The sequence below is a fragment of the Bisbaumannia pacifica genome (genome assembly GCF_007989625.1).
In the GTDB taxonomy this organism is placed as follows: domain Bacteria; phylum Pseudomonadota; class Gammaproteobacteria; order Pseudomonadales; family Halomonadaceae; genus Bisbaumannia; species Bisbaumannia pacifica.
The window spans coordinates 54,944-111,019 of the sequence record NZ_BJUK01000007.1 but is presented as its reverse complement, the minus strand read 5'-3'; the positions used below and the strand labels follow the sequence as shown (position 1 = coordinate 111,019).

Below are 56,076 nucleotides of genomic sequence, written 5' to 3'. Positions count from 1 at the left end.
TGGCCGGGATGGTGGAGAAGCCGTCCCGCGACCGGGCCCCCTCCAACCTGGCGGTGATCGGTCGCTATGTGCTGCCCGGGGAGATCTTTCCGCTGCTGGCCGAGACGCCACCGGGGGCCGGGGGCGAGATCCAGCTCACCGACGCCATCGAGGCCCTGCGCGCGCGCGCCGGCGTGGCCGCCTATCGCATGCAGGGCGTCACCTATGATTGTGGCCACCAGTTGGGCTACCTGGAGGCGATCCTCGCCTTCGCCCGGCGCCATCCCAAGTATGGGGAGGGCTTCCGGGCCCTGCTGGACCGCTATGCCGGCGAGGCCTGAGCATGCGTATCCGCCTGATCGGCAGTGAACTGGCCGCGGTGACCGCCGCCGCGGCCCTGGCCAGCGTCGGCCACCGCGTGCACTGGCAGCCCCATCCGCAGACCCCCTGGCCGAGCCTGGCCCGGGCCGACTGGCTCAGGCGCGAGCCGCAGCTGCTCGGTCAGTTGGAGCAGGCCCTGGCCGAGGGTAGCCTGGTCGTGGACGCGGCAAATGCCCCCGAGTCGGTGGAAGTACTGTGGCTGGCCCTGGCGCCGGATCAGCGCCGCGAGGCCCGGGAGGCGGCGGCCCAGGCCGCCGACCAGCGCGAGCCCCTGGTGGTGATCAATAACGCCACCTTTCCGGTGGGCGAGACCGAGCGTCTGAGCGAGTGCCTGGGCGCCGAGCAGTGGGCGGTCTGCCTGCCCGATATGCTTCAGGAAGGGCGCGCCTGGGAGAGCTTCACCCGTCCCAGCCGCTGGCTGCTGGGCAGCGAATCGCCGCGGGCCACCGCACGGGTCAAGGAGCTGCTGCGCGCCTTCAACCGCCGGCGCGATGTCTTCCAGTGCATGCCGCTGCGGGCCGCCGAGCTCACCAAGCTAGCCATCAACGGCATGCTGGCCACCCGCATCAGCTACATGAACGAGGTGGCCGGCCTCGCCGATACCCTGGGTGTCGACGTGGAGCTGGTGCGCCAGGGCATGGGCGCCGATTCGCGTATCGGCTACGAATACCTCTATCCCGGTTGTGGCTTCGGTGGCCCCAACTTCTCCCGGGACCTGATGGGGCTGGCCGACGTCCAGTCCGCCCAGGGGCGTGCCTCGGCCCTGCTCGAGCAGGTGCTGGAGATCAACGAGCAGAAGAAGGAGACCCTGTTCCGCAAGCTATGGAGCCATTTCCGGGGCGAACTCGCCGGGCGCCGGGTGGCGATCTGGGGGGCGGCCTTCAAGCCGGGCACGGCGCGCATCGATCAGGCCCCGGTGCTGCCCCTGCTAAGGGCGCTCTGGGCCCAGGGGGTCGAGGTCCGCCTGCACGATCCGGCGGCGCTGCCGGCGCTGGCCGCCGCGGTGGGCGAGCAGCCGCTGCTGACGCTGTGCGCGGACGACCCCTACGCCGCCTGCGAGGGCGCCGATGCGTTGCTGCTGGTCACCGAGTGGAAGTGCTACTGGAACCCGGACTGGGCGCGGCTCGCCGCCGGCCTCCGGGAGCGACTGATCCTGGACGGGCGCAATATCTATGATCCCGACTATGTGGCGGGGCAGGGGTTGACCTATCGTGGCATCGGTCGCCGCGCCGATCCCTGAGGCCTAATCGGTACACCACCAACGACAAGGCCCCGCCGTGTGGCGGGGCCTTGTCGTGTCGGCCCGGGGTATCGCCCGGGCCGCTTCGCCAAGCGGGGTTAGGCGAAGTTCTGGGCCACGAAGTCCCAGTTAACGATGTTCCACACGCTCTCCAGGTACTTCGGGCGGGCGTTGCGGTAGTCGATGTAGTAGGCGTGTTCCCACACATCGATGGTCAGCAGCGGGGTCTGGCCGTGGGCGATGGGGGTGTCGGCATCGTCGGTGTTGACGATGTCCACGCCGCCGTCGTCGGTCTTGATCAGCCAGGTCCAGCCGGAGCCGAAGTTGCCCACGGCCTTGGCGTTGAAGGCCGCCTTGAACTCGTCGAAGGAACCGAACTTGGCCTTGATAGCGTCGGCCAGGGCGCCGCTGGGCTCGCCGCCACCGTTCGGGGAGAGGCAGTGCCAGTAGAAGGTGTGGTTCCACACCTGGGCCGCCTGGTTGAACAGGCCGCCGGAAGAGGACTTGATGATCTCTTCCAGGGACTTGTTGGCATTCTCGGTGCCGTCGGTCAGCTCATTGAGCTTGGTCACATAGGCCTGGTGGTGCTTGCCATAGTGATACTCCAGGGTCTCGGCGGAGATATGCGGTTCCAGCGCGTTCTTCTCGTACGGCAGGGCGGGAAGTTCGAATGCCATGGTTTGCTCCTTTTTATCACCGATGAATACAGCACCTGGTGTTGTGGGGGCGGAACCGAAGCGAATCAAGGCGCTATCGGTCTCGCCGCAAAAAACCTTACAATACCAAGCATCTGCGTAAGTGGTGTCGGCACATCATAGCACCCCACCGGGGTGTCGCCAATTCCGACGACGACACTCGGGATTGGCCCGCCGGCCCCGCGCCCACCCGTCCGAAGAGGAGTCCCATCCATGGCCCAGCCCCCGGAGGAACGGCGTCCTCCCCCCCTGGTGGCCGACCGTGATGCCAGCCTCGATCCCCCACCGCCTCGTCATGCCGCCCCGGTCTCGGCAACGCCCAGACCCTGGGGCCTGCGCCTGGCGGTGCTGGGCTTGGCGTTGGGCCTGGCGGGCGTGAGCTTCCTGGCCTGGGAAGAGCGTCAGCTGCTGCATGCCGAAATCGCCCGCCTCGAGGGGCAGTTCTCCAATGTCCATGCGCGCTTCGACGGCCTGGCGCCCGGCGAGGCCCTGACCCGCCTCGACGAGGCGCAGCGCGCCCAGGCCTCACGGCTGGAGACCCTGGCGGCGAGCCTCGACGATCAGCGGCAGCGTCTCGAAGCGCTGCACCAGGGCCAGGAGGGCCCCAGGCCCCAGGTCCTGGCCGAGGCCCTGAGTCGCCTGGAGGCGCAGCAGGCCACCCTGCAGGAGTGGTTAAGCGCCAGCCGCGACTCCTTGGCGGCCCTGGAGACCCTGGGGGAAGAGGCCCGCGCCGAGCTGAGCCAGCGCCTGGATGGCCTGGAGGCGCGCAGCACCACGGCCCAGGAGGCGCTTGATGAGCGCCTGACGGCAAGGGTTGCCGAGGAGGACGCGCGAGGCGTGGCGCTGGAGGAACGCCTGGCGACCCTGGAAGGGCGGCTGGGCGAGGAGGCGGCGAGCCGACGCCTGGCCGTCGAGGGGCTTCGCGAGACCCTTGAGCCTTTGGCCAGCCGCCTCGATAATGCCCAGGAGGCCCGCGGGGAGTTACGCGATCGCCTGGCGTCGCTGCACGCCGAGGTGCAAGCGCTGCGCCGCTCCCAGCTAGCCATCGAGGCGCGCCTGGAACTGCTCGCGCCGTAATCGCGGCGCGCCGAGACGCCTAACAGGGAGGTCGTGTTATCCGAGACTTACGACGAGGAGGGCGTCGCCTGGGGCGGGTCCTGTTGGCCATGGCCCTGAGCCTGCCGGCGCCCGCCTGGGCGCTGTCCGCCCGTATCGAGGGTATCGATGGCGAGGCGGCGGACAATATCGAGAACTACCTGGCGCCGCTGGATGGCGAGCAATACAGTCCCGCTCGCCTGGAGGCGGAGGTGCGCCGCCGAGCCGCCGAGGCGCTGCGCCCCTTCGGCTATTACGAGCCCGAGTTCGCGCTGACCCTGGTCGGGGAGCCGGTCAGCCGGGTCGAGCTGGCCGTGACCCCCGGGCCGCGGGTGAGGATCGGCCGGCTGGCCCTCAGGGTGCGCGGCGAGGCCGCCGATGATCCCCGCTTCGACGAGCTGATGGCGTCCCATGGCCTGGCCGAGGGCGACCCGCTCTTCCATGCGCCCTATGATCGGCTGCGTAACCGCCTGGCGGGCCTGGCCCTGGAGCGGGGCTACTTCGAGGCCTATTTCCGCGATCGTCGCCTGGAGGTGCGCCCCTGGGAGCAGAGCGCGCATATCACCCTGACCTTCGATAGCGGCCCACGCTATCGCTTCGGCGCCATCGACTTCCGCGGTAGCCATATTCGCCTCGACCGCCTCGAGAACATGCTCAACTTCGCCTCCGGCGAGCCCTACCTGGCCGGCGATCTCTCCGAGTACACCCAACGCCTGAGTCAGAGCGGCTGGTTCGAGTCGATCACGGTGCGTCCACGCCTCCCCGGAGAGGAGGGTGGCGCGACGCCGGAGGGCCCCGACGAGGTGCCGGTCAGTGTCGAGCTGACCCCCGCGGATCGCCACCAGTTCGAGGTTTCCCTCGGCTATGCCACCGACGTGGGGCCACGAACTCGCTTCGCCTGGAAGCAGCCGTGGGTCAATAGTCGCGGCCATGGCCTCGACCATGACCTCTTCCTTTCCGCCCCGGAGCAACGCTTCTCCGGGGAGTACCGGATGCCCCTGGCCGACCCGCTGCGGGACAGCTATCGCCTCCAGTATGGCCTGCGCCACCGTGACCAGGACGATACCCGCAGCCTGGAGAGCAGCGTCGAGCTGGCCCGCCAGTGGCGTTTCGACAACGCCTGGGTGCAGAGCCTCTACCTGCGCTCCAGCTTCGAAGACTTCACCCAGGGGGGCGAGGCGGAACGGGTCTGGCTGCTCTATCCCGGCATCAGTTGGTCACGCACCCGCACCCGGAACCCGCGCTTTCCCACCTGGGGAGATCGCCAGCGCATCGCCTTCGAGTATTCCGATACCGCCTGGGGCTCCAGCGCGCGCTTCTTCCGTACCACCCTGGATTCCCAGTGGATCCGCATGTGGGGAGAGAACACCCGCCTGATCGGTCGCACCGGCCTGGGCCTGATCGAGACCGACGACTTCGACAAGATCCCTCCCTCGCTGCGCTTCTTTACCGGCGGCGACCGCAGCGTGCGCGGCTACGGCTACGAGAGCCTGGCGCCGCGCAACGACGAGGGCCGGCTGCGCGGCGGGCGCCAGCTGTTTACCGCCAGTGCCGAAGTGCAGCGGCGCATCACCGGCGACTGGTGGGGCGCGGCCTTCGTCGATACCGGCGATGCCTTCGATCACTGGTGGCCCGAGACCCTCAATACCGGGGCCGGCCTGGGCATTCGCTGGGTCTCGCCGGTGGGCCCCATCCGCCTGGATATCGCTCACCCCTTCGACGATGAGGAGGACCCGTGGCGCCTACACTTCGCCATCGGACCGGAATTCTGAGCTGGGCCCTGCTGCGTCTGCTGGTCTGGCTGCCCCTGTGGTTGCTGGGCCTGGTCTGTTTCCTGCTGGGACTGCTGCTCTCGCCCTGGGGGACCGGCCTGGTCCTAGATCAGGCCAGGGAACGCGGCCTGATCGACTACCAGAGTGTCGCGGGGGCGCCCCTGGACGACCTGCGCATCGACGGGCTGCGCCTCGATGCCGGCCCCGCCGAGATCGCGATTCGCCAGCTGGAGTGGGCCTGGGCCGAGGAGTGCCTGTTGAACGGGCGCCTGTGTCTCGATCACTTGCGCCTGGATGGTCTGCGCGTGCGCCTGGCGGCGACCGAGGCCGAGGAGAGCCCGCCGGGGGAGCCCCTGGAGTCCATCGCTTTGCCGCTGCCCATCGAGTTGCGTGAGCTGTCGGTGAGCGATGCCGAGATTCGTCTCGCCGATGGCACCCGACTAAGCTGGCGGGAATTCGTCAGCGGCGCCGTGGGGGAGGGAGAGGCCGCCACCCTGCTGGCGACCGGCCTCTCGGGGCTGCGCCTTTACCTGCCGCCGAGTCCCGGACAGCGCCTGGCCGGGCGCCTGGGCGCCGAGGCGATCGACGCCGCCATCGCCGTCGCCGAGGGCGAGCCCCCCGCGCCGCCGGCCCCGCCCCTGGCCGAGCGCGAGCGGCTCTCGCTACCTCAGGTGCACCTGCCGCTGGGCCTGACGGTGCGCGAGCTGCTGGTGGAGGATGTCGAGCTCGGCGGCGCCGTGTCGCAGCGCCTGGAACGCCTCTACCTGGAGGCCAGCGCTCGCGGCGAGACCCTGGTCCTGGAGCGCCTGGAGCTCGACCACCCTCAGGCCAGTGTGCGACTGGCCGCGGAGGTGACCCTGCGCGACGACTACCCCCTGGAGGCCAACCTCGAGGTGAGGGTGGATACGCTGCCGGCATTGCCCGAGCTCGAGGGCGAGCGCTTTACCCTGCGCCTGAGCGGGGGCCTCGGTGACCTGGAAGCGGGGCTGCAAGGTGACGGGGCGATCGATGCACGGCTGGGGCTGGAGATCGACGCCCTGGATCCGACGCTGCCATTCCATCTACGCCTGGCCAGTGACCGGGTGCAGTGGCCCCTGACGCCGGACCGCTCCGCCGATTACCTGGTCGAGGACCTGGCCCTGGACCTCCAGGGGGACCTGCTCGGCTATGAGGCCCGCCTGCGGGGCCGGCTCAGCGGTGGCGACCTGCCGATGACCCAGCTCGCCCTGCTAGGCAGCGGCGATATCGGCCACTTCACCTGGCGGCCGCTGTCACTGACCCTGCCGCGCGGGAGCCTGGTCAGCCGCGGACGCATCGCCTGGCAGGAAGGCATCGACCTCGCCGCGGACCTCGTCATGGAATCGCTCGACCCGGGGCTGTTCACACCGGCGGTGGCCGGCCAACTCTCCGGCACGGCGGCGGTGAATTTCCGACTGCTCGACGACTCCTGGCAACTGGCAGTGCCGGAGCTGGCCATCGACGGGGAGCTGCAGGAACAGCCCCTGTCGTTGCAAGCCAGCCTGAGCGGCACCAGCGAGATGCGCTGGGATATCGAACGCCTGGAGGCCCGCCAGGGCGACAACCGTCTCGCCATCGACGGGCGTATCGCCGAGACCCTGGCACTCACCGGCCGCCTGGAGGCGCCCGCCCTGGAAAGCCTGATGGAGGGGCTCCAGGGGCGTTTGAGTGGCGACTTCTCGGTGGCCGGCAGCCTGGAGAGTCCCCGCGCCGAGCTTACCCTGGACGGCCAGCAACTGGCCTTCCAGGACACGCGCCTGGCGAGGCTGGGGCTGACGGCGCGGGTGGAAGGCCTCGAGGACCCTCGCCTGGCCGCCGAGCTCGAGGCCGATTCGCTGAGCGCCGCGGGACAACGCTTCGAGAACCTGACCCTGACCCTGGCGGGACGCCTGGGTGAACACCGTCTCGACCTCGAGGTGCTGGGCGAGGAATCGGGGCCGCTGGAACGCCTGGTGCTGGGCCTCGACGGTGCGCTGAGCGAGAATCGCCAGGACTATCGCGGCACCCTCCTGCCCCTGGAGGCGAGCCTGCCTCAGGGCACCCTGGCCCTGGCGGAGGGGCTGCGCTTCTCGGTGGTGCTGCCGGCAGGGCGGCTTACCGCCGAGCCCTTCTGCCTGGTGCGTGCCGAGGGCGGACGCCTGTGCAGCGTCGCGCCCCTCGTCGCCTCGGCGGCCTCCGGCGAGGCGAGGCTACGCTTGGAGGCGCTGCCCATGGATCTCATCGATCCCGCCCTGCCACCGGGCTGGAGCCTGAATGGGGAGAGCGATGGCGAGGTGATCCTGGGCTGGTCCGAGGGCGGCGCCCGCTGGCGGCTGTCGGGGGAGCTGGGCAGCCGCTTCGCCCTGAGCGGCGAAGACGCCTATGGCCAGCCCTGGGAGCTTCCCGACTCACGACTGCGCCTGGGGCTCGAGGCCAGCGAGGCCCGTGCCGAGGCCGATCTCGCCCTCTCCCTGAGCGGGGCCGGCGAGGTGGCGCTGCGCACCATCGTCGAGGATCCCCTGGGCAGCCAGGCACTGAGCGGCGAACTGAGCGTCGAGGCCATCGACCTGGCCGACTACCGTCGCCTGGTGGCGGGCATGGAGACTCTCGAGGGACGCCTCGACGGTCGGGTCGCCATCGCCGGTAGCCTGGAGGCGCCGGACCTGCGCGGGGACCTGGCCCTGGAGGGGCTGAGGGTCACTGGCCCCGACCTGCCGGTCAACGTGCGCGACGGCCGACTGGTCCTGAGGCTGGCCGGCGATCGCGGCACCCTCGAGGGCATGATTCAGGGCGAGGAGGGGCGTCTCGACCTCGCCGGTGAGGCGGCCTGGCCCAGCCTCACGGAGTGGGCCATCGAGGCCCGCCTCGAGGGTCGCGACGATCCCCTGCTGGCGGTGCTGCCGGAGATCGGCCGCCTACGCCTAGCCCCGCAGCTGACCATCGCCGTGACCCCGCAACGCCTCGAGGTAGGGGGACGGGTACAGATTCCCTGGGCGCGCCTGCAGATCGGTCAGCTGCCGCCGGGCGTGGTCTCGCCGAGTCCCGACGAGGTGATCGTCAGCGAGGAAGAGGTCCGCGAGCGGCTGCGCCTGGCGGCCTTCTCCGAGGATGACCTGGCCGCTCAGGAGTCCGCCGCCGCGGCCCTGCGCCAGGCCGGCATGACTACCCGGGTACGCATCGACCTGAGCCTGGGCCCGGATATGCAGCTGGAGGCCTACGGCCTCGAGGCCGGCCTCACCGGCGAGCTGGAAGTGCGCCAGGCCGATGGCCCGGTCCAGCTGTTCGGCGACGTCAATCTGGTGGATGGACGCTTCCGCGCTTATGGCCAGGACCTGCTGATCCGCGAGGGCCAGCTGATCTTCAGCGGCCCGCCGGATCAGCCGCTGCTGGAAGTGGAGGCGATTCGTAATCCGGACGTCACCCAGGACGAGGTGATCGCCGGCCTGCGCGTCACCGGGCTCGCCGACGAGCCGGAACTGCGCATCTTCTCCGAGCCGGCCATGGACGAGGCCCGGGCGCTCTCCTACCTGCTGCGCGGTCGCGCCCCCGACGAGAGCGATGCCGATGGGGCCCTGACCTCCGCCCTGGTGGGGTTGACCCTGTCCCGCACCGGTGGCGCCGTGGGCCAGGTGGGGCAGGCCTTCGGCATCGAGGACCTGCGCCTGGAGACCGCCGGTGCCGGGGAGGAGAGCCAGGTGGTGGTGGCCGGCCAGCTCACCGAGGACCTGCGCGTCAGCTATGGGGTGGGGATCTTCTCGCCCATCGCCGAGCTGACCCTGCGCTATACCCTGTGGCGCAACCTCTATGTGCAGGCGGTCTCGGGGGCCGCCCAGGCGGTGGATCTGGTCTATACCTTCAGCAGGCGCGGCAATCCGCGCCTGCGCGACAGTGGAGAGTGAGATGTTCGACAAGCAGACCCCGATCTCCCCCGAGCAGGCCCTGCCGGGGCGAGACACGCCGCTGAGCCTCGGCGGCATCCATCATGTCAACGGGCGCAGCCTCTTCCCCCCCTGGCCGGCGGGGCAGGCCGAGATCGTGCTGGGCCTGGGCTGTTTCTGGGGCGCCGAGCGGCTCTTCTGGCAACTGCCCGGCGTTCATGTCACCGCGGTGGGCTACGCGGGGGGCGTCACTCCCAACCCCACCTATGAGGAGACCTGCACCGGCCTGACCGGCCACACCGAGGTGGTGCGGGTCGTCTTTGATCCTGCCGAGCTGCCCCTGGAGCGGTTGCTGGCGGTGTTCTGGGAGGCCCATGATCCTACCCAGGGCATGCGCCAGGGCAATGATATCGGCACCCAGTACCGCTCGGCGATCTACACCACCGACGCCACCCAGCGGGAGGTCGTCGAGGCCAGTCGCGAGCGCTATCAGCAGGCCCTGAGCCGGGGCGGGCGTGGCACCATCACCACCGAGATCGCGCCGCTGGCGGCCTTCTACTATGCCGAGGAGTATCACCAGCAGTACCTGGCCAAGAATCCCGGCGGGTATTGTGGCCTCAAGGGCACCGGCATCGGCTGCCCCGGCTGATCAGGAACTACTGGTGGCGATAGGCGAGGCCCCTGAGCCCGTCGGCACCCGGGCCCAGTCGTCGAGCTGGCGGGCGACCCGGCGGGCCAGCCAGGAAGTGAGGCGCGCGCCGCGCCGCTCGATATAGCCCACGTGGCCGCCCTGACGGCTGATCTCGACCCGCACCGCCGCCGAGGGCGTCGGCAGGTGCTCGAAGAGGTCGCCGGGCATAAAGGGGTCGTCGGCGGCGTGCAGCAGCAGGGTGGGCAGTTCGATCTCGCCGAGCTGGGGCCCCGCCGAGGCGCGGCGATAGTAGTCGCTGGCCGAGGCGAAGCCGTGCAGGGGAGCGGTGACCTCGTTGTCGTAGGCCCAGAAGGTATTCAGCTCCTTGAGCTGATGGGGCGAGACGCCGATGGGCAGGGGCCCCTGGGCCATCTTTATCGCCACCTTGCGTTTCAGCGAGGCCAGCAGGTGGCGCTGATAGACCCGTGCCGCGCCGCGGTTGAGGACATCGGCGCTGGCGGCGAGATCCAGGGGCGCGTTGATGGCGATGGCGCCGGCCAAGTCGAGGCCGTCGCCGCCCTGTTCCGCCACCAGCTTGAGCAGCATATTGGCGCCCAGGGAGACGCCGGCGGCGACCTTGAGGGCCTGGGGATAGCGCTGGGCCAGTTGGCCCAGTACCCAGTAGGCGTCGGCGGTGTCGCCGCTGTGGTAGGCCCGCGGCAGGCGGTTGGGGGCCTGACCACAGCCGCGAAAATGCATCAGCACCGCCCGCCAGCCGAGGTCCGCCGCCGCCCCGAGCAGCTCCCGGGCATAGGGAGAGTCGAAGGAGCCCTCGAGGCCATGGAAGAGCACGAACAGCGGCGCCTGAGGCGTCGACGGTGCCGGCCGTACCCAGGCCAGCTCGACGAAGTCACCATCCGGCAGGTTGACGATCTCGGTGTCCCGCGCCAGGGGACGGCGCGGCAACAGCCGGGGCAGAAGGGTCTGCAGGTGACGGTTGCCGAGCCCCCGGGGGGGATGAAAATCGGCGGGAACAATCGCGTGGGTCATGCCGGCCTCATGGAGCGTGCCGGGGCCTGGCGCGGCCCCTACCTCTCCTAGCTTATCGTGGTGCCGGTCAGAGGCAAGGGCCGCCGTCGATGGCCTTGTCCTCGGTCAAGGGATGAACTCGAGGTCGCGGGTCAGGTTGTCGCGCCCGGTCGCGGTAATCACCACATTGTCTTCGATACGAATCCCGCCATGCGCGCCCAGGGCCTCGACCCGGGCCCAGTCGAGCAGGTCGGCGGCGGCACCCTGGCGCAGCGGATCCAGCAGCATCGGAATCACATAGAGCCCCGGCTCGACGGTGATCGCCATGCCTGCCTCCAGTTCCCGGGTCAGTCGTAGCGCCGGATGTGTCGGGGGGGGAGGCAGGGGGTGACCTTGCCTGTCCTGGCGCCCGCCCAGGTCGTGGACCTGTAGCCCCAGCAGATGGCCCAGGCCATGGGGGCAGAAGGCGCGGGTGATGCCGGTTTCGAAAGCCGCCTCGGCGCTGGCCTTGACCAGGCCGTGCGCCACCAGCAGCTCGGCCAGGCCCTGGTGCATCTTTTCCTGCATCGTCACATAGCAGACGCCCGGGGCCAGCGCCTCCACCAATTGCCGCTGCAAATGATCCATGCCGACGAGCAGGGCCCGGTAATCGTCGCTGGCCGCCGGCCCCGCCCAACTACGGGTGATATCGGCGCAGTAGCCGCGGAAGCGGTGCCCGCCGTCCACCAGCAGGCTATGCGCCCGTGCCGGGGCCTCGAGGTCGTAGTGCTGGTAGTGCAGCACGCCGCCGTGGGCATTGATGCCGACGATGCTCTGGTAGGGCAGCTCGCTCTCGCGGATCCGCGCCGCCTTCAGGTAGGCCAGTTGGCAGTCGAGCTCGGCGCCGCCGGCCAGGAAGGCGTCCCGGGCCGCGGCGTGACCGGCCAGGGCCCGGCGGTTGGCCTCCCGCAGGCAGGCCACCTCGTAGTCGCTCTTGCGCACCCGTAGCTCGTCCAGGGCCCGGGTGAGGGCCTCGGGGTTGGCCTCGGCCCCCAGGCGCTGGGCCGCGCTTACCTCGCCCAGCACCGCGAAGCGGCCCGCGGGCAGGCGCGGCGCCTCACTCGCCTCCCGGGGCACCACCTCGAAGGCGTCCACCCAGGGCTCCTCGGGCAGGCGGGGAGGCTGATGCCAGAAGTCCCGAGGGGCATGAAAATAGAGGCACGGCTTGTGCCCCGGGCGTATCAGCAGCCAGCTATGCTCCAGGCCGGCCAGGGGCACCCAGTGCAGGAAATGACCATAGGTGGCGAAGCTGGCGTGCTGATCATCGGCGAAGTGCCGGTGGGCACACCCGCTGTAGAGCAGCACGCCATCGTAGCCGTGGCGCGCCAGCTGGGTCTCGTAGGCTCGGGCCAGTTGGGCCAGGTGGCGACGCTGGGCGTCGGCGAGGGGCGGCATCATCGGGTCTCCATAATGGGGGCGGCAGGGGCGGCCAGTGGCTCGGGCAGGTCGGCCCAGAAATGCTCCAGGGCGGCGGAGGCGACGCCGGGATGGCGATAGAGGCGAATCTCCAGGGGGACCTGCCAGCGGGCGTCGCCGGCGGCGACCAGCTCACCCCGGGCCAGGGCCGGGGCGGCCAGCCGCGCCGGCAGCCACCCCAGGCCATAGCCGAGGCCGATCAGCTCGCGGACATTATGACTCTGGATGCTCTCGTTGAGGACCCGGAAGGCCGGGGCCTCGCCGAGGCGCGAGAGGTGTGCCTGGATGGCGCCATGCATCAACCCCCGGGGGTGAAAGCCGATCAAGGGTAGGCTCTCCCGGGGGCCGCTGCCCAGGGAGAAGCGCGGGCGCCCCCGGGCATCCGGCACCGAGAGGGGAAGCAGACGCTCCTCGCCGACCCGTCGATAGTCGCCCTCGACCTCGGGGAGCCCCGGCGGCAGCGCCTCCCGGGGCCAGTAGCAGAGCACCAGGTCGCACTCGCCGCGGTCGAGGGCCTGAAAGTAGTCATCGATCAGCCAGCCGGTGGCCCTCAGGTAGGGCTCCAGGGGCGGCTCCTCATGGTGGGCCGCCAGCCATTCCGGCAGGAAGTGGGAGAGCAGGCTCTGGGGCGCCGCCAGGCGCAGGCGGTTGGCCTGGGCCTCGGCGAGCCGCGACAACCGTTCCCGGGTGCCCTGTACCCGTTGCGTGACCTCGTCGCAGAGGCTCAGGAACTCCTCGCCGGCCGGGGTCAGGGAGAGGGGCAGGGTCTGGCGGTTGACCAGGGTGGTGCCCATCTCCTCCTCCAGCAGCTTGATACGTCGCGAAAAGGTGGGCTGGGTCACATTGCGCGCCTCCGCCGCCCGGGAGAAGTGCCGGGTACGGGCCAGGGCGATAAAGTCTTCCAGCCAGCGAATTTCCATGATTTATAAGATTCACCGAAACTATTATTGGATTTATTCCATTTGACAGTGGATTCTGCCATTTCAACGGTCGTGTCTCTACGGCCGTCCTACAGGCGTCCCTCCTCGACGCCATGACAGGCCACCTGGCTGCCATCGGCCTGGGCCACCAGCCTCGGCACCTCCCGGCGACAGCGCGCCTCGGCATGGGGGCAGCGCCCATGGAAGACGCAGCCGGAGGGCAAGTTCACCGGGGTGGGGACCTCGCCGGTCAGGCGAATCGGCTGGGGGCGGTCGTCCTCGAGGCGTGGGATCGCCGAGAGCAGCGCCTGGGTATAGGGGTGGCGGGGCGTGGCGAACAGGGTCCGGGTCGGCGCCACCTCGCAGACGGTGCCCAGGTACATCACCGCGACGCGGGTGCCGAAGTGCTCGACCACCGCCAGGTCATGGGTGATGAACAGATAGGTGAGGTGGCGCTCCTGCTGGGCATCCATCAGGAGGTTGAGTACCTGGGCCTGGATGGACACGTCCAGCGCCGAGATCGGCTCGTCGGCGACGATAAATTCCGGGTCGACCGCCAGGGCCCGGGCGATGGCGATGCGTTGGCGCTGACCGCCGGAGAACTCGTGGCCGAAGCGCGCGCCCCATTCCGGATCGATACCCACCGAGGCCATCACCTCGCGTACCTTGGCGGTCACCCGTTCCCGATCCCAGTCGGGATGGTGCAGGCGGATCGGCTCCTCCAGGGTCTGCTGTATCGTCATGCGCGGATTCAGCGAGGCGTAGGGGTTCTGGAAGATCATCTGCATGCGCTTGCGATAGGGCAGCAGCGCCTTGGGCGAGAGATCATCGATACGCGTCCCGTCGTAGTGGATCTCCCCGGCGCTGGGCGAGAGCAGCCCCATCACGGTGCGCGCCACCGTGGACTTGCCGCAGCCGGATTCGCCGACCACGCAGAGCGCCTCGCCGCGCCGGATGCTCAGGTCCACGCCGTTGATGGCATGCACGAACTCCTGATGACGCACCAGGCGACCGCCCTTGAAGCGCAGCTGCTCGAGGAAGTCGCCGGAGAGATCGAAGCGCTTGCGCAGGCCGCGGATCTCCAGCAGCGGGGCATTCTCCTGGTCCGACGGACGTGCCGCCTGGCGTCGGGGCTCGGTAGGCGTCTCGGTATGGGACAGGGCCTGGGCGGTCATGGGCGATCCTCCTCGGTGGCGGCTTCCTGGGCCAGCATCTCCGCCACCATATGGCAGGCCACCCGGCAGTTGCCGGAGGCCACGAAGTCGGGTACCTGGCGGGAGCAGGCGGGGCGTTCGCTGCCATCGGCGCGGGTCACGAAGTCACAGCGGGGATGGAAGGCGCACCCCGAGGGCAACTGGCTCAGCGGCGGCATGCTGCCGCGGATCTGATTGAGGTGGCTGCCCGGGGTGGCCATCTGCGGCAGGGCGTTCATCAACCCCTGGGTATAGGGGTGCTGGGGATCGTTGATGATCTCCCGAGTCGGCCCGGCCTCGATCACCCGTCCCGCGTACATCACCAGCATGCGCTGGGTCACCTGGCTGACCACCCCCAGGTCGTGAGTGATCAGGATCAGGCCGACGTTGTGCTTCTCGCACAGCTCCAGCAGCAGGGTCATGATCTCCGCCTGGATGGTTACGTCCAGCGCCGTGGTGGGTTCGTCGGCGATGATGATGTCCGGATCCAGCAGCAGGGCGATGGCGATGATCACCCGTTGGCGCATGCCCCCGGAGAGCTCGTGGGGGTACTGATCGAGGCGTGTCTCCGGGGAGGGGATCTGCACCTGCTGGAGCTTGTGCAGGGCGATGGCCCGGGCCTCCCGGGAGGCGATGCGGCGATGCGCCTTGAGGCACTCGACCATCTGCTCGCCGATGGTCAGCACCGGATTGAGGGTCATCATCGGGTCCTGGAAGATCATCGACACGCGGTTACCGCGGATGCGCCGCAGCCGTCGCTCGCCGAGGCCGATCAGCTCCTGGCCGTCGAAACGGATGCTGCCGCCGGCGATGTAGCCGGGCTTGGCGATCAGGTTGAGCAGGCTGAAGGCGGCCACCGACTTGCCGGCGCCGGATTCGCCTACCAGGCCGAGGCGCTCGCCCCGGTCGAGGGTGAAATTGATATTGCGCAGGGCGCGCACCTCGCCCTGGCGCAGGGCGAAGCGCACATCCAGGTCGCGAACTTCGAGAAGTGCCATAAGAGGTGCTCCTTAGCCCTTGTAGAGGCGCGGGTTCATGACATCGCGCAGCCAGTCGCCGAGCAGGTTGATCGACAGCACCAGCACCACCAGGAAGGCGCCGGGAATCAGGGTGATCCACCAGGCTCCGGATTGCAGGTAGTCGAAGCCGGCCTTGATCAGCGAGCCCAGCGACGGGTGGGTCTCTGGCATGCCCAGTCCCAGAAAGGATAGCGCCGCCTCGGAGATGATGGCGTTGGCGATCTGCACCGTGGAGATGACGAAGATCGGCGACAGGGTGTTGGGCAGCACATGGCGGAACATGATGCGCCGCGATTTCAGGCCCATCACCTTGGCGGCGTCCACATACTCCTTGCGCTTCTCGGCCAGCACCGAGGCGCGCACCGTACGCGCGTACTGGGGCCACTCGGCCAGGCCGATGATCAGGATCAGCATCAGGATGGCGTAGTCGCTGTAGAAGCCGCCACCCAGGGTGGCCTTGACCACGGCCCCCACCACGATGGCCACCATCAGGGTGGAGAAGGAGAGCTGGATATCCGCCAGGCGCATCAGCAGGGCATCCACGCGGCCGCCCAGATAGCCGGCCAGCAGGCCGAAGACCACCCCCAGCAGGGCCTGGAGCAGCACCGCGCCGAAGCCGATCAGCAGTGATACCCGGGTGCCGTAGAGGATGATCGACCAGAGATCGCGCCCCTGGGCGTCGGTGCCCAGGGTGTAGGCGGGGTCACTGCCGTCGATCCAGAAGGGCGGCAGCTCCGAGGCGAGGATATCGATCTGCGCCAGGTCGTAGGGGTCGGTGGGGGCCAGCCAGGGGGCCAGCAGCGCCATGCCGACCAGGGCGAGCAGGGTCGCCAGGCACAGTTGGGCGCCGCGGTCACGCTTGAAGCTGTACCACAGATAGGAGTCGCGCAGCCGCTGCCAGCGGCCCCCGGCCGGGGTCGCCGCCGGGGAGGAGGAGGGGGTACTCATGCGGGCTTGCCTGTCAGTTTGACGGTGGGATTCACCAGGCCATAGATCAGGTCCACCAGGGTGTTGGTGACCACGAAGATGACGCCGACGATCATCAGGTAGGCGACGATCAGCGGGATATCGGCGCGGTTGATGGCGTCCAGGAACATCAGGCCCATGCCGGGCCACTGGAAGACCGTCTCGGTGAGGATGGTGTAGGCCACCATGGTGCCGATCTGCACCCCACCGACGGTGATCACCGGCAGCATGGTGTTCTTCAGGGCATGCACGAAATAGATGCGCCGCACGCCGATGCCCTTGGCCCGGGCGAACTTGACGTACTCTGACTGCAGCACCTCCATCATCTCGGCGCGAATCAGGCGGATAAACAGCGGCAGCATGATCGAGGCCAGCGCCACCGAGGGCAGCACCAGGTGCGTCAGGCCGCCGAGGCTGGCCAGGTTGGTCTCCCAGTGGCCGATCACCGGCACCAGATCCTGGCCGCGACCGAAGGAGGGCATGCCGCCGTCGGTGGAGAGCAGGCCGTTGAGCCAGGCGCCCCAGGCGGTGGACTCGGGGAAGAGGCTCACGGTGATGCCGATGGAGAAGACCTGGATCAGCAGGATGGCGGTGAGGAAGACCGGAATCGAGATGCCGATGATCGAGGCGCCCATAAAGAAACGCGAGATCCAGGCGCGGGGCTTGATGGCGCTGTAGACGCCGATGGGCACCGACAGCAGCACGATCAGCAGGGTGGCACCGAAGACCAGTTCGAGGGTCGCCGGCAAGTGACGGGCGATCACCTCCAGGGCCGGTTCCCGGTAGAAGTAGGAGGTGCCGAAGTCACCGCTCAGGGCATTGCCGGCGAAGCGCAGGTACTGCACATGGAAGGGGTCGTTGAGGCCGAACTGCTCGCGCAGCGCCTCGCGCTCACTCTCGGGGACCGACTGGCCGACCATCTGCTGGATGGGATCGCCCAGGTTGTCCTGGATGGCGAAGGCGATGACGCTGATGATGAACATCACCAGCAGGGCGTGCATCAGCCGCTTGGTAAGAAAGGCGATCATGGGGGTAGCCTGTCTGGGGTGTTGCTAAAGGAACCCCTCGCCACACGGGCGAGGGGCCGGCCATCGGGAGGTGGCCGGGGGGATCACTCGCCCTGGATCTCCAGGTCGCCCAGGTAGGGGAAGTCGAGGGCATTGACCACCGGGGCAATGTCCACGCCATCGCGGGCGCCATAGGCCAGGTTCTGCCAGTGCAGCATGATATAGCCGGCGTCTTCGTGGAGCATGGCTTCGGCCTCCTGGAGCATGGCGTTGCGTGCCTGGGTATCGGTCTCGCGGTCGGCCCGGGCCACCAGGGCATCGATCTCCTCGTTGCAGTAGCTGCCGTAGTTGTACTGGCCGGCGCCGGTCTCGGTGTCGATGCAGGCGGAGAGGTACTGGAAGAAGTTGGCGCTGTCCTCGGTGTCGGCGTGCCAGCCGATCATCGCCATATCGGAGGTGCGCTCGTCGTACTCGGGCCAGTACTGGGCCAGCGGCATGGTGCGCAGGTTCACGTCGATATTGATGCGCGCCAGCATATTGGCCACCGCCTGGGCGATCTGGGCGTCGTTCACGTAGCGGTTATTGGGGGCGATCATGTCGATGCTGAAGCCGTCGGCGAAACCGGCCTCGGCCATCAGCGCTTGGGCCCGCTCCAGGTCGTAGCGCGGGGTCAGCTCGGGATTGTGGCCGGAGTAGCCGGGGGGCGAGAACTGCGCCGCCGGGGTGGCGAAGCCACGCATCAGGCGGTCGGCGATGCCCTCCTGGTTGATGGCGTAGGCCACCGCCTGACGCACCCGGGGATCGGCGAAGGCCTCGACCCGCGCCTGATTGAGCTGCAGGCCGATGATCCGCGTGCCGGGTACCTCCACCAGGTCGACGCCCTGGGCCTCGCGGACCCGCTCCAGGTCGTTGGGGGGGACCGCATCGATAAAGTCGACGCCGCCGGAGAGCAGGGCCGAGACCCGGGCGGCGTTCTCGGCGATGGGGGTCAACACGATATGCGAGACGTTGCCCTCGCTGTCCTCGTCCCAATAGTCGTCGAAACGCTCCATCTCCACCCGGACGCCCTGGCGACGCTCGGTGACGATAAAGGGGCCGGTGCCGGAGATATTGCGCGAGGCGAAGGAGTTGCCGGCCTTGACGATCTCGCCGCGATCGCGGCCATCCTCGGTGGTGCCGCTGTAGAACTGGCTGTCCATCGGGAAGATGTAGGTGGCCAGGTTGAGCAGCAGCGGGTAGGGACCGTCGGTGGTGATCTCCACGGTATGCTCGTCGACCGCTTCGGCCCCGGCGATGGGCTCGAAGATGGCCCGGTAATCGGGGCTCTCCTTGAGTCGTTCGAGTGTCCAGACCACATCGGCCGCGGTGAAGGGGTTGCCGGAGTGGAAAGTCACGTCATCGCGCAGGCTCAGGCGCACGGTGGTGTCGTCGACCTGTTCCCAGGCGGTGGCCAGGCGCGGCTCGAACTGGAAGTCCTGGGTCCAGCGCACCAGGGGGTCGAAGGCCAGATGCGAGAGCCGCAGCATGCCGCCGGAGAGCTGCTCGTGGATATCCAGGGTCTCCGGGTCGGCGGCATAGCCGATGCGCAGGGTCTCGGCGGAGACGCTAGCGGGGAGGGCGGTGGCGGCCAGGGCGGCGCCGATCACGGACGCCAGCAGGGTCTTCTTGAAAGTCATGTCGTCGTATCCCTAACGGGTTGTTATGTGTTGTGACGACACTAACCATAGAGAGCCCCGCGGAATCAGCACAATCGAAATACCGACTGGCCCTATGCGCCATCCGCATCATGGCCCGGAGAAGCGGTGGCCCGGCTCCCCTGGGGGCGGGGGATGGGCCACTCCAGGCCCTCAGCCTACCGGGTTCAGGCCTTCGATACGGTAGAGGGACTCCACCTGATCGAGACGCTCCACCGTGCAGCCCAGGTCGGTGACATGGCCATCCTTGAGGCCATAGACCCAGCCGTGTACCGCCAGCGGCTGGCCCCGCTGCCAGGCATGCTGGACGATCTTGGTGCGGCACAGGTTATTGACCTGGGCCTGGGCATTGAGCTCGCACATGCGGTCCACCTGCGCCTCCAGGCTGAGGTGGCTCAGTTCGTTGCGGTGCCGGGCATAGAGCTCGCGCACCGAATGCAGCCAGATATCCACCATGCCGTTGTCGCCGCCCTCCACGGCGGCACGCACCCCGCCGCAGCCGTAGTGGCCCACCACCATGATATGGCGCACCCGAAGCACTTCGACGGCGTATTGCAGGACCGAGAGGGCATTGAGGTCGTTGTGGTGGAGGAGGTTGGCCACGTTGCGATGCACGAAGACCTCGCCGGGGGGCAGGTCGATGATCTGGTTGGCCGGGACCCGGCTATCGGAGCAACCGATCCACAGGTAATCGGGATTCTGCTGTTGCGCCAGGCGATCGAAGAAGCCGGGATCCTGCTGGCGGACCCCGTCGGCCCATTGGCGATTGCGCTCGACGAGGCGTTTGATCTCTTTTTTCATGCATCCGCTCTTTGGCTGGGCGAGTGGTGCGCCAGGGGGAGGCGCCATCGGAAGCCTCTAGTCTAACGCGGCGCGGGGAAAAGTGGGCCGTCCATCGGTGGCGATCTATGGTATTGATAGTTATCGCCTATCTGGTCAAGAGCCTGTCAAGCCAGTGTGCCGGTGGTATCATCGCGCCATCCCTTTCGACCAAGGTTTCAGGAGAACTTCGTGTCCCAGTTCGATTATGACCTCTTCGTCATCGGCGCCGGTTCCGGCGGCGTGCGTGCCGCCCGCACCGCGGCGGCCACCGGTGCCCGCGTCGCCGTCGCCGAGGATCGCTACCTGGGGGGCACCTGCGTCAACGTCGGCTGCGTCCCCAAGAAGCTCTACTCCTACGCGGCCCATTATCATGATGCCTTCGAGGAGAGCGCCGGCTTCGGCTGGAGCCTGGCCGAGGCGCCGCGCTTCGACTGGGCGACCCTGCGCGATAACAAGATCACCGAGATCAAGCGTCTCAACGGCATCTATGGCCGCCTGCTGGAGGGCGCCGGCGTGCGCCTGATCAATGGCCGGGCCAAGGTACTGGATGCCCATCGCGTCGAGGTGGCCGGCGAGGTCCTGAGCACCGAGAAGATCCTGGTGGCCACCGGCGGCTGGCCCTGGGTGCCGGACTTTCCCGGCAAGGAGCACGTCCTGGACTCCAACCGGGTCTTCGACCTGGAGCGCTTTCCCCAGCGTTTCCTGGTCCTCGGCGGCGGCTATATCGCCGTGGAGTTCGCCAGTATCTTCAATGGCCTGGGCAGCGATACCCACCTGGTCTACCGCGGTGAACTGTTCCTGCGTGGCTTCGACAACGAGGTCCGTGAGTTCACCCGGGATGAGATGGCCAAGAAGGGCGTCAATCTCCACTTCGAGACCAATATCGAGCGCATCGACAAGGAGGGCGAGGTCCTCAAGGTGATGCTCACCAACGGCGAGGTGCTGGAAGTGGATGCGGTGCTGGCGGCCACCGGGCGCAAGCCCAATCTGGCCGGCCTGGGGCTCGACGCCCTGGGCGTCGAGCTCAACGAGGACGGTACCCTCAGGGTCAACGAGCGTTTCGAGACCTCGGTGCCCTCCGTGCTGGCTCTGGGCGATATCATCGGTGGCCCCGAGCTGACCCCCGTGGCCCTGGCCGAGGCGATGCAGATGGTGCAGGCGCATTTCGGCGAGGGCAGCCCCAAGCCGCTCGACTACGACAAGATCGCCACCGCGGTCTTCTGTCATCCCAATATCGGCACCGTGGGCCTCTCCGAGGAAGCGGCTCGGGAACGGTGTGGCGCCATCCGCGTCTACCGCACCGACTTCCGGCCCATGAAGCACACCCTCTCCGGCAGCGAGGAGCGCTGCCTGATGAAGCTGATCGTCGAAGATCAGAGCGACGTGGTGGTGGGGGCTCATATGGTGGGCGAAGAGGCCGGCGAGGTGATCCAGGGGATCGCCATCGCCGTTCGGGCCGGCCTGACCAAGGCCGATTTCGATGCCACCGTGGGCATTCACCCCACCGGCGCCGAGGAGTTCGTGACCCTGCGCAGCATCAGCCGCCGCTACCCGCAGTAAGTCACCGCACCGTCATGCCGGCGTCATTCGCCGCCGGCACCCTGAAGGCCATCCCTCGCGGGATGGCCTTCGTCGTTATCGGCAGGCGCAAAAGACCAACGGTCGCGGCATCCGTGACTAAACTCAGGGTGATGAGTGGCCTCACTCAGCAAACATAACCAGGGATTATGGATACGCCCAACGATGATAAGGCGCCTTTTGATTTATGCATAAATCCTTGTTATCGTAGTGGGCGAATTCGCCAACAGCGAACTATAACCATGAACGTATCGACGCATCCCTTCACTCCCTCCTCCGATCTGGCCCGCCCCAGCGTGGCCGATGCCGTGGTGGGAAATCCCCAGTCACCGTTGTTTATCCGCAAGCCCAATCCGGACGACGGCTGGGGCATCTATGAACTGGTCAAGGCGTGTCCGCCGCTGGACGTCAACTCCGCCTACGCCTACCTGCTGCTGGCAACCCAGTTCCGCGATACCTGCGCGGTAGCCACCAACGAGGAGGGCGAGATCGTCGGCTTCGTCTCCGGCTACGTGAAGAGCAATGCGCCCGACACCTATTTCCTGTGGCAGGTGGCGGTGGGCGAGAAGGCCCGCGGCACCGGCCTGGCCCGTCGCCTGGTCGAAGCGGTGATGCGCCGCGAGGAGCAGGCCGAGGTGCGCCACCTGGAAACCACTATCACGCCGGACAACGAGGCGTCCTGGGGGCTCTTTACTCGCCTGGCCGATCGCTGGCAGGCGCCCCTGAACAGCCGCGAGTATTTCTCCACCGATCAGCTCGGCGGCGAGCATGATCCGGAAAACCTGGTGCGTATCGGCCCCTTCCAGCCGGCGCATATCTAGGCTCCACCCCAATTCGCTGGCGACGGCCCTGCGGCCGGCGCCACTCACCCTATTGATTCCCGATTCGCTAGGAGATCCTATGCAGACCCAGATTCTCGAACGCATGGAATCCGAAGTTCGTACCTATTCCCGCTCCTTCCCGGTGGTCTTCACTAAGGCCCAGGGCGCGCGCCTGACCGCGGAAGACGGCAAGCAGTACATCGACTTCCTCGCCGGTGCCGGCACCCTCAACTACGGCCACAACAACCCCAAGATCAAGCAGGCGCTGCTCGACTACCTGGCCTCCGACGGTATCGTCCATGGCCTGGACATGTGGACCGAGGCCAAGCGCGACTACCTGGAGGCCCTCGAGGAGGTGATCCTCAAGCCGCGTGGCCTGGACTACAAGGTGCATCTGCCGGGGCCGACCGGGACCAACGCGGTGGAAGCCGCCATTCGCCTGGCCCGAGTGGCCACCGGTCGCCATAACATCATCTCCTTCACCAACGGCTTCCATGGCGTGACCATGGGCGCCCTGGCCACCACCGGCAACCGCAAGTTCCGCGAGGCCACCGGCGGGATCCCCACCCAGGGCGCCGCCTTCCTGCCCTTCGACGGCTACATGGGCGAGGCGGTGGATACCCTCGACTACTTCGAGAAACTGCTCGGCGACAACTCCAGCGGCCTGGACCTGCCCGCCGCGGTGATCGTCGAGACGGTGCAGGGGGAGGGCGGTATCAACCCCGCTGGCCTCGACTGGCTCAAGCGCCTGGAGAAAATCTGTCGCGAGCACCAGATCCTGCTGATCGTCGACGATATCCAGGCCGGCTGCGGCCGCACCGGTAAGTTCTTCAGCTTCGAACATGCCGGCATCACCCCGGACATCGTGACCAACTCCAAGTCGCTGTCCGGCTATGGCCTGCCGTTCGCCCATGTGCTGATGCGCCCCGAGCTCGACAAGTGGAAGCCGGGCCAGTACAACGGCACCTTCCGGGGCTTCTCCCTGGCCATGGTGACCGCCGCCGCCGCGCTGCGTACCTACTGGAGCGACGACAAGCTCGAGCGCGACGTCCAGCGCAAGGGACGCATCGTCGCCGAGCGCTTCCAGCAGCTGGCCGACTATCTTGGAGAGAAGGGCATCACCGCCTCCGAGCGTGGTCGCGGCCTGATGCGTGCCCTGGACGTGGGCAGCGGCGAGCGTGCCGACAAGATCACCGCCGAGGCCTTCCAGCGCGGCCTGGTGATCGAGACCAGCGGCCACGACGGCCAGGCGGTGAAGTGCCTGTGCCCGCTGACCATCGGCGATGAAGACCTGCTCGAGGCCCTGGATATCCTCGAGGCCAGCGTCAAGGCGGTCTTCTAAGCCGCGCCGAGCCCCTGACTTAACCGGGCGCCCGGATAGGGCGCCCGACACCGTTTCAGCATGAGGATAGCGCGATGATCGTTCGCAATCTGGAAGAGGCCCGCAAGACCGACCGCCTGGTCAAGGCCGAGAACGGCAACTGGGACAGCACCCGCCTGAGCCTCGCCGACGACGGCGGCAACTGCTCCTTCCATATCACCCGTATCTTCGAGGGTACCGAGACCCATATCCACTACAAGCACCACTTCGAGGCGGTCTACTGCATCGAAGGGGAAGGCGAGGTGGAGACCCTGGCCGATGGCAAGATCTGGCCGATCAAGCCGGGCGACATCTATATCCTCGATCAGCACGATGAGCACCTGCTGCGCGCCCACAAGACCATGCACCTGGCCTGCGTCTTTACTCCGGGTCTGAGTGGCAAGGAAGTGCACCGCGAGGATGGCTCCTATGCGCCGGCGGACGAGGCCGACGATAGCCAGCCGCTCTGAATCGCCTCTGGCGACGAGCTAGGTAAAACGCGCCCCCGGCCATGGCCGGGGGCGCGCTCGTCTGGGTTCAGTCGTCCACTGGCTCGAACACCAGGGTGATTTCACCCAGGGTCAGGCCGAACTTGCGCATGGCGGTGCGGTTGATCAGGCGCCGATCCGGCTGCAGATACATCCAGTCATCCATGGTAAAGGTGATATCGCGCCCGTCGATCTCGATGGGCAGTCGGTAGCGCATATGGAAGGCGTGGCCGTACTGGCGAGCGGTTACCGGGCCCGCCACGTCGCTGGCATGACCGATCCAGGTGGTCGCGTCCTGGCGCTCGAAGGTCCAGACACGGCGCTGGGTCTCACCATCCTCGAAGACGAAGGCCTCATCCAGCACCAGCGTCTGGCCATCGTAGCGGCCGTCGATAAGCACGGTGAAGCGTCGCTGTACCTCGCCGCGGTAGTCCTGGACCATGCCCCAGGCGCGGGTCTGGCCCTGGAAGTAGTCGCCGATATCCAGGCGTGGCTCGGTGTCGGCATAACGTTCGATGGATGGGGCGCCACAGCCGACCAACAGCCCGAGGGTGAGGAGCATCAGTGACACGCGAAGCATTATTTTTTACATGTAAAATCCTTTGCATAGGGTTTGTTACGCTATGACCCAGTGGGATCGGCGGAGTTCTGAGGTTACGGGAGATATTCCCTTGATACGCATAATGTATATTATGTTAAATCATGGCCATCCAGCCGCACTCGCGGCCCTCGCCACATTGACAGCTTGCGCCGCTCTGTCATGATGTTGTCGCCGTTTCCGGGTGTCCGTGGGCCCTGAGCCATCGACGGATGCCCTGCGTTGGCACGGACCGCCGCGCGCGGCGCTTCTTATATTCGCCATCATCGCAGCCACCGACGAAACGGTAAGACCCGCAAAGGACCCACGCCCACCCATGTTCTCTTCGCCGCGATCACGACGCCTGACATCCCTTACGCTGACCGGACTCGGCCTGTTGCTACTCGCCGGCTGTGTCCGTCAGCCAGTCGTCGAACCCGGGCCGCCTCCCGTCAGTGCCGTGGCCTTCCAGGCACGCATGGATGCCCTGGAAACTCAGTTGGTGGCACGTTGCGATAGCCGCCTCGATTGGCAAGACCGTCAGGCCCGCCTGGGGCGCTATCTGCTGGCGGACATTCGCGAGCTGGGCGATCGCCTGAGCGCGATGCGCGATGACCTGGCGCGACGTGACGAGGCGTCGCCGCCCTCCGGTCGCCAGTGCGAGGGCGTCGATAGCTCCCAGTTGGAGGGCAAGCAGGTGCTGGGTCGTGCGGAGTGGGTCGGGCTTCCCGAGGTCGGCACCTACCTGCGCGCGCGGGTCGACTCCGGGGCCAACACCTCCTCGCTCTCGGCCCAGGAGATCACCCCCTTCGAGCGGGACGGCCAGGACTGGGTGCGCTTTCGCCTGGGTCTCACCGATGAGGACGTGGTGGTGGATGACGTGCGCGAGGCGTGGATCGAAGCCCCGGTGGAGCGGCGAGTCCGCATCCTCCAGGCCGCCGGCAGCGAGTCGCGTCCGGTGGTCAGCCTGGTGATGACCCTGGGGCCGATCCGCCAGCCGGTGGAGTTCACCCTCAATGATCGTACCCACCTCAACTACCCGGTACTGCTGGGGCGCCGCTTCATGATGGATATCGCGGTAATCGATGTGGCCGAGCGCTACCTCCATCCGCGGCCGGAATTCCCCGGTGGTCGCCCCGCCGATGAGGCCGCCGCCGATGAGGCGCTAGACCTGGACGACGGCGAGTCCTGAATTCTCCGCGGATCGGCTCGCCGACCGAGCCAGCGCTATGACTCCGGGTCGGCCACCGCCGCCCGGCCCGATCAAGGAAGCCCCCATGTCGCGACTGCCCTTCTATCTGCTGGTAAGTGTGCTGATGCTGGCCGGTATTGGCCTGACCCTGCATCGCCATCTGCAATTCGACGTGCCCTGGCTCCCCGGTGAGCAGCGCCAGGTATGGGAAATCGAGGCCCAGGTGAACCTGACCGCCCGTGGCGAGCCGGTGATCGTCGATATGGCCCTGCCCAGCCATCAGCAGGGCTATCGGCTGTTGACCGAACACACCGCCTCCTCCGGCTATGGCCTGGCGTTTCGGGAGGAGAACGGCGGCCGTCGTGCCCAGTGGACCATCCGCGAGGCCAGTGGCTCCCAGCAGCTCTATTACACGGTGCAGATGCTGGTGGCCCCGGACGCCGAGGCGCCGGCACAGGCCCTGCCCGCCCTGCCCCGTCAGATCCTCTGGGAACGCCCCTACGATACCGCCGCCCGTCAGGTGATCGAGCGCGCCTGGGCGCGCAGTGCTTCGCCCTTCACCTTCGCCCGGGAGCTGATCCGCGACATGAGCGGCGATCGCCAGAGCGAGAACACCCGCCTGTTGCTGACTCAATACGACCGCGCCCCCCTGCTGGTCCGGCTACTCAACCAGGCCGACATCGCCGCCCGGGAAGTCAGTGGCCTGCGCCTGGAGGATGGGCGCCGACGCCAGAGCCTGGCACCGTGGATTCAGGTCTTCGATGGCAACGACTGGGCGCTGTTCCACCCCGAGACGGGCGAACAGGGGCGCCCCGATGACCTGCTGCTGTGGGAAAGCGCCGGGGAGGCGGTGCTGGAGGTCCAGGGGGGCAGCAACTCCCGGGTCAGCTTCTCCATGCTCACCCATAACCAGCCGGCGGCGTCGGCGGTGCGCAGCCAGTTGGCCGACGATACCCTGCTCAACTTCTCCATTCACAGCCTGCCGCTGGAAGAACAGGCGCTCTTCCAGACCATCTTGCTGATTCCCATCGGTGCCCTGGTGGTGGTACTGCTACGTATCCTGGTGGGGATCAAGACCTCCGGGACCTTTATGCCGGTGCTGATCGCCCTGGCCTTTATCCAGACCAGCCTGTCCACCGGGCTGATCGGCTTCCTGCTGGTCGTCTCCGTGGGGCTGGTGATTCGCAGCTACCTGTCGCACCTCAACCTGCTGCTGGTGGCCAGGGTCTCGGCGGTGATCATCACGGTCATCGCGATCATCTCCATCTTCTCGGTGCTCTCCTACCGCTTCGGCCTCAACGCCGGCCTGACGATTACCTTCTTCCCGATGATCATCCTCGCCTGGACCATCGAGCGGATGTCGATCCTCTGGGAGGAGGAAGGTCCCAAGCAGGTGTTGATCCAGGGTGGCGGTAGCCTGCTGACCGCGGTGCTGGCCTACCTGGCCATGAACAACCCCTGGATTCGCCATATCACCTTCAACTTCCTGGGCCTGCAGCTGGTACTGATGGCGTTGATTTTGCTGGCGGGTAACTACACCGGCTATCGGCTGCTGGAACTGCGTCGCTTCAAGCCGGTGGCGGAGGATTGAGCATGGCGACCTCCCCTACGAGCGTACTGGACTGGGCCCTGGCCTGGGTCCGTCCGGGCAAGCTGTCTGCCAAGGGCATTATCGGCATGAATCGGCGCAATATCCGCTATATCGGTCGCTATAATAGCCGGCGTCTCTATCCCCTGGTGGACGACAAGCTCAAGACCAAGCTGCTGGCGGAACGCCATGGCATTACCACGCCGGCATTGATCGGCACCGTGACCACCCAGTTCGGGGTCAAGCAGGTGGCGGCGCTCGTCGAAGAACGACAGGGGTTCGTGATCAAGCCCGCCAAGGGCAGCGGCGGCAAGGGCATTCTGGTTATCGAGAGACGCGATGGTGACGCCTACGTCAAACCCAGTGGCGCCCACCTGAGTCGTGAGGACCTGGAGCGGCATGTCTCCAATATCCTCTCCGGGCTCTACTCCCTGGGCGGCTCGCCGGACGTGGCGGTGATCGAAGACCTGATCCACTTCGATCCATCGCTGACCGAATATACCTACGAGGGCGTGCCGGATATCCGCGTGATCGTCTTCCAGGGCTACCCGGTGATGGCCATGATGCGCCTCTCGACGGCCGCCTCCGATGGTAAGGCCAATCTCCACCAGGGCGCCGTGGGGGTGGGCCTGGATATCGCCACCGGCACCGCGCTGCGGGGCGTGCAGTTCGATCGCCCCCAGGCCAGCCATCCGGACACCGGGCATGAACTGGCCAGCCTGCGGATTCCCGATTGGGGCACCCTGCTGACCCTGGCCGCGGGCTGCTATGAGATGACCGGCCTGGGTTATCTGGGCACCGATATGGTGCTCGACGCGCGACACGGCCCGATGTTGCTGGAGCTCAATGCCCGTCCCGGCCTGGCGATTCAGATGGCCAACGGCGAGGGCCTGCGCGCTCGACTCGACCTGATCGAACGGCAGCCCGCCGGGCTCTCGGTCGCCGATCGGGTCGCCTTCGCGCAGCGCCACTTCGCGCGGAGCTCGGAGCTGCCGGCCTCCAGGGTGCCGGCCTGAGGCCAGGCGGCTGCCGCCGGGTCCGGCCTCTGGTAGACTGAAGGCTGGTATCGACAGGACCCTTTTCCATGCCCCATTCCCGACAACTGCTCGAGCGGGCCGAGCGCCAATGTCAGGCCAGAGGCGCGCGTTTCACGCCCATTCGGCGGCGCGTCCTGGCACTGATCGCCGATTCCCCAGGGGGCCTCAAGGCCTATGACCTGCTCGATCGGCTGGCCCTCGAGCACGCGGCGGCCCGCCCCCCTACCGTCTATCGGGCCCTCGACTTCCTGATCGAGCAGGGCCTGGTGCACCGCATCGAATCCCTCAATGCCTATGTGGCCTGCCCCTGTCCGGAGCATGCCCACGGGTTTCAGCTGTTGATCTGCCGCCACTGTGGGCGCGTCGAGGAGCTGCACCTGGACGACGTGGATGCCCAGCTCGCCGGACGTGCCCGGGAACTGGGGTTCCGCGTCGAGCGTCAGACCATCGAGCTGCTGGGCAGCTGCGACGACTGCCGCCAGGGGCAGGCCGAAGCGGCCTCGCCCCTGGAGGCCAGCCAGGGGTAGTGCCCTGTCCCTTTCATTACCGCGATTGCGAGAGTCCCATGAGTGAGCTTTTCAAGGCGCTGGAGCGCGCCCCCCTGGATACCCGCGAGTCCACCGCCCGACTGCTGGATGCGGTGGCCTGGAACGATGCCGGGCTGATTCCCGCCATCGCCCAGCAGCATGATAGCGGCGAGGTGCTGATGATGGCCTGGATGAACCGCGAGGCCCTGGAGGAGACCCTGCGCAGCGGCCGCGTCTGCTACTGGTCCCGCTCGCGGGGCAAGCTGTGGCGCAAGGGCGAGAGCTCCGGCCAGCAGCAGCACCTCAAGGCCGCGGCCCTGGACTGCGACGGCGACACCCTGCTGCTGCAAGTCGACCAGACCGGCCCTGCCTGCCATACCGGGCGGCGCCACTGCTTCTATGTGAGCCTGGATGCCGATCAGGGGCGCGTCGATAGTGAGCCACTGATCGATCCGGACACCCTCTATGGCGTGGGCAAGGCCTAGCATGCGCCACCTGGCCGGCGGGCTCGCCATCTTGCGACGCGGGCTGGCTGCCTTGATGATCGGCCTGGTGCGTCTCTACCAGTGGGGGATCAGCCCCCTGCTGGGCCCCCGCTGCCGCTACTGGCCGAGCTGCTCCCACTACACGGTGGAGGCCCTTCGGGTGCATGGCCCCCTCAAGGGTGGCTGGATGGCGGCCCGGCGCATCCTGCGCTGCCACCCCGGGGCCGATGGCGGCATCGACCCGGTCCCCGGCGGCCCCAGCGAGGCGCTATGCCGCGAAGACCCCGAGCTCGACGAGCACTTTCGCCCCCGCCACGACGCCTGCCGAGATCATTAAGGCCTCTCCTCGCCCTGGACCCTGACTGACGTAGTAGCCCGCTACCACCTCGTGCGATTCGCGCCGTGCCAGAATGATTCTCTCCGCCTGTGGCGGAGACGCCAATCACAAGATCACGAAGAGGAGTGACGCCATGTCCACCAAGCGACTGCTGCTGCTGTGCGGGGACTTCGTCGAGGATTACGAGATCATGGTGCCCTTCCAGGCCCTGCAGGCGGTGGGCTATCGGGTCGATGCGGTCTGCCCCGACAAGGTCGCCGGCGACAGCGTGGCCACCGCCATCCATGATTTCGAGGGCGACCAGACCTATACCGAGAAGCCCGGCCACCGCTTCGCCCTCAATGCGGACTTCGCCGGCGTCGCACCGGATGACTACGACGGCCTGGTGATTCCTGGGGGGCGCGCCCCGGAGTACCTGCGCCTGAACGATGAGGTCATTGCCCTGGTGCGCCACTTCTTCGACGCCGACAAGCCGGTGGCGGCGATCTGCCACGGCGCCCAGCTGCTGGCCGCTGCCGGGGTGCTGGAGGGTCGGCGCTGCGCCGCCTACCCGGCCTGCCGGCCCGAGGTGGAGCTCGCCGGCGGTCACTATGCCGATATCGCCGTGGATGCCGCCGTCACCGATGGCCGCCTGGTCACCGCTCCGGCCTGGCCGGCGCATCCTGATTGGCTGGCACAATTCATGGCCGTGCTGGGGGCACGGCTCGAGGTCTAGGCTCCCGATATGCTCGGACCGGGAGTACCCTGGTGTTCCCGGTCACTTAGCGTGTGAGTAGACAATCATGTGCCGACTCTTTATCGGTGCCGAGCCGAGCCTATGGGAGGCGCAGACCCGATCGCTGCGCCTGGAGGGGATCTCCACCAGCGTGCGCCTGGAGCGTTTCTACTGGGAGGTGCTGGAGGAGATCGCCCGCCGCGATGGCCATAGCCTGGCCCGGCTGATCGGCCGGCTCGCTCGAGAGTGCGACGAAGCCGGTCACGACCAGGGCGGCTTCGCCTCCTTCCTGCGCGTCTGCTGTGGACGCTACCAGGCCCTGCGGCTGGCCGGAGAGATTCCCGCCGAAGGGGCCATCGCCGACCTGGATGCCGAGGCGATCCTGGCCCGGGAACGCCAACGCAGGGAGCCCGGGCAAGACGCCGAGGCCTAGCCGATATCGTCGCCCCTTGGCCTCGCCGACGGCCTTACCAAAATGATCATCCGGGATGAGTCGGCACCTAGGCGGCGGCCCGCTCGGCGACTTCGTAGATACGATTGAGCATGGCGTGCAGGCCGTTGCTGCGGGTCGGTGACAGGTGCTTGTCGAGCCCCAGGGCGGCGAGGAAGTCGGGCTGGGTGTCGCGGATCTCCGCGGGGGGGCGGTCGCTGTAGATGCGCAGCAGCACGGCGATCAGCCCCGAGACGATGGCGGCATCGGAGATGGCATCGAAGTGCAGGCGCCCTTCCTCCAGGCGGTGACGCATCCACACATTGGACTGGCAGCCCTGGATCTTGTGCTCGTCGCATTTCCACTCGTCGGGGAAATCCGGCAGCTGCTTGCCCAGGTCGATGATGTACTGGTAGCGATCCATCCAATTATCGAACAGTTCGAACTCTTCCAGCAGCTCCTGCTGCGCCTGTTCGGCGGTGGTGTCGATGCTCATGAAAACTCCTCGCTGGTAATGGCCCCATTATACAGGCTCCCTCCCCGACTCGTCCGCCCCGCCGCTTCTCTCGTCCGCGCCTCCCTGGTTGGGATAGGCAGGCTGCTCTTCCCATTCGCCCGCCTCGTCCGCCCTGTCCTGTGGCTCCGTTGCCTGATTGGGATAGGCAGGCTGCTCTTCCCATTCGCCCGCCTCGTCCGTCCCACCCTGTAGCTCCGTTGCCGAGCCCAGGCCGTGGCGCGCCTGCTGGCGATGCCACTCCTCGGCCTCGGCATGCAGATAACGGGCGGTGGTATCGAGCCGGGCATGACGCGCCGTGGCCGCCAGGTAGCGTAGCTCGACCCCCGCCTGGGCCTGGTGGGTCAGGGCGGTGTGACGCAGCCAGTGGGGGGTGGCGCGACGCAGCTGGCGGGCCCCCAGGGCATCGCCCTGAGCCGCCAGGGCCTCGGCCCCCGCGGCGAAGCTCTCGCGGATCAGCCGGTAGAGGCGGTTATCACCCAGGCCGCGGCGCCCGTCCAGGCTGCGCAGTAACGGCTCGCCCTCCTCCGGCAGGGGCTCGGGGGGCAGGCCCAGTTCCTCTCGCCAATCGCCAAGCAGGGCGAGCATATCCGGCGGCACCGGAATCAGTGCCCGCTTGCTCCCCTTGCCGACCACTTCCCACCACCAGCCCCCCTCCCGGCGCCGGAAGTCACCCATGCGGGCGGCGCTTATCTCGGCGATTCGCGGGGCCAGCAGGTAGGCGAAGCCGAAGACCAGGCGTCGACGCTGCCATTCGAAGCGCTGACGTGGCGTGGCGGGCTCCGCCGGCGGGCGATTGAGCCATGCCCAGAACCACTCCCAGAGGGGACGCTCCAGGTAGCGCTCGATGCCGGCCTGGCGATTGTCCAGGCGACGGCGCTTGTCACGCATCAGTCGAAAGGGATTGTGAGCGACCCAGCCCGCCTCCGCGAGCCAGGCGAAGAGCCCCTGGAGGATCACCAGGCTCTGGCGACGACTGGCCGGCGACAAGGGGCCGCGAAAGGGCCGCCACTGGGGTGAACGCCGCGGGCGCGGCGGGCCGATCCACGCCTCCCGGGGATTCGGGTCGCCGAGGAAGGCCTCGAAGGCGTCGAGATGCTCCCGGCGCACCTGGCCAAGCCGCAGCCCCTGCCGATCGAGCCACAGCAGCAGCCGCTCCGCCTCGCGGCGGTAGGCGCGCCAGGTCTGGGGGCTGGCGCGGTATTCGCTAAGCCACAAGCCCACCGCCTCGATATCGCTCTCGGCGCCGATATGCACGCCCCTAGGAACGCTCGTCGAGACGCCTTCTGGCGCCTCGGAAAGCACTTCCCCGGCCCGGGCCAGCGACTCCAGGGCAAGCATCGTCCCCCCTGCCCCGGGCATTTCCCCGTCGTGTTCCAACTCTCGCTCGCTCCCTGCCGCTGGTGTATAGCCTGGCCGGCCAAGTATCCCCGCATAAGGAGAGAAAAATCAAGATAAGCCGCGTAATCATGATTTTATTTCCCATAAAATAAATAAAATTACGTATTACGTAATATGTAAAAAGGCTTCCCAAGCGCCTAGCGAGGCGCTAAGCTGCGCCCAGGCCGTCCCAGGCGGCGCTCAGAATCGACAGGAGAGACGAGATGGCACGAAGCGGCGTGCAGTACGAGGATGTGCAGCGGGCCATCGACACCCTGCTGCAGCGCCAGGAGACCCCCAGCGTGCAGAAGGTGCGGGAGGTGCTGGGCACCGGCAGCTTTACCACCATCAGCGATCATCTGCGGGAGTGGCGCGCCCGCCGCGAGTCCAATCGCGATACCCCGCCCACCCAGGTCCTGCCCGAGGCCTTGCAGCGCGGCATGGCGGAACTCTGGACCGAGGCCCAGGAGCGCGCCAACCAGGCCCTGAGCCATTACCGAGAGGAAGCGGATCGGCGCGTGGCCGAGGCCCAGGAGGCGGCGGACCAGGCACGGCGCCAGGCGGAGGATGCCGCCCAACGGGAGTCGACCCTGGCCGAGCAGCTCAATCGCGCCCTGGCACGCCTGGAAGCGCTCGGCGCCCTGGCCTCGCGACTGGAGGCCGAGCGGGACCAGGCCCGGGAAGCCGAGCAGCGGCTAGGCAAGGAGCGGGAGGAGTGGAAGGCGGAGGTGACCCGCCTGCGCGGGGAACTCGAGGCCCGGGAGGCCGCCCACCAGCAGGCCTTGGCCGAACAGGTCGCGGCGCACCGCCGGCAACTGGCTCAGGAAGAGCAGCGCCACGAAGCCGCCGAGTCGCGGCTGATGGCGCTGCTCGACGAGGCGCGTCAGCAGCGCCAGGCCGACGACAAGCAGCACCGCGAACGTCACCAGCGCCTGGAAGCACGCCTGAGCCGCCTGGACAGCCAACTGGAAGAGCAGCGACGACTCGCCGCCGAGGCGGAGAAGGCAAGGCAAGAGGCGCAGCAGCAGGCCGACCGGGTAGGGCAACAGCGGCAGGCCGAAGCCCAGGCCAGGCACGATGGCGAGGCGCGCCTCGAGTCCCTGCTGGCGGCCCGCGAAAGCGAGAATGCGGCCCTCAAGGGGCAGCTAGAGGCCTTGCAAGGCCAGCTGGCGGCGCTTCAGGTGCGGCTGGCCGAGGGCTCCCTGCCGCCTTTCGTCTATTAGGTATCGGCGGCGGGATTACCATGGCGCCATAACGCAGCAAGGCCGCCCTCGGGCGGCCTTGCTGGAGTACGCGGGGTAACTCCCCTTAGCGGTAGTAGGCCTGGCTGGTATCCGTATGGTCGGTCACGTCACGGATCCCGGCGAGTTCGGGAATGCGCTCGAGCAGGGTCTTCTCGACGCCTTCCTTGAGGGTCAGGTCCACGGCGGCGCAGCCCTGGCAGCCGCCGCCGAAGGCCAGTACCGCCACCTTCTCCTCGGTCAGCTCGACCAGCTTGATCTCGCCGCCATGGGCGGCCAGGCCCGGATTGATCTCGCTATAGAGGACGTAGTTGACGCGATCCTCCAGGGGGCTGTCGGCATTGACCTTGGGCATCTTGGCGTTGGGCGCCTTGATGGTCAGCTGTCCGCCCATGCGGTCGGCATTGAAGTCCACCACCGCCTCGTCGAGGAACGCCAGGCTGTGCTTGTCCAGGTAGACGACGATCTTGTCGAGCTCCAGTCGCTCGTCGCTGGGCTCCTCTTCGCCGGGACGGCAGTAGGCCAGGCAGGTCTCGGCATAGGGGGTGCCGGGCTGGGTGATAAAGATGCGCACCGCGATGCCCTCGACGTTCTGCTTCTCCAGCAGCTCGGCGAGGTACTCCTGGGCGCTATCGGTAATCTGGATGCTCTGGCTCATGGGGCAAGAATCCTGGTAGGCACGGTCATGATGGGGTCATGGTAAGGAAAACTCCCGGGCGACACAATCCCGAGCTTTTTACTGGGGTATATCCCACCCCCTGCCCGCGGCGGCCAGGATTCTGGTAGCATAACGGGTCGCGCGAGCCCCCGCCGGCTTCGCCGCCCGCACAGAAAAAAGACGCTGGAACCGCTGGAGACGACCCCCGACCATGGCTGCCCCGAACGCCCGTATCGCCACCCTCCTGGATACCCTGACGCGCCGCATCCTGATTCTCGATGGCGGCATGGGCACCATGTTGCAGAACGCCAGCCTCGACGAAAGCGATTTCCGCGGCACGCGCTTCGCCGACTGGCCCAGCGACCTCAAGGGCAATAACGACCTGCTGGCGCTGACCTGCCCCGACCTGGTGACGCGCATCCACCGGGAGTACCTGGAGGCGGGTGCCGAGATCGTCGAGACCAACACCTTCAACAGCACCCGCCTCTCCCAGGCCGATTACGGCATGGAGGATCTGGTTCCCGAGCTCAACCGCGAGTCGGCGCGCCTGGCCCGCGCGGTGTGTGACGCCGTGGCCGCGGAGACCGGGGTGCCCCGCTACGTGGCCGGGGTGCTGGGCCCCACCTCGCGCACCGCCTCCCTGTCGCCGGACGTCAATGACCCGGCCAAGCGCAACGTCACCTTCGACCAACTGCGCGAGAACTACCTGGAAGCCGCCGAGGCCCTGGTGGAGGGCGGCAGCGACCTGATCCTGATCGAGACCATCTTCGATACCCTCAATGCCAAGGCGGCCATCTACGCCCTGGAGGAGCTCTTCGAGGCCCGCGGCGAGCGCCTGCCGGTGATGATCTCCGGGACCATCACCGACGCCTCCGGCCGGACCCTCTCCGGCCAGACCACCGAGGCCTTCTGGAACTCGATCCGCCATGCCCAGCCGCTCTCGGTGGGCCTCAACTGCGCCCTCGGCGCGGAAGAGCTGCGCCCCTACCTGGAAGAGCTCTCCAACAAGGCCGACACCTTCGTCTCCGCCCACCCCAATGCCGGCCTGCCCAACGAGTTTGGCGAATACGACCAGACCCCGGAGGAGATGGCGGCCATCGTCGCCGAGTTCGCCGCCAGTGGCCTGGTCAATATCATCGGCGGCTGCTGCGGCTCGACCCCCGAGCATATCCGCGCCATCACCCAGGCGGTACGCGAGACCACTCCCCGGGTGGTGCCGGAGCGTCCCCGGGCCTGTCGCCTGTCGGGTCTGGAACCCTTCAACATCGAGGCGGACTCGCTGTTCGTCAACGTCGGCGAGCGCACCAATGTCACGGGCTCCGCGCGCTTCAAGCGACTGATCAAGGAGGAGGACTACACCACCGCCCTGGAGGTGGCCCTGGAGCAGGTGGAGAGCGGTGCCCAGGTCATCGATATCAACATGGACGAGGGCATGCTCGAGTCCGAGGAGGCGATGGTGCGCTTCCTCAACCTGATCGCCGGCGAGCCGGATATCGCCCGGGTGCCGATCATGATCGACTCCTCCAAGTGGGAGATCATCGAGGCGGGCCTCAAGTGCGTCCAGGGCAAGGCAGTGGTCAACTCCATCTCCCTCAAGGAGGGCGAGGCCGCCTTCCGCGAGCAGGCCACCAAGTGCCGGCGCTTCGGGGCCGCCGTGGTGGTGATGGCCTTCGACGAGGCCGGCCAGGCGGATACCTTCGCCCGCAAGACCGAGATCTGCGAGCGCGCCTATCGGCTACTGGTGGACGAGATCGGCTTCCCGCCGGAAGACATCATCTTCGACCCCAATATCTTCGCCATCGCCACCGGCATTGAGGAACACGACAACTACGCCGTGGACTTCATCGAGGCGACCCAGTGGATCAGCGAGCACCTGCCCCACGCCATGGTCTCCGGCGGCGTCTCCAACGTCTCCTTCTCCTTCCGCGGCAACAACCCGGTGCGCGAGGCGATCCATTCGGTGTTCCTCTACCACGCCATTCGCGCCGGCCTGACCATGGGCATCGTCAACGCCGGTCAGCTGGCGGTCTACGATGACCTGCCGGAGGAGCTGCGCGAGGCGGTGGAGGACGTGGTGCTCAACCGCCGCTCCGACGGCACCGAGCGCCTCCTCGACCTGGCCGACAAGTACAAGGGCGACGGCTCCGGCGGCGCCAAGAAGGAAGACCTGGAGTGGCGTTCCTGGCCGGTCAACAAGCGCATCGAGCACGCCCTGGTCAAGGGCGTCACCGCCTATATCGAGGAGGACACCGAGGAGGCCCGAGCCGCCGCGGCACGTCCCATCGAGGTGATCGAAGGGCCGCTGATGGACGGCATGAACGTGGTCGGCGACCTATTCGGCGCCGGCAAGATGTTCCTGCCCCAGGTGGTCAAGTCGGCGCGGGTGATGAAGCAGGCGGTGGCCTACCTGATCCCCTTTATCGAGGCGGAGAAGAGCGAGGAGACCCAAGCCAAGGGCAAGATCGTCATGGCCACGGTCAAGGGCGACGTCCACGATATCGGCAAGAACATCGTCGGAGTGGTCCTGCAGTGCAATAACTACGAGGTGATCGACCTCGGCGTGATGGTGCCCGCGGAAAAGATCCTGCAGACCGCCCGGGAAGTGAACGCCGATATCATCGGCCTCTCCGGGCTGATCACCCCATCGCTGGACGAGATGGTCCACGTGGCCAAGGAGATGCAGCGCCAGGGCTTCACCCTGCCGCTGCTGATCGGCGGCGCCACCACCTCCAAGGCGCATACCGCGGTGAAGATCGAGCCCGGCTACGAGCATCCGGTGATCTACGTCACCGACGCCTCCCGGGCCGTGGGCGTGGCCGGCAAGCTGCTCTCCCCGGGCCTCAAGGAGGCCTATGTGGCGGAGATTCGCGCCGAGTACGAGAAGGTGCGCGAGCGCAACGCCAAGCGTCGCCCCAAGGCCGCCGACCTCACCTATGCCGAGGCGCGGGCGCGCAAGTTCGCCATCGACTGGGCCGGCTACACGCCGCCGGCGCCCCGCGCCCCGGGCCTAACCGTCTTCGACGACTACGACCTGGCGGAGCTGGTCGAGCGCATCGACTGGACGCCCTTCTTCATGAGCTGGCAGCTGGCCGGCAAGTACCCGAGGATCCTCGAGGACGAGGTGGTCGGCGAGGCGGCCCGCAACCTCTTCGCCGATGCCCAGAAGATGCTCGCCAAGTTGATCGACGAGAAGCGCATCCAGGCCCGGGGCGTGATCGGCCTGTGGCCGGCCAACAGCGTCGACGACGACGTCATCGAGGTCTATGCGGACGAGTCGCGTACCGAGGTGGTCGAGCGGCTGCACCATATTCGCCAGCAGATGACCAAGAACCGCGACGGCGTCTGCTACAGCCTGGCCGACTTTATCGCCCCCCGTTATGACGCGAATGGAGAGCCGAGCGGCAAGCCGGACTGGATCGGCGGCTTCGCGGTCACCGCCGGCCACGGCGTGGAGGAGCTCAGCAAGGCCTACGAGGCCGCCGGCGACGACTACAACGCCATCCTGGTCCAAGCCCTGGCCGACCGCCTGGCCGAGGCCTTCGCCGAGCGCATCCACGAGCGGGTGCGCAAGGAGTACTGGGGCTATGTGCCCGAGGAGGCCCTCGACAACGACGCGCTGATCGCCGAGAAGTACCAGGGCATCCGCCCGGCGCCGGGCTACCCCGCCTGCCCCGACCATACCGAGAAGGCCACCCTCTTCCGCCTGCTCGAGGCCGAGACCCACAGCGGCCTGGCGCTCACCGAGAACTTCGCCATGTGGCCGGCGGCGGCGGTGGCCGGCTGGTACTTCGCCCACCCCCAGTCGAAGTACTTCTCCACCGGCAAGATCACCCGCGACCAGGTCGAGGCGCTGGCCGAACGCAAGGCCATGCCGCTTTCCGAGCTGGAGCGCTGGCTGGCGCCGGTGCTCTCCTACGACCCCGCCTGAGCCGCCCGGCCCGCCTACTCGTGAGTAGGCGGGCCGCTCAGCCGACGAGAGCCGATGCTTCCCGAGTCGACCCGCCGCCAGACCATCCTGCGCCTCGCCCTGCCGATCATCGCCGGCATGCTCTCCCAGAGCCTGCTTAACCTGATCGATGCCGCCCTGGTGGGCAGCCTCGGCGAGGCGCCCCTGGCCGGGGTCGGCATCGGCGGCTATGCGATCTTCCTGATCACCGCCGTGGTCTTCGGCCTCTCCTCCGGGGTCCAGGCCCAGACCGCCAGGCGACACGGCGAACGGGACTGGGGCGGTCGCGCTCATCCCCTGGGGGCGGGCCTGCTGATCGCCCTGCTGGTGGCAGGCCCCCTGACACTGCTCTGTTTCTGGCAGGCCCCCCGACTGCTGGGGTGGATCAATCAGGACCCGGCCGTGCACGCCGAGGCGGTGAGTTACTTCCGCTGGCGGGTGCTCTCCCTGGTGCCGGTGGCGATGATCTTCTGCTTTCGCGGCTACTGGAACGGCATCCAGCGCACCGGCATCTACCTGCGCATCATCCTGGTGATGCATGCGATCAATGTGCTGGCCAGCATCGGCCTGATCTTCGGCCACTGGGGCTTGCCGCGCCTGGAGGCCGCCGGTGCCGGCGCCGGCACCACGGCCTCGCTGCTGGTGGGCGTGGCTCTCTGGGCATGGGTCAGCCGCCGCCACCTGGGGCCGCGCGTCGGCCCCCGACGCTGGCCGCGGCCGGCCATCCTGGCCACCACCCTGCGCCTGGCCGCCCCCCACTCCTTCCAGCAGCTGTGGTTCGCCGCCGGCTATGCGGTGCTGTTCTGGATCCTCGGCCAACTCGATACCGCCAGCGTGGCGGTGGGCCATGTGCTGGTGAACCTGTCGCTGTTGCTGATCCTGCCCGGGGTCGGCCTGGGCCTGGCTGCCCTCAGCCTGGTGGGCCAGGCCATGGGACAGGAGGCCCATCAGGAGGCTCATCGCTGGGGCTGGGACGTGGTGCGCCTGGCCTGGCCCTGCCTGACGACCCTGGCCCTGCCCATGCTGCTGTTCCCCGAGGCGGTGCTGTCGCTCTTCCTGCATGACCCGGCGCTGATCGACATGGGTCGGCTGCCCCTGCGGTTGACCGCCCTGATGATCGTGCTGGATGCCGCCGCCCTGGTCCTGGGCCAGGCGTTACTGGGAGCCGGGGCCAACCGCACCGTGATGATCCTGACCCTGGCCACCCAGTGGCTGCTCTTCCTGCCCCTGGCCTGGTGGGTCGGGGTGGTGCTGGAGCAGGGGCTGATCGGCATCTGGTGGGTGCAGCTCGGCTATCGCTGCTTCAACTCGGCCTGCTTCGCGCTGATCTGGCAGCGCCGGCGCTGGCAGCGCCTGGTGATCTAGTGGCCCCCGGGCGTCTTTAATAACCCTTTAATAAAAATCTATGATCATTTATTCTTTCATAGAATAAAGAGAGAGGAGTAAGGTGCCAGCACACGGCACCCTATTTTTGGCCCCGACTAGCAGGACACCCCTGAATGTATCGGTACGACACCTACGATCAGACGCTCGTCGACGAACGCGTCGCCCAGTTCCGTGACCAGATGGCGCGCCACCTGGCCGGGCGTCTGCCGGAAGAGGAATTCCGCCCGCTGCGCCTGCAGAACGGGCTCTATATCCAGAAGCATGCGCCCATGCTGCGCATCGCCATCCCCTACGGCATGCTCTCCGCGACCCAGCTGCGCCGCCTGGGCGAAATCACCCGCCGCTATGACCGCGGCTACGCTCACTTCACCACCCGCCAGAATCTGCAGCTCAACTGGCCGGCGCTGGAGGACGTACCGGAGATCCTCGCCGAGCTCGCCGAGGTGCAGATGCATGCCATCCAGACCAGCGGCAACTGCATCCGCAACACCACCAGCGACCAGTTCGCCGGCATCGCCAAGGACGAGGTGGAGGATCCCCGCCCCTGGTGCGAGCTGATTCGTCAGTGGTCGACCCTGCATCCGGAATTCGCCTTCCTGCCGCGCAAGTTCAAGATCGCCGTGACCGGCGCCGCCGCCGACCGGGCCGCCATCCAGGTCCACGATATCGGCCTGCGCCTGTGGCACGACGATCAGGGCGAGCTGCGGATCAAGGTGCTGGCCGGGGGCGGCCTGGGCCGCACGCCGATGATCGGCGACGTGGTGCGCGAGGACCTGCCCTGGCAGCACCTGCTGACCTACCTGGAGGCCTGCGTGCGGGTCTACAACCAGTTCGGTCGCCGCGACAACAAATTCAAGGCGCGCATCAAGATCCTGGTCAAGGCGCTGGGCATCGAGGAGTTCCGCCGGCGCGTCGACGCCGAGTGGGCTCACCTCAAGGATGGCCCCCAGACCCTGACCCAGGAAGCCGTGGAGGCCGCCCGCGCCCATTTCGTCGAGCCCGAGCGGCGCCCGGTGGCCGAGGACGCCATCGCCGCCATCGAGGCACTGCGCGCCGAGAACCGCGCCTTCGGCCGCTTCGTCACCAATAACGTCACCGACCACAAGGTGCCCGGCTACCAGGCGGTGACCCTGTCGCTGAAGCGTCGCGAGCATGCCCCCGGCGACGTTACCGCCGACCAGCTCGACGCCGTGGCGGATCTCGCCGAGCGCTACAGCTTCGGCGAAGTGCGGGTCACCCACGAGCAGAACCTGGTGCTCTCCGACGTCCCGGTGGACGAGCTCGAGGCCCTGTGGCGGGAGCTCGATGAGTTGGGCATGGCCAACCCCACCGTGGGCACCCTCAACGACATCATCTGCTGCCCCGGCGGCGACTACTGCGGCCTGGCCAATGCGGTGTCGATCCCCATTGCCCAGGCGCTGCAGGAGCGCTTCGAGGATCTCGACTTCCTCTACGACCTGGGGCCCCTGGACCTCAATATCTCCGGTTGCATGAACGCCTGTGGTCACCACCACGTAGGGCATATCGGCATCCTCGGCGTCGACAAGAAGGGCGAGGAGTACTACCAGATCTCGCTGGGTGGTAACGCCAGCGACGACGCCTCCCTGGGCAAGATCCTCGGCCCCTCCTTCTTCCGCGAGGACGTGCCCGAGGTGATCGACAAGGTGCTCAAGGTCTTCGTCGAGCGTCGCCACGACGACGAGACCTTCCTCGACACCTATCGCCGTATCGGTCTCAAGCCCTTCAAGGAGCGGGTCTATGCCTGACACCCAACTCGAGCACGCCCAGACCCTGATCAAGCTGGGTCAACCGGAACAGGACGACTGGGCCCTGTCCCGCCATGCGGAGGCGCTGCCCGAGCAGCGCCCGGTGATCGTGCCCCTGGCCCTGTGGCTGGAGGCCGCCACCGACGCGGGCCTGGCCCCCTGGCTGCCCAGCGACACCGAGCTGACGCCGGAGCTGGCCGAGCGCCTGGCGCCGGCGCCGCTGATCGCCATCGACTTCCCCGCCTTCACCGATGGCCGCGGCTACAGCCTGGCGCGGCTGCTGCGCGAGCGTTACGGCTACACCGCCGAGGTGCGCGCCATCGGCGATGTGCTGGTGGATCAGCTCTACTATATGAGCCGCTGCGGCTTCGACGCCCTGGCCCTGCGCGAGGACCAGCACCTGGACGATGCCCTGCGTGCCCTGGGGGCCTTCAGCGTCAGCTACCAGCCGGCGGTGGACAGCCAGGAGGCGCTCTTCGAGCGCCGCCTCAAGGAGCAGAAAGGCAACGCCTGACTCTCCGTCGGGGCTGATCCGGCGACAGGTCTTATGAGGGGGCGCTGTGAACCCCTCCCTGGGCGCTTCCGATGCCATCCTTGGCATAGGACCCCCTCTACGACCCGTCCCCGGCGCCCCTCCCCATCTCTCCTATCCCTCTGTGGGATCGTCAACCGCGGCGCTTCTGCTGCCGCTCCCGATTGGCGGCCCGTGCCCGTTCGCTCTTGCGCAACAGCACATAGGTGGCCCCCAGCCCCCCATGCTGCGGCTGGGCGGAGGCGAAGGCCTGCACCGAAGCGAACTGGCGCAGCCACTTGTCGAGGTAGGCGCGGCGCAGGTTGGCCGGGCTGTCATCCCGTTGCCCCCGACCATGCACGATCAGCAGGCAACGCAGGTCGTGGGCCTCGGCGTCGCGAATAAAATCGAACAGCTCCCGGCGACAGCGTTCGAGGGGCACCTTGATCAGGTGCAACTGTGCCTGGGGGGCATAACCGCCCTGGCGCAGGCGGTCCATGACCCCGGTCTGGATACCGTCGCTTCGATAGCTCAGCGGATCCCAGGCACCCAGTGGCTCGATGAAGTCGTCGGTGAGGAAGTTACGCTCCACACCGGCCGCCTCGGCGTCGCGCCGCCGAGCCAACTGTGCCTCGCTGGGCGGGCGGCGACGGTGTCCCGGGTCGGCACGCCCCTGACCACGGCGCAGCGGCTCCACGTCCCCTATCAGATGGCGAAACTCCTGTGTTTCCTGACCCATGGCGATTGCCTCCTTGAGACCCGATCCCTATGGTAACCCTGGTGGGGCGGCCCTTGTCACTCTTCAGCCCCTGCTTCCGCCTCCCCTTCGATCATCCCTCCTGGCCACGAGCTATCGCCATGCCACTACGCTATCTGCTGACCGGGCTATTGGGCCTGCCACTGCTGGTCTCGGGGTATCTCTGGTGGACGCTACTGAGCCCTTTCGGTTACGCCCCACCGCAGGATTTGGTGCCGATCGCCGCCGGCGAGCACCGGGTCTTCGTCTATGGCACCCTGCGCCACGCGCCGCTGCGTTGGCTGATCTATGGACGCAGTGGCGACCCGGCGCCGGCCCGCTTGCCTGGTTATCGTCGTGAGGGGCTCGATATCCACCGCAACGCCAATGCCAGCGTGGAGGGGCTGGTGCTGCGGGTCGATGCCGAGGAACTGGCGCGGCTCGATCGCTACGAGCGGCTGGGAATTCGCTATGAGCGGATCGCCCTGCCCCTCGCCGATGGAAGGCCTGCCTGGGTCTATCGACGACTCGACTAGCAAGGCCGATCGATAGCCTGAGTCGCAATGCAAGATAACGGTATAAATGAAGGCCCTTCCACACCGGTGCCTTGTGAGGGCCCGAGCCCCTCCCTACAATAGCCGCCAACCCACTGATTCTCTTGCGAGGCCATCGTCGATGATCACCCTCTACCACAATCCCCGCTGCTCCAAGTCCCGGGAAGCCCTGGCACTGCTGGAGGCTCGCGGCGTCGAGTTCCGGGTCCATCGCTACCTGGACGATCCCCTGGATATTCCGGCACTGCGCGAACTGGCCGGCCGAGTCGATGATCCCAGTGCCCTGCTGCGTAGCAACGAGGCCGAATGGAAGGCCCTCGGCCAGGAGGCCAGCGATCTCGAGACGGTGATCGCCGCCATCGCCGAGACCCCCAAGCTGATGCAGCGCCCCATCGCCGATCGTGGCGATCGAGCCATCATCGGCCGTCCCCCCGAGGCGATCCTCGCCCTGCTCGACTGATCGCCCCTCGCCGTCGTTTCCTGCATGCGGAGTCCCGATGCCTGACACCCTCCCCTATGTGCTGATCCTCTACTACTCCCGCCAGGGTGCCACCCGCGCCATGGCCGAGCAGATCGCCGCCGGCGTGGAGTCCCGGTCGGGCATCGTCGCCCGCCTCAGGACCGTGCCGCCGGTCTCACCCACCTGCGAGGCGGTAGCCCCCGAGATCCCCGCCGAGGGCGCCGTCTACGCCAGCCTGGATGACCTGCGCCACTGCGCCGCCCTGGCGCTGGGTAGCCCGACCCGTTTCGGCAATATGGCCGCTCCCCTCAAACATTTCATCGATACCACCAGCGAGCTGTGGGTCGGCGGGGCCCTGATCGACAAGCCGGCCACTGCCTTCACCTCCACGTCCAGCCTGCACGGCGGTCAGGAGAGCACCCTGATCACCATGCTGCTGCCGCTGCTGCACCATGGCATGGTCTATGCCGGCCTCCCTTATAGCGAGACCGAGCTCTACACCACCACCGCCGGGGGCACCCCCTATGGCGCCAGTCATCTGGCCGGGCAGCGTAGCGACCGTCCCCTCGACGAGGCGGAGCGTAACCTCGCCTTTGCCCAGGGGCGGCGCCTGGCGCGTCTCGCCCAGGCCCTGGAGGGCGCCCGATGAGACGCGCTCTGGAACGCTGGGAAGCCCGCCGCGGCCTGGATCACCTGACCCGCGGCAGTCGCCGCCTGGTATTGGGCAGCTTCGCCGTCCTCGCCCTGCTGCTGGCCCTGGCCGGCTGGCGGCTGCAGGGGGGCAATAGCCCTCTCGCCATGCTGATCTATCTGCTGCCGCTGCTGCTCTTCCTGCCCAGCCTGATCTCCGGTCGCCCGCGGGGCCACGCCTGGCTCGCCTTCGTCAGCCTGCTCTATTTCATGATGGGGGTGAATATCGCCATCCTGCCGGGATTGGGTGTGCTGGGCCTGGCCATCGTCGTCGCCGCGCTGACGCTGTTCGTCGGCGCCACCGGCTATGCCCGTTTTCGCAGCCGTCAACTACGCGGCCAGGACTAAACCAGAAAAGACACTGAGGATATCCGGTCTATTCCCTAGATATATCGGCTCATCGCCAGCTTTTCGGGTGATCCATCCAGAAAATACATAAACCACCGTATATAATGGGGTCCTCGCGACGACTCACAGGGAGGTTAAGCGATGCCCCAAGACAGGCCATGGAAATCGGCCTTCTCCACGACGCTGCCGGTCATGTTCGGCTACCTGCCCCTGGGCGCGGCCTATGGCATCCTGGCCATCGACGTGGGGGTGCCGGTATGGAGCGTCCTGCTGATGTCCCTGGTGATCTATGCCGGCGCCGGCCAATTCCTGGCGGTGGCCCTGCTGGGCGCCGGCGCCAGTCTGCTGGAGTTGGCGGTCGCCACACTGATGCTCAACTCGCGACATCTCTTCTATGGTCTGTCGCTATTGCAGCCCTTCTCGGGCGCCGGCTGGCGCAAGCCCTACCTGATCTTCGCCCTGACCGATGAGACCTACTCGCTGCTGACCAGCCAGGCCGGCGCCCTGGACCATGCCCAGGCCTTTCGTATCAGTCTGCTCAATCAGCTGTGGTGGGTGCTGGGGTCGGCTCTGGGCGCCGCCATCGGCGCGGGCCTCGCCTTCGATAGCCGCGGCATCGAGTTCGCCCTGACCGCGCTGTTTATCGTCCTGACCCTGGAACAGGCCCGGCGCCTACGCCGGGGCCTGCCCTTCGTGATCGCCCTGTTCTGCGGGCTGGCCGCCCTATTCGTGCTGCCGGAACGTCATCTGCTGCTAGGTGCCATCGGCGCCGCCACCCTGCTGCTGCTGGGGCATTACCGCTACCACCGGGAGGCCGATGCATGAGCCTGACCGCCTTGCTGGCATTTATCGCCGTCTGCGCCCTCGCCACCTTTGCCACGCGCTTGCTCCCCTTCGTGGCCCTGGCGCGACAGGCCGATCATCCATTGATCCTGCATCTGGGCCGCTACCTACCGCCGGCGGTCATGCTGATCCTGGTGATCTATGCCCTTCGCGACTTTCGCCCCCTGATCGATGGCCGCCTCAATGCGGCGGCGAACGGCTGGCCGATGCTGCTGGCCGCCCTGGTGGTGGTCATCCTGCATCTATGGCGGCGCAATGCCCTGCTCTCCATCGTGATCGGCACCGCAAGCTATATGGCCATGGTCCAGTTGGGCTGGAGCCCATGAGTCGAAGCGACAGCCGCTTGCCATGGCCATCGTGATCGGCACCGCAGGCTATATGGCCATGGTCCCGTTGGGCCGGAGCCCTCGAGGTGCAAGTCACGCCGAGGCGTCGTAATCACCGTTATCGGTACCGTCACCGACATGGCCATGGTCCCGTCGGGCCGGAGCCCTTAAGATAGAAAACCACCCCCTGATCGACTCGGCGGCTGTTGAGCTCGCCTCGACAACCAGCGACCCTGTAAGAGACTTCAAGGAGACCACCATGACACGCAATATCGCCGATATCCGTCGCGACTATGAGGGGGGACGCCTGGATACCACTGCGACGCCCGACGCGCCGATGCCCCTGTTCGAGGAGTGGCTTGCCCTGGCACTCGACACCGAGGGCGACGATGGCAACGCCATGACCCTGGCCACGGTGGACAGCCAGGGGCTGCCCCACGCGCGCATCGTGCTGCTCAAGGGCATCGATGACAAGGGCCTGTGCTTCTATACCAACTACCACAGTCACAAGGGCAGCGAGCTGGCCAATGTGCCCCATGCCGCCCTGGTCTTCTGGTGGCCGAAACTGGATCGCCAGGTGCGCATCGAGGGCCCGGTCAGCCAGGTCAGCCCCGAGGAGTCGGATCAATACTTCACCAGCCGCCCGCGGGGCAGCCAGCTGGGGGCCTGGATCGCCACCCAGAGCGTGGAGATTCCCGATCGCGAATGGCTGGAGGAGCGTCAGAACCGCTTCGAACAGGCCTATGACGGCCAACCGGTGATGCGCCCGGCCAACTGGGGCGGCTATCGGGTCATCCCCGAGATGATCGAGTTCTGGCAAGGCCAGCCCAGCCGCCTTCACGACCGGGTACGCTACAGCCTGCGCGACGGCCAGTGGAGCAAGGTGCGTCTGGCTCCCTGAGGAGCTCGCCAGACGTCGACGGTCACTCCAGGGTGGCCGTCGTCTTACGCCGTCCGGTGCTTAATCCGGCTGACTCTGCAGGCGGTGACGCCACCATTCAGTTGTCATGAGCCGGTTCGACGGCGGCCTCTCACGGCATCAATCCGGTTGACTCTCCAGACGGTGGCGTTGCCATTCAGTTGTTACAAGCCGGTTCGACGGCGCCCTCTCACGGCATCAATCCGGCTGACTCTCCAGACGGTGGCGTTGCCATTCGCTACTCGGTTCGTTCAGGCGCAGGGTGGCATCGACCACCTGTTCCTCCATGTTGTAGCGCAGCCGGAAGCCCAGGTGTTTCATCAGCGCCCGCATGGGATGATTGTCCACCATGATCTGGCCGACCATCTCCAGGGTCCCCACCCCCTTGCAGTAACGAATCATCTTGTTCATCAGCAGGCTGCCCAGGCCCTGCCCCTGGAGGTCATCGCGGATGATGATGGAAAACTCGGTACGAATATTGTCCGGGTCGTTCCAGACCCGCACCACCCCCAGCATCTCCTTGTCGCCCTCCTCACCATGACGCTCGGCGATAAAGGCCATCTGCCGATCGTAGTTGATATGCGCCAGCATCGAGAGATCGCGCTGGGTCAGCGACGCCTTGTTGTGGAAGTAGCGAAAGCGGATGCTCTCCTCGGAGAGTTGGGTATGGAAGCCGGTGATCAGGGGCGCATCCTCGGCACGGATCGGTCGCACCTCCACCTGCATGCCATTGGGCAGGGTCAGCCACTCCCGTAGCTCCTCCGGGTAGGGCATGATGGCGTGGCGCGCTGGGGCCCCCAGGTCCATGGCGAAGTCCACCGCCACCATGCCATCGCGATTGAGCACCAGGGGGTTGATCTCCAGGCCCTGCAGCCGCGGCAGGTCGGCGGCCAGCTGGGAGAGCTGCACCAGCAGGCGGCGCAGTCGCTCCAGGTCGCGCTCCGGGTCCCGGGAGTGCTCGCGAATCAGCCGCGCGGCATGGGTGCGCTGAATCAGGTCGTCGGCCAGGGTGATATTGAGCGGCGGCAGCGCCACCTGACGATCCGCCAGGACATTGACCTTGTAACCGCCGATACCGAAGAGGATGACCGGGCCGAACACCGGGTCCCGGGTGATGCCGGCACACAGCTGCATGGAGTGCTTGCCGCGCTGCATGGGCTGCAGGCAGAACTCGTGGATCGAGCTGTCGGGAAACTTCTCCGCCACCTTGTCGGCCAGTCGATGCATGCCCTCGGCCACCTGGGCGGGACTCTCCAGGTCCTGCAGCAGCCCGGCGGAGAGCTTGTGGGGATGGCGCCGATAGCGAAAGGGGGTGCAGTTATGGTCGTGCACCACCTTCAGGGCCAGGGGCCCCTCGAGCTCGGCGGCCGCCGCCTCGCCCTCCGCCGCCGTGGTGGGATAACGGGACGGCGCCGCCTCGATGCCGTAGGCGGACAGCACCTGGGCGGTTTCGCTATGGCTCAGGCGCCGGCGTCCGGCGGACCAGGCGCGATCGATCAGCGTCCGACAGCGGTCGCGACTCGCCGCCGAGGTAGTGAACGGCAGGCTCGGAGGGGTCTCCTGGAGCAGCGCCTGGACGCGCTGATAGTCGACCATATGCATAAAGGCCTTGACCGCCTTCTCCGGCGACATATAAGTGGGCAGCCCCGCCAGGTGGCATTCATGGCGGGCCGCCATGGCCTCCTCCAGGCCCATCCAACTGGTCAGCAGGTTGCGCCGGAAGCGCTTGCGGTTGGCGATCAGCGCCTCGGCGGTGGCCTTGGCCGGGGCCAGCCGGGTCGGCGCATGCACCACCAGCACCGCGTCCACGTTGGCATCGGCGGCCACCAGTGCCAGCGCCTCCACCAGCCGCTCTGGGGTCGCGTCGCTGCCCAGGTCCACTGGGTTGCGTCCCGGCAGGGTCATGTCGAAATCTGCCGCCAGCAACGCCTCGCGGGTCGTGTCGGTGAACTCGGCCAGGCGTCCCCCGGCGCTGATCAGCTTGTCGATGGCCAGCATCGCCGGCCCCAGGCCGTTGGCGACGATGGCCAGGCGGTCGCCGCGCAGCGGCTTCATGCGCGACAGGGTCTCCAGGGCATCGAAGAGCTCATCGGAGTCGTTGACCCGGACCACCCCGGCCCGCGCCAGCGCCGCATCGAAGATGACATCGCGATTGGCCACCCCCGGGGTGGGCGGAAGCCCCGAGAGGTCCGAGGCCGCGGTGCGGCCGCTCTTGATGGCCAGCACCAGGCGATGTCGCGAGGCCTCGCGCAGCGCGGTCATGAAATGCTGGGCGTCGTGGATGCGTTCCAGATGCAGCAGCAGCGCCTGGGCGGGGGCGTACTGGTTGATGTAGTCGATCAGGTCGGGGAGCAGGACATCGACGCTGTCGCCCAGGGTCACCAGGTGCGAGAAGCCGATGCCGCGTCCCGCCGCCCAATCGATCATGGCATTGCCCAGCATGCCAGATTGCCCCAGGTAGGCCACCTTCCCGGCCTTGACCGGCTGGCCGGCGTAGGTAGCGTTGAGGCGCCGCCCCGGCACCACGATACCCATGCACTCCGGGCCCAGCACGCGAATCCCCGAGGGGCGGGCCGCCGCCAGCATGCGCGTGCGGATCGAGCCCTCGCCGTCGGCGCCGTCGTCGAGGTGGGAGCCCCCCGAGAGCACCAGGGCCGCCTTGACGCCGAAGCTCCCCAGGCGCCCGATCAGCTTGGGCAGGGTAGCCACCGGCGTACAGATCACCGCCAGATCCGGCACCTCCGGCAGTGCCTCTATCCGCGCCACGCAGGGCTGGCCGTGCACGCTGGCATAGCCCTTGCGATTGACCGCCCAGAGCGGCCCCGGGAAGTCACCCTCCAGCAGGTTGCGGATCACCAGTCCGCCCATGGAGTGGGGCTTCTCCGAGGCCCCGATCACTGCCACGCTGCTCGGCTCGAAGAAATGTCTCAAAAAACGTGTGCTCACCGCTGATTCCCCCGCATCGGTCAGCCCCCTGTGTACGACTTATTGGCACTGTCATGCAAGGCCACCCCGCGTTTAAGGTAGGGCTTCCTGGCCGGAGCCCACCATGATCACCGCCTATATCACCCATCCCCGCTGCCTCGACCACCATATGGGGCCGGAGCATCCCGAGAGCCCACTGCGCCTCGAGGCGATTCGGGCCCGCCTGTCGCTGAGCGGCCTGCTTCAGCAGACCATGCAGTCCGAGGCCAAGCCGGCCAGCGACGAGCAACTCGAACGGGTGCATCCGCATCGCCATCTCCAGTCGCTGATCAAGTGCGTCCCCGAGCAGGGGCTGATCTCCCTGGACGGCGACACCCTGATGAATCCCGCCAGCCTCGATGCGGCCCGGTGTGCCGCCGGTGCGGTGATTCGCGGCGTCGATCAGGTCTACCGGCACCAGGCCGACAACGTCTTCTGTGCGGTGCGTCCGCCGGGGCACCACGCCGAGGCCAGCGAGGCCATGGGCTTCTGCTTCTTCAATAACGTGGCGGTGGGTGCGGCCCATGCGCGGGCGCGTTATGGGGCGCAGCGCATCGCCATCCTCGATTTCGACGTCCATCAGGGCAACGGCACCGTGGACATCTTCAAGGACGATCCCGGGGTGCTGGTCTGCTCCAGCTATCAGTATCCGCTCTACCCCTGGCGCTACCTCAAGGCGGAGCACGCCAACGTGATCAATACGCCGCTGCCCGCCGGCAGCGATGGCGCCCGCTTCCGGGCGGCCATCGAGCGCGACTGGCGGCCGGCCCTGGAGGCCTTCCGGCCGGAGCTGGTACTGGTCTCGGCGGGCTTCGACGGTCACCGCGACGATCCCCTGGCGGAACTCTGCCTCACCGAGGCCGACTATGACTGGGTCACCCGCTTCGCCCTGGAGATCGCCGCCCGCTTCGCCGACAACCGCCTGGTCTCGGTGCTCGAGGGCGGCTATGACCTGGATTCCCTGGGACGCTGCGCCGAGGCCCATGTGCGGGCGCTGCTCGGGCTGCCCTTCGAGGGCTGACCCAGGCTGACGCCGCTGCCTATCCCGGTGTCGCCGGGGGACAGGCGCCGCCCCACGGCGGTGGGCGTTCTATGGTACGCTTTGGGGAAAGTTTTTTCCTATAGTGAACCCGCCCTATGACCGCCACCACCGATCAGGCCGCCGCCCTGCGTATCGCCTCGGGACGCAAGGCCTTCGTCGAGCCGCTGCGACTCGGCGAGCGGCTCAAGGAGATCCGTCTCGCCAACCACTGGACCCTGGACGACGTCAGCCAACGCACCGGCCTGGCCCGCTCCACCCTGTCGAAGATCGAGAACGATCAGATCTCGCCGACCTTCAGCGCGGTGCAGAAGCTGATCACCGGTCTCAACATCGACCTGCCCCAGCTGCTCAGCCCCCCCAAGACCCAACAGCGCACCCTGGGGCGGCGCGACCTCACCCGGGTCGGCGAAGGCCAGCTTCATCCGACCCCCACCTACGAGCACGAGTTGCTCTCCTGGCAACTGGCGCAGAAGCGCATGATTCCCTTCAAGACCATCGTTCGGGCTCGCCACTTCGAGGAATTCCATGAGTGGGTTCGCCACGACGGCGAGGAGTTCCTGATCGTCCTCGACGGCGAGATCCTGCTCTACACCGAGTTCTATGAGCCGCTGCGCCTGGAGCGCGGCGACAGCATCTACTTCGACAGCGACATGGGCCATGCGCTGATCTCGGTCAGCGACGAGGACGCCGTGGTGCTCTCGGTCTGTACCCGGGGCGATGCGGTCTGAGCCATCGTTTCCACGACGCAAAAGCCCCGGTCAATGACCGGGGCTTTTGGGTTCGGCTCGCGGTGAATCAGCGTCCGGGATAGGGATCGGCGCCGGCCAGCTCGCGATACATCATCTTGTCGCTGAAGGCGACGCCATAGCGCGCCCGGGACCAGCCGTAGAGCACCAGGCCCAGGCCCATCCACCCCAGGAATAGGGTCCACTCCACCGGCGCCAGGGCCGAGGGGCTACCCGGTAGGTAGAGTGCGATCAGGCCCAGGGAGAGCAGGACGGCGACCACCCCCACCGCCATGCCCTGACGCACCTTGAAAGGCCGTGCCATGCCCGGCTCCTTGATTCGCAGCACCACGAAGGAGAGCGACACGAAGAGGTAGGCGATCACGATACCCAGGCCGCCGGCGACCACCAGCCATACCAGTGCCGGCCGCCCGAAGAATGGCGCGATGCAGGAGAGCAGCCCCATCAGCAGGATGGCATTGGTGGGGGTGCGGTGCTTGGGGTGCAGCTTGGCCAGGAAGGCCGGCAACATTCCGGAGTGGGCCAGGGCATAGATGGCCCGGGAGCCCCCCACGTAGAAGGCGTTCCAGCTGGTGATGATCCCGGCGATGCCCGCCAGCACCATCAGGTTACCCGCCCAAGGCGCCTGGAAGACCGCCTGCATGGCATCCGGGACCGCCAGGGAGCTGGCCCCCAGGGCCTCGGCATCCAGCATCAGGGAGGTGCCGAGGATGATCAGCGCATACCAGAACACCGCCAGGATCACCGAGATCATCAGTACCCGGCCGATCTCGCGGAACGGCAGGTTGATCTCCTCGGCGGCCTGGGGAATCACATCGAAACCGACGAACATGAAGGGCACCATGATCAGCACCATCATGATGCCGCCCATCACCCCCTCGGAGGTGTTGAACAGCGGCTCCATGGTGGACCGCTCGCCCTCGAACAGCGCCCCGGTGATAAACATCACGCCCACCACCAGGATCAGCAAGGTGACCACCTTCTGGACCAGGGCCGCGGTGCGGATGCCCACATAGTTGATCGCCATCATTGCCAGCGAGCCGGCGACGCCCACCGCCACCCAGGTGGCCTGAACGTCCCAGCCGGCGATGGTCCACAGCTGCCCCACCGCATAGCCGGGGAAGAGATGCTCCACCACGGTGGGCAGCGCCACCGCCTCGAAGGCCACCACACTCACATAGCCCAGGGCGATGGCCCAGGTACAGAAGAAGGACGCGAAATGACCGAGTGCCCGGTAGCTGTAGACATGCTCGCCGCCCACCTGGGGCATGGCCGAGGCCAGCTCGGCGTAGGTCAGCCCCACCAGCACGATGGCGATACCACCGAGAATAAAGGCGGCGATGGCGCCGAGACTGCCGGCGGACTGAATCCAGCTACCGGTGAGCACGATCCAGCCCCAGCCGATCATGGCACCGAAGGCCAGCGCCAGCACATCCTTGCGCGCCAGCACGCGGGTCAATTGGGTTCCGGAAGGGGAATCCGTCATGGGTGTCTGCCTCTAGACTTGAATTATCGTAAGAATTTAATTTTGTCGACGTTTATGTATCTTATCTTTCACGGGCGACAAAGATAATTGACAAGCAAGGGAGAGACAAGCGCCCGACGAGATTCCGAAGAGTAAAGAGGACCCGTGGGGATAACGGGGCACGACAAGGCACCAGCCTTGTGCAAAAAATCAAACATCTGCACCAAAAGTGATCAGCAGCGATCCCCGGGGCGCCGCGGCGGCACCGCATCCAACACCAGCCGCGATTCGCCATGAATGGCCTGGAAGTGCTTGCCCTTGGCCCGGGCGATCAGCAACACCCCGAAGCGACTGGCCAGCTCCACGCCCTTCTGGGTTACCCCGGAGCGCGAGACCAGTACGCCGATGCCCATCTGGGCCACCTTGAGCACCATCTCCGAGGTCAGGCGCCCGGTGGTATAGAAGATGTCCGCCGCCGTCGACTCCGCCTCCTCCAGCCATTGGCGCCCGGCCAGGGTATCCACCGCATTGTGGCGTCCCACGTCCTCGACGAAATCGAGCACCGTTTCCTGGCGGCACAGGGCGCAGCCATGCACGGCCCCGGCACTGCGGTAGGTCGCGTTATAGGCCCCCAGGTTATCCAGCAGCCGATAGAGCACCGACTGCCGTAACCGCGTCGCCGGCGGCGTCGGCGGGATGCTCTCCAGCAGCCGGCCGAAGACGGTGCCCTGCCCGCAGCCGGTGGTCACGGTGCGCGTGGCCAGCCGTGCCTCCAGGTCCTCGGGGGGGTGACGCGTGACCACGGCGGCGGACTCCACCTCCCAGTCCACCGCCACCTGACACAGGTCTTCCCGGGCCGCGACCAGCCCCTGATTGCGCAGGTAGCCCACCACCAGGGCCTCCGGGTCGGCGCCCAGGGTCATCAGGGTGACGATCTCCCGCTTGTTGAGGTAGACCGTCAGGGCTCGCTCGGCGGCGATCGCCTGGCACCGAGCCTCGCCATACTCGTCGACGATGGTGATCTCCAGGGTGGCCGGCAGCCGGGCATGGGTTCGCGGCAAGGCAAGCATTCGCAACTCCTTAATCAATCGTTGATCGACATCATGGCGGTCTCGGCCAGGAGTGTCTTTACTGCAGGGGAGTCAAGCCGACACGAGCGCCCCATGCCTGCCACGACATCCTGCTCCCTGAGTTTCGACCTGTCGAGCGTGCCCGTCACCATCAAGGGCTTTACTCAGCGGCGCTGGCGAGTCACCGACCTGACACCCGGTGACGCCGGCCCCTGGTGCCTGGGGCTGCAACTGCTGATGACCGAGCGCGCCGCCTATCGCTTCAATCTCGATTCCTCCACCCCGCGACTCTTCCTGCGCGCCGGTGACAGCGATGCCCCCGAGCCCCGTCCCAGTGCCATCACCGCCAGCCAGGAGGTGGCGGCGGCCTGGATGGACGGTGAACAGCGGGTCCTGGAGGTGGCCATGCCGCTGGCCATCCAGGCCTGGATCGAGGCCTACCTGGCCCGTTACGGCGAGGCGCCCCCGGAGGGCCGCAAGAAAAAACGCCAGGGCGCCGGCCGCGCCCGGGAGCTGCAGCCATGAGAGAGACGGCCATGAATCGCCTGGCCCGCTGGTCCGAGCGCAAGCGTGAGGCGGCCCAGGCCGAGAAGCCCGAGGCCGCGCCACCCGCCGAGGAGCCCGGCGATATCGCCGAGGTCGCCCCGCATAGCGGCGAGGCCACCCCGCTGCCCGATCCGGACGACCTGGCGCCGGGCAGCGAAATCTCCGCCTTTATGGCCAGCGGCGTCGGCGAGGCCCTGCGCCGACGCGCCCTGCGGCGTCTCTTCGCCGGCGAGCAGTATGGCGTGCGCGACGGCCTGGATGACTACGACGACGACTATCGACGCCTTCAACCGCTGGCCGGCGAGCTGGCCGAGCGCCTCAGGCGCTGGACCCGCCCTACGGAAGAGACAGCCCAGGAAGATCCGGCGCAAAAAGAGACGGCCCAAGACGACCTATCCACCGAGGCCGACGGCGATCCGGTGCCTGGCGACCTGGCCTCCGCCGCGTCCCGGGAGGCCGGCGATGACAAGACACGCCCCGAACCCCCGCAGACATTAGACCAAGGATGATCTGGCGAGATACCCAGAACCGACCACACTCATTGATTAGCGATAAAAAATACGCCCAAGAGGCAGGCCCGGCCGCGATGCTCCCGGCAACGTCACAAGCCAGGACCGTGAACAGGGCCATGACTACAGACCGTGAATAGAATTCGTGAGAGACCATGACTCAACCGCTAGCGGCCGACGACCGTAACCGTCTGGCCCGGGAGAGCGCCTATCGCCGCGTCTCCTGGCCCCGCAACCTCGCGCCCAGCAGCGTTAGCTATGCCAGCGAAGGCCATGCCCTGCTGATCGGCAGCGAGGTCGAGGTACGCCGCGCCGCCGTGACACTGGAAGATCACGGGCTGGCGTCCGTGACCCTGCTGTTGAGCGAGGCCGCCTCGGCCATCGACGACGACGAGGCCGATGAGCTGCTCCGCCGGACCCGGGCCCTTCCCAGCCATGCCCTGAACCGCGGCGAGGCCGAGGCCCTGACCCTCGAGGGCTACCTGGGCCACTTCCGCGTCGGCCTGGCCCGGGACGGCGAGTGGCTCGACCTGGCCCGCGCCCTGGCC

The 56,076-nt window shown here is 67.3% G+C and carries 53 protein-coding genes (2 of these 53 only partly in view); 35 read left to right on the top strand and 18 right to left on the bottom strand.

Features of this window, described 5'->3' with window-relative positions:
* Together galU and HPA02_RS04625 are read left to right on the top strand one after the other, a co-directional pair.
* A protein-coding gene (gene galU, locus HPA02_RS04630; RefSeq protein ID WP_146801910.1) for a UTP--glucose-1-phosphate uridylyltransferase GalU crosses the window boundary here: on the top strand, positions 1-320 show its final stretch. 568 nt of this gene lie to the left of the window's left edge; only the last 320 of its 888 coding nucleotides appear in the window; its start codon lies off the left edge, out of view; it ends in the stop codon at positions 318-320.
* A 2-nt stretch (positions 321-322) separates the two neighbouring features.
* Complete coding sequence (locus tag HPA02_RS04625; RefSeq protein ID WP_146801909.1) at positions 323-1,600, top strand: nucleotide sugar dehydrogenase; 1,278 nt, start codon at positions 323-325, stop codon at positions 1,598-1,600.
* A 98-nt stretch (positions 1,601-1,698) separates the two neighbouring features.
* Here HPA02_RS04625 and HPA02_RS04620 read toward each other — a convergent pair whose 3' ends face one another.
* Entirely contained in the window at positions 1,699-2,277 is a 579-nt protein-coding gene (locus HPA02_RS04620; protein WP_146801908.1) for a superoxide dismutase, read from the bottom strand.
* 231 nt (positions 2,278-2,508) lie between these two features.
* Between HPA02_RS04620 and HPA02_RS04615 the strand changes: the two genes are divergently transcribed.
* The 4 genes from HPA02_RS04615 to msrA all read left to right on the top strand — a co-directional run bounded on the left by HPA02_RS04615 (position 2,509) and on the right by msrA (position 9,686).
* A complete protein-coding gene (locus tag HPA02_RS04615; protein WP_146801907.1) occupies positions 2,509-3,372 on the top strand; it encodes a hypothetical protein in 864 nt (287 codons plus the stop codon).
* An 89-nt stretch (positions 3,373-3,461) separates the two neighbouring features.
* Positions 3,462-5,162 carry an autotransporter assembly complex protein TamA gene (gene tamA / locus HPA02_RS04610; RefSeq protein ID WP_146801906.1) on the top strand — a complete coding sequence of 567 codons (1,701 nt, stop codon included), beginning with the start codon at positions 3,462-3,464 and terminating at the stop codon, positions 5,160-5,162.
* The gene (gene tamB / locus HPA02_RS04605) at positions 5,126-9,058 is read left to right on the top strand and encodes an autotransporter assembly complex protein TamB (protein ID WP_244945859.1); all 3,933 of its coding nucleotides are present in this window, start codon (positions 5,126-5,128) and stop codon (positions 9,056-9,058) included. The genes tamA and tamB overlap by 37 nt, the downstream gene beginning before the upstream one ends.
* 1 nt (position 9,059) lies before the next feature.
* The gene (msrA, locus tag HPA02_RS04600) at positions 9,060-9,686 is read left to right on the top strand and encodes a peptide-methionine (S)-S-oxide reductase MsrA (RefSeq protein ID WP_146801905.1); all 627 of its coding nucleotides are present in this window, start codon (positions 9,060-9,062) and stop codon (positions 9,684-9,686) included.
* Here the strand turns inward: msrA and HPA02_RS04595 are convergent, their stop codons facing one another.
* The 9 genes from HPA02_RS04595 to can all read right to left on the bottom strand — a co-directional run bounded on the left by HPA02_RS04595 (position 9,687) and on the right by can (position 19,752).
* Entirely contained in the window at positions 9,687-10,718 is a 1,032-nt protein-coding gene (locus HPA02_RS04595; RefSeq protein ID WP_146801904.1) for a hydrolase, read from the bottom strand. It abuts the gene before it with no gap.
* 105 nt (positions 10,719-10,823) lie between these two features.
* Positions 10,824-12,134 carry a Xaa-Pro dipeptidase gene (pepQ, locus tag HPA02_RS04590; protein WP_146801903.1) on the bottom strand — a complete coding sequence of 437 codons (1,311 nt, stop codon included), beginning with the start codon at positions 12,132-12,134 and terminating at the stop codon, positions 10,824-10,826.
* Positions 12,131-13,072, bottom strand: coding sequence for a LysR family transcriptional regulator (locus tag HPA02_RS04585; protein ID WP_146801902.1), 942 nt, complete (start codon positions 13,070-13,072; stop codon positions 12,131-12,133). Before HPA02_RS04585 ends, pepQ begins: the two co-directional genes overlap by 4 nt.
* An 89-nt stretch (positions 13,073-13,161) precedes the next feature.
* A complete protein-coding gene (locus HPA02_RS04580; RefSeq protein WP_146801901.1) occupies positions 13,162-14,247 on the bottom strand; it encodes an ABC transporter ATP-binding protein in 1,086 nt (361 codons plus the stop codon).
* Positions 14,244-15,263, bottom strand: coding sequence for an ABC transporter ATP-binding protein (locus HPA02_RS04575; RefSeq protein WP_146801900.1), 1,020 nt, complete (start codon positions 15,261-15,263; stop codon positions 14,244-14,246). The genes HPA02_RS04580 and HPA02_RS04575 overlap by 4 nt, the downstream gene beginning before the upstream one ends.
* 12 nt (positions 15,264-15,275) lie before the next feature.
* Complete coding sequence (locus HPA02_RS04570) at positions 15,276-16,232, bottom strand: ABC transporter permease (RefSeq protein ID WP_146801899.1); 957 nt, start codon at positions 16,230-16,232, stop codon at positions 15,276-15,278.
* A complete protein-coding gene (locus HPA02_RS04565) occupies positions 16,229-17,278 on the bottom strand; it encodes an ABC transporter permease (RefSeq protein WP_146801898.1) in 1,050 nt (349 codons plus the stop codon). Before HPA02_RS04565 ends, HPA02_RS04570 begins: the two co-directional genes overlap by 4 nt.
* A gap of 83 nt (positions 17,279-17,361) precedes the next feature.
* Positions 17,362-18,933 carry an ABC transporter substrate-binding protein gene (locus tag HPA02_RS04560; RefSeq protein WP_146801897.1) on the bottom strand — a complete coding sequence of 524 codons (1,572 nt, stop codon included), beginning with the start codon at positions 18,931-18,933 and terminating at the stop codon, positions 17,362-17,364.
* A 171-nt stretch (positions 18,934-19,104) separates the two neighbouring features.
* Complete coding sequence (gene can / locus HPA02_RS04555) at positions 19,105-19,752, bottom strand: carbonate dehydratase (protein WP_146801896.1); 648 nt, start codon at positions 19,750-19,752, stop codon at positions 19,105-19,107.
* Positions 19,753-19,962: 210 nt separating this feature from the next.
* Here can and gorA point away from each other — a divergent pair, with 210 nt between their 5' ends.
* From gorA to HPA02_RS04535, 4 genes are all read left to right on the top strand, one after another.
* Entirely contained in the window at positions 19,963-21,333 is a 1,371-nt protein-coding gene (gene gorA, locus HPA02_RS04550) for a glutathione-disulfide reductase (protein WP_146801895.1), read from the top strand.
* 260 nt (positions 21,334-21,593) lie between these two features.
* Positions 21,594-22,172: a diaminobutyrate acetyltransferase gene (gene ectA / locus HPA02_RS04545; RefSeq protein ID WP_146801894.1), complete on the top strand. Its 579-nt coding sequence runs from the start codon at positions 21,594-21,596 to the stop codon at positions 22,170-22,172.
* A 79-nt stretch (positions 22,173-22,251) separates the two neighbouring features.
* Positions 22,252-23,514 carry a diaminobutyrate--2-oxoglutarate transaminase gene (gene ectB, locus HPA02_RS04540; protein ID WP_146801893.1) on the top strand — a complete coding sequence of 421 codons (1,263 nt, stop codon included), beginning with the start codon at positions 22,252-22,254 and terminating at the stop codon, positions 23,512-23,514.
* A gap of 74 nt (positions 23,515-23,588) precedes the next feature.
* Positions 23,589-24,002: an ectoine synthase gene (locus HPA02_RS04535; RefSeq protein WP_146801892.1), complete on the top strand. Its 414-nt coding sequence runs from the start codon at positions 23,589-23,591 to the stop codon at positions 24,000-24,002.
* A gap of 67 nt (positions 24,003-24,069) precedes the next feature.
* Here the strand turns inward: HPA02_RS04535 and HPA02_RS04530 are convergent, their stop codons facing one another.
* Entirely contained in the window at positions 24,070-24,582 is a 513-nt protein-coding gene (locus tag HPA02_RS04530) for a DUF3833 domain-containing protein (protein WP_244945858.1), read from the bottom strand.
* 493 nt (positions 24,583-25,075) lie between these two features.
* Between HPA02_RS04530 and HPA02_RS04525 the strand changes: the two genes are divergently transcribed.
* From HPA02_RS04525 to HPA02_RS04490, 8 genes are all read left to right on the top strand, one after another.
* Positions 25,076-25,789 (top strand): ATP-dependent zinc protease family protein, encoded by a 714-nt coding sequence (locus HPA02_RS04525; protein WP_307725125.1) that lies wholly within the window; start codon positions 25,076-25,078, stop codon positions 25,787-25,789.
* A gap of 85 nt (positions 25,790-25,874) precedes the next feature.
* Complete coding sequence (locus HPA02_RS04520; protein ID WP_146801889.1) at positions 25,875-27,380, top strand: inactive transglutaminase family protein; 1,506 nt, start codon at positions 25,875-25,877, stop codon at positions 27,378-27,380.
* 2 nt (positions 27,381-27,382) lie between these two features.
* Complete coding sequence (locus HPA02_RS04515; RefSeq protein ID WP_146801888.1) at positions 27,383-28,393, top strand: alpha-L-glutamate ligase-like protein; 1,011 nt, start codon at positions 27,383-27,385, stop codon at positions 28,391-28,393.
* 68 nt (positions 28,394-28,461) lie between these two features.
* Positions 28,462-28,941, top strand: coding sequence for a transcriptional repressor (locus HPA02_RS04510; RefSeq protein WP_146801887.1), 480 nt, complete (start codon positions 28,462-28,464; stop codon positions 28,939-28,941).
* Positions 28,942-28,979: 38 nt separating this feature from the next.
* Positions 28,980-29,426, top strand: a complete 447-nt coding sequence (gene hisI, locus HPA02_RS04505; protein WP_146801886.1) for a phosphoribosyl-AMP cyclohydrolase — start codon at positions 28,980-28,982, stop codon at positions 29,424-29,426.
* Position 29,427: 1 nt separating this feature from the next.
* A complete protein-coding gene (gene yidD / locus HPA02_RS04500) occupies positions 29,428-29,763 on the top strand; it encodes a membrane protein insertion efficiency factor YidD (RefSeq protein WP_244945857.1) in 336 nt (111 codons plus the stop codon).
* Positions 29,764-29,896: 133 nt separating this feature from the next.
* Complete coding sequence (locus HPA02_RS04495; protein WP_146801884.1) at positions 29,897-30,478, top strand: DJ-1/PfpI family protein; 582 nt, start codon at positions 29,897-29,899, stop codon at positions 30,476-30,478.
* A gap of 67 nt (positions 30,479-30,545) precedes the next feature.
* The gene (locus HPA02_RS04490; protein WP_146801883.1) at positions 30,546-30,911 is read left to right on the top strand and encodes a ribbon-helix-helix domain-containing protein; all 366 of its coding nucleotides are present in this window, start codon (positions 30,546-30,548) and stop codon (positions 30,909-30,911) included.
* A 67-nt stretch (positions 30,912-30,978) separates the two neighbouring features.
* Here HPA02_RS04490 and HPA02_RS04485 read toward each other — a convergent pair whose 3' ends face one another.
* Both HPA02_RS04485 and HPA02_RS04480 read right to left on the bottom strand, forming a co-directional pair.
* Positions 30,979-31,404, bottom strand: a complete 426-nt coding sequence (locus HPA02_RS04485) for a SufE family protein (RefSeq protein WP_146801882.1) — start codon at positions 31,402-31,404, stop codon at positions 30,979-30,981.
* A gap of 27 nt (positions 31,405-31,431) precedes the next feature.
* A complete protein-coding gene (locus HPA02_RS04480) occupies positions 31,432-32,763 on the bottom strand; it encodes a tyrosine-type recombinase/integrase (protein ID WP_146801881.1) in 1,332 nt (443 codons plus the stop codon).
* 263 nt (positions 32,764-33,026) lie between these two features.
* Here HPA02_RS04480 and HPA02_RS04475 point away from each other — a divergent pair, with 263 nt between their 5' ends.
* Positions 33,027-34,025, top strand: coding sequence for a DNA-binding protein (locus tag HPA02_RS04475; RefSeq protein WP_146801880.1), 999 nt, complete (start codon positions 33,027-33,029; stop codon positions 34,023-34,025).
* Positions 34,026-34,110: 85 nt separating this feature from the next.
* On the opposite strand, the gene nfuA is transcribed toward HPA02_RS04475, so the two are convergent.
* Positions 34,111-34,701 carry a Fe-S biogenesis protein NfuA gene (nfuA, locus tag HPA02_RS04470; protein ID WP_146801879.1) on the bottom strand — a complete coding sequence of 197 codons (591 nt, stop codon included), beginning with the start codon at positions 34,699-34,701 and terminating at the stop codon, positions 34,111-34,113.
* Between the two features lie 211 nt (positions 34,702-34,912).
* Between nfuA and metH the strand changes: the two genes are divergently transcribed.
* The 4 genes from metH to HPA02_RS04450 all read left to right on the top strand — a co-directional run bounded on the left by metH (position 34,913) and on the right by HPA02_RS04450 (position 42,313).
* Entirely contained in the window at positions 34,913-38,629 is a 3,717-nt protein-coding gene (metH, locus tag HPA02_RS04465; protein WP_146801878.1) for a methionine synthase, read from the top strand.
* A gap of 54 nt (positions 38,630-38,683) precedes the next feature.
* The gene (locus HPA02_RS04460; RefSeq protein WP_146801877.1) at positions 38,684-40,012 is read left to right on the top strand and encodes an MATE family efflux transporter; all 1,329 of its coding nucleotides are present in this window, start codon (positions 38,684-38,686) and stop codon (positions 40,010-40,012) included.
* Between the two features lie 134 nt (positions 40,013-40,146).
* On the top strand, positions 40,147-41,799 hold the full coding sequence (locus HPA02_RS04455; RefSeq protein WP_146801876.1) for a nitrite/sulfite reductase: 1,653 nt from the start codon (positions 40,147-40,149) through the stop codon (positions 41,797-41,799).
* Positions 41,792-42,313: a DUF934 domain-containing protein gene (locus HPA02_RS04450; protein WP_146801875.1), complete on the top strand. Its 522-nt coding sequence runs from the start codon at positions 41,792-41,794 to the stop codon at positions 42,311-42,313. Before HPA02_RS04455 ends, HPA02_RS04450 begins: the two co-directional genes overlap by 8 nt.
* A gap of 151 nt (positions 42,314-42,464) precedes the next feature.
* Here the strand turns inward: HPA02_RS04450 and smrA are convergent, their stop codons facing one another.
* On the bottom strand, positions 42,465-43,049 hold the full coding sequence (gene smrA, locus HPA02_RS04445; RefSeq protein ID WP_146801874.1) for a DNA endonuclease SmrA: 585 nt from the start codon (positions 43,047-43,049) through the stop codon (positions 42,465-42,467).
* Positions 43,050-43,168: 119 nt separating this feature from the next.
* Between smrA and HPA02_RS04440 the strand changes: the two genes are divergently transcribed.
* The 7 genes from HPA02_RS04440 (at position 43,169) to pdxH (ending at position 47,168) form a co-directional block, all read left to right on the top strand.
* A complete protein-coding gene (locus HPA02_RS04440; protein WP_146801873.1) occupies positions 43,169-43,582 on the top strand; it encodes a gamma-glutamylcyclotransferase family protein in 414 nt (137 codons plus the stop codon).
* Between the two features lie 139 nt (positions 43,583-43,721).
* Positions 43,722-44,060, top strand: coding sequence for an arsenate reductase family protein (locus HPA02_RS04435; RefSeq protein WP_146801872.1), 339 nt, complete (start codon positions 43,722-43,724; stop codon positions 44,058-44,060).
* A 37-nt stretch (positions 44,061-44,097) separates the two neighbouring features.
* Positions 44,098-44,709, top strand: a complete 612-nt coding sequence (gene wrbA, locus HPA02_RS04430; RefSeq protein ID WP_146801871.1) for an NAD(P)H:quinone oxidoreductase — start codon at positions 44,098-44,100, stop codon at positions 44,707-44,709.
* Complete coding sequence (locus HPA02_RS04425; RefSeq protein ID WP_146801870.1) at positions 44,706-45,098, top strand: DUF2069 domain-containing protein; 393 nt, start codon at positions 44,706-44,708, stop codon at positions 45,096-45,098. The genes wrbA and HPA02_RS04425 overlap by 4 nt, the downstream gene beginning before the upstream one ends.
* A 141-nt stretch (positions 45,099-45,239) precedes the next feature.
* Positions 45,240-45,923 (top strand): AzlC family ABC transporter permease, encoded by a 684-nt coding sequence (locus HPA02_RS04420; protein ID WP_146801869.1) that lies wholly within the window; start codon positions 45,240-45,242, stop codon positions 45,921-45,923.
* Positions 45,920-46,267, top strand: coding sequence for a branched-chain amino acid transporter permease (locus tag HPA02_RS04415; protein WP_146801868.1), 348 nt, complete (start codon positions 45,920-45,922; stop codon positions 46,265-46,267). Before HPA02_RS04420 ends, HPA02_RS04415 begins: the two co-directional genes overlap by 4 nt.
* Before the next feature lie 259 nt (positions 46,268-46,526).
* Positions 46,527-47,168, top strand: coding sequence for a pyridoxamine 5'-phosphate oxidase (pdxH, locus tag HPA02_RS04410; RefSeq protein ID WP_146801867.1), 642 nt, complete (start codon positions 46,527-46,529; stop codon positions 47,166-47,168).
* 216 nt (positions 47,169-47,384) lie between these two features.
* On the opposite strand, the gene HPA02_RS04405 is transcribed toward pdxH, so the two are convergent.
* A complete protein-coding gene (locus HPA02_RS04405) occupies positions 47,385-50,132 on the bottom strand; it encodes a bifunctional acetate--CoA ligase family protein/GNAT family N-acetyltransferase (RefSeq protein ID WP_146801866.1) in 2,748 nt (915 codons plus the stop codon).
* 103 nt (positions 50,133-50,235) lie between these two features.
* Between HPA02_RS04405 and HPA02_RS04400 the strand changes: the two genes are divergently transcribed.
* Together HPA02_RS04400 and HPA02_RS04395 are read left to right on the top strand one after the other, a co-directional pair.
* Positions 50,236-51,171 (top strand): histone deacetylase family protein, encoded by a 936-nt coding sequence (locus HPA02_RS04400; RefSeq protein WP_146801865.1) that lies wholly within the window; start codon positions 50,236-50,238, stop codon positions 51,169-51,171.
* A gap of 116 nt (positions 51,172-51,287) precedes the next feature.
* Positions 51,288-51,920 (top strand): helix-turn-helix domain-containing protein, encoded by a 633-nt coding sequence (locus HPA02_RS04395; RefSeq protein ID WP_146801864.1) that lies wholly within the window; start codon positions 51,288-51,290, stop codon positions 51,918-51,920.
* A gap of 67 nt (positions 51,921-51,987) precedes the next feature.
* On the opposite strand, the gene HPA02_RS04390 is transcribed toward HPA02_RS04395, so the two are convergent.
* Together HPA02_RS04390 and HPA02_RS04385 are read right to left on the bottom strand one after the other, a co-directional pair.
* Entirely contained in the window at positions 51,988-53,424 is a 1,437-nt protein-coding gene (locus HPA02_RS04390) for an APC family permease (RefSeq protein WP_146801863.1), read from the bottom strand.
* Between the two features lie 212 nt (positions 53,425-53,636).
* Complete coding sequence (locus HPA02_RS04385) at positions 53,637-54,473, bottom strand: formate dehydrogenase accessory sulfurtransferase FdhD (RefSeq protein ID WP_146801862.1); 837 nt, start codon at positions 54,471-54,473, stop codon at positions 53,637-53,639.
* Between the two features lie 93 nt (positions 54,474-54,566).
* Here HPA02_RS04385 and HPA02_RS04380 point away from each other — a divergent pair, with 93 nt between their 5' ends.
* The 3 genes from HPA02_RS04380 to HPA02_RS04370 form a co-directional block, all read left to right on the top strand.
* Entirely contained in the window at positions 54,567-54,998 is a 432-nt protein-coding gene (locus HPA02_RS04380) for a DUF3305 domain-containing protein (protein ID WP_146801861.1), read from the top strand.
* A complete protein-coding gene (locus HPA02_RS04375; protein ID WP_244945856.1) occupies positions 54,995-55,528 on the top strand; it encodes a DUF3306 domain-containing protein in 534 nt (177 codons plus the stop codon). The genes HPA02_RS04380 and HPA02_RS04375 overlap by 4 nt, the downstream gene beginning before the upstream one ends.
* Positions 55,529-55,683: 155 nt before the next feature.
* Positions 55,684-56,076, top strand: partial view of a 4Fe-4S dicluster domain-containing protein gene (locus tag HPA02_RS04370; RefSeq protein ID WP_146801860.1) — the beginning only. It continues 1,299 nt past the right edge of the window; 393 of the gene's 1,692 nt are visible here — the first part of the coding sequence; its start codon is at positions 55,684-55,686; its stop codon lies beyond the right edge, outside the window.

Coding starts and splice junctions, on each gene's coding strand:
- HPA02_RS04625 (WP_146801909.1), top strand. CDS start 323: ATGCGTATCCGCCTGATCGGCAGTGAACTGGCCGCGGTGACCGCCGCC.
- HPA02_RS04620 (WP_146801908.1), bottom strand. CDS start 2,277: ATGGCATTCGAACTTCCCGCCCTGCCGTACGAGAAGAACGCGCTGGAA.
- HPA02_RS04615 (WP_146801907.1), top strand. CDS start 2,509: ATGGCCCAGCCCCCGGAGGAACGGCGTCCTCCCCCCCTGGTGGCCGAC.
- tamA (WP_146801906.1), top strand. CDS start 3,462: ATGGCCCTGAGCCTGCCGGCGCCCGCCTGGGCGCTGTCCGCCCGTATC.
- msrA (WP_146801905.1), top strand. CDS start 9,060: ATGTTCGACAAGCAGACCCCGATCTCCCCCGAGCAGGCCCTGCCGGGG.
- HPA02_RS04595 (WP_146801904.1), bottom strand. CDS start 10,718: ATGACCCACGCGATTGTTCCCGCCGATTTTCATCCCCCCCGGGGGCTC.
- pepQ (WP_146801903.1), bottom strand. CDS start 12,134: ATGATGCCGCCCCTCGCCGACGCCCAGCGTCGCCACCTGGCCCAACTG.
- HPA02_RS04585 (WP_146801902.1), bottom strand. CDS start 13,072: ATGGAAATTCGCTGGCTGGAAGACTTTATCGCCCTGGCCCGTACCCGG.
- HPA02_RS04580 (WP_146801901.1), bottom strand. CDS start 14,247: ATGACCGCCCAGGCCCTGTCCCATACCGAGACGCCTACCGAGCCCCGA.
- HPA02_RS04575 (WP_146801900.1), bottom strand. CDS start 15,263: ATGGCACTTCTCGAAGTTCGCGACCTGGATGTGCGCTTCGCCCTGCGC.
- HPA02_RS04570 (WP_146801899.1), bottom strand. CDS start 16,232: ATGAGTACCCCCTCCTCCTCCCCGGCGGCGACCCCGGCCGGGGGCCGC.
- HPA02_RS04565 (WP_146801898.1), bottom strand. CDS start 17,278: ATGATCGCCTTTCTTACCAAGCGGCTGATGCACGCCCTGCTGGTGATG.
- HPA02_RS04560 (WP_146801897.1), bottom strand. CDS start 18,933: ATGACTTTCAAGAAGACCCTGCTGGCGTCCGTGATCGGCGCCGCCCTG.
- can (WP_146801896.1), bottom strand. CDS start 19,752: ATGAAAAAAGAGATCAAACGCCTCGTCGAGCGCAATCGCCAATGGGCC.
- ectA (WP_146801894.1), top strand. CDS start 21,594: ATGAACGTATCGACGCATCCCTTCACTCCCTCCTCCGATCTGGCCCGC.
- ectB (WP_146801893.1), top strand. CDS start 22,252: ATGCAGACCCAGATTCTCGAACGCATGGAATCCGAAGTTCGTACCTAT.
- HPA02_RS04535 (WP_146801892.1), top strand. CDS start 23,589: ATGATCGTTCGCAATCTGGAAGAGGCCCGCAAGACCGACCGCCTGGTC.
- HPA02_RS04530 (WP_244945858.1), bottom strand. CDS start 24,582: ATGCTCCTCACCCTCGGGCTGTTGGTCGGCTGTGGCGCCCCATCCATC.
- HPA02_RS04525 (WP_307725125.1), top strand. CDS start 25,076: ATGGATGCCCTGGAAACTCAGTTGGTGGCACGTTGCGATAGCCGCCTC.
- HPA02_RS04520 (WP_146801889.1), top strand. CDS start 25,875: ATGTCGCGACTGCCCTTCTATCTGCTGGTAAGTGTGCTGATGCTGGCC.
- HPA02_RS04515 (WP_146801888.1), top strand. CDS start 27,383: ATGGCGACCTCCCCTACGAGCGTACTGGACTGGGCCCTGGCCTGGGTC.
- HPA02_RS04510 (WP_146801887.1), top strand. CDS start 28,462: ATGCCCCATTCCCGACAACTGCTCGAGCGGGCCGAGCGCCAATGTCAG.
- hisI (WP_146801886.1), top strand. CDS start 28,980: ATGAGTGAGCTTTTCAAGGCGCTGGAGCGCGCCCCCCTGGATACCCGC.
- yidD (WP_244945857.1), top strand. CDS start 29,428: ATGCGCCACCTGGCCGGCGGGCTCGCCATCTTGCGACGCGGGCTGGCT.
- HPA02_RS04495 (WP_146801884.1), top strand. CDS start 29,897: ATGTCCACCAAGCGACTGCTGCTGCTGTGCGGGGACTTCGTCGAGGAT.
- HPA02_RS04490 (WP_146801883.1), top strand. CDS start 30,546: ATGTGCCGACTCTTTATCGGTGCCGAGCCGAGCCTATGGGAGGCGCAG.
- HPA02_RS04485 (WP_146801882.1), bottom strand. CDS start 31,404: ATGAGCATCGACACCACCGCCGAACAGGCGCAGCAGGAGCTGCTGGAA.
- HPA02_RS04480 (WP_146801881.1), bottom strand. CDS start 32,763: ATGCTTGCCCTGGAGTCGCTGGCCCGGGCCGGGGAAGTGCTTTCCGAG.
- HPA02_RS04475 (WP_146801880.1), top strand. CDS start 33,027: ATGGCACGAAGCGGCGTGCAGTACGAGGATGTGCAGCGGGCCATCGAC.
- nfuA (WP_146801879.1), bottom strand. CDS start 34,701: ATGAGCCAGAGCATCCAGATTACCGATAGCGCCCAGGAGTACCTCGCC.
- metH (WP_146801878.1), top strand. CDS start 34,913: ATGGCTGCCCCGAACGCCCGTATCGCCACCCTCCTGGATACCCTGACG.
- HPA02_RS04460 (WP_146801877.1), top strand. CDS start 38,684: ATGCTTCCCGAGTCGACCCGCCGCCAGACCATCCTGCGCCTCGCCCTG.
- HPA02_RS04455 (WP_146801876.1), top strand. CDS start 40,147: ATGTATCGGTACGACACCTACGATCAGACGCTCGTCGACGAACGCGTC.
- HPA02_RS04450 (WP_146801875.1), top strand. CDS start 41,792: ATGCCTGACACCCAACTCGAGCACGCCCAGACCCTGATCAAGCTGGGT.
- smrA (WP_146801874.1), bottom strand. CDS start 43,049: ATGGGTCAGGAAACACAGGAGTTTCGCCATCTGATAGGGGACGTGGAG.
- HPA02_RS04440 (WP_146801873.1), top strand. CDS start 43,169: ATGCCACTACGCTATCTGCTGACCGGGCTATTGGGCCTGCCACTGCTG.
- HPA02_RS04435 (WP_146801872.1), top strand. CDS start 43,722: ATGATCACCCTCTACCACAATCCCCGCTGCTCCAAGTCCCGGGAAGCC.
- wrbA (WP_146801871.1), top strand. CDS start 44,098: ATGCCTGACACCCTCCCCTATGTGCTGATCCTCTACTACTCCCGCCAG.
- HPA02_RS04425 (WP_146801870.1), top strand. CDS start 44,706: ATGAGACGCGCTCTGGAACGCTGGGAAGCCCGCCGCGGCCTGGATCAC.
- HPA02_RS04420 (WP_146801869.1), top strand. CDS start 45,240: ATGCCCCAAGACAGGCCATGGAAATCGGCCTTCTCCACGACGCTGCCG.
- HPA02_RS04415 (WP_146801868.1), top strand. CDS start 45,920: ATGAGCCTGACCGCCTTGCTGGCATTTATCGCCGTCTGCGCCCTCGCC.
- pdxH (WP_146801867.1), top strand. CDS start 46,527: ATGACACGCAATATCGCCGATATCCGTCGCGACTATGAGGGGGGACGC.
- HPA02_RS04400 (WP_146801865.1), top strand. CDS start 50,236: ATGATCACCGCCTATATCACCCATCCCCGCTGCCTCGACCACCATATG.
- HPA02_RS04395 (WP_146801864.1), top strand. CDS start 51,288: ATGACCGCCACCACCGATCAGGCCGCCGCCCTGCGTATCGCCTCGGGA.
- HPA02_RS04390 (WP_146801863.1), bottom strand. CDS start 53,424: ATGACGGATTCCCCTTCCGGAACCCAATTGACCCGCGTGCTGGCGCGC.
- HPA02_RS04385 (WP_146801862.1), bottom strand. CDS start 54,473: ATGCTTGCCTTGCCGCGAACCCATGCCCGGCTGCCGGCCACCCTGGAG.
- HPA02_RS04380 (WP_146801861.1), top strand. CDS start 54,567: ATGCCTGCCACGACATCCTGCTCCCTGAGTTTCGACCTGTCGAGCGTG.
- HPA02_RS04375 (WP_244945856.1), top strand. CDS start 54,995: ATGAGAGAGACGGCCATGAATCGCCTGGCCCGCTGGTCCGAGCGCAAG.